General features: G+C 65.9%; 48 protein-coding genes (2 of these 48 only partly in view). 29 read left to right on the top strand and 19 right to left on the bottom strand.

What is annotated here, in order from left to right:
- Positions 1 to 580: the 5' portion of an aldo/keto reductase gene (locus tag JJJ16_RS07270; RefSeq protein WP_219751917.1), read on the bottom strand. The gene continues 299 nt to the left of window position 1, outside the view; 580 of the gene's 879 nt are visible here — the first part of the coding sequence; it begins with the start codon at positions 578 to 580; its stop codon lies off the left edge, out of view.
- 146 nt (positions 581 to 726) lie between these two features.
- On the opposite strand from JJJ16_RS07270, the gene JJJ16_RS07265 reads away from it, so the two are divergent.
- The 5 genes from JJJ16_RS07265 to JJJ16_RS07245 all read left to right on the top strand — a co-directional run bounded on the left by JJJ16_RS07265 (position 727) and on the right by JJJ16_RS07245 (position 6441).
- A complete protein-coding gene (locus JJJ16_RS07265; RefSeq protein WP_219751916.1) occupies positions 727 to 1551 on the top strand; it encodes a hypothetical protein in 825 nt (274 codons plus the stop codon).
- A 392-nt stretch (positions 1552 to 1943) separates the two neighbouring features.
- The gene (locus tag JJJ16_RS07260) at positions 1944 to 2552 is read left to right on the top strand and encodes a PadR family transcriptional regulator (RefSeq protein WP_034465196.1); all 609 of its coding nucleotides are present in this window, start codon (positions 1944 to 1946) and stop codon (positions 2550 to 2552) included.
- Positions 2549 to 3286, top strand: coding sequence for an ABC transporter ATP-binding protein (locus tag JJJ16_RS07255; protein WP_034465194.1), 738 nt, complete (start codon positions 2549 to 2551; stop codon positions 3284 to 3286). Before JJJ16_RS07260 ends, JJJ16_RS07255 begins: the two co-directional genes overlap by 4 nt.
- 20 nt (positions 3287 to 3306) lie before the next feature.
- Entirely contained in the window at positions 3307 to 6009 is a 2703-nt protein-coding gene (locus tag JJJ16_RS07250) for an ABC transporter permease (RefSeq protein ID WP_219751915.1), read from the top strand.
- A gap of 9 nt (positions 6010 to 6018) precedes the next feature.
- Positions 6019 to 6441: an RNA-binding S4 domain-containing protein gene (locus tag JJJ16_RS07245; RefSeq protein ID WP_034465192.1), complete on the top strand. Its 423-nt coding sequence runs from the start codon at positions 6019 to 6021 to the stop codon at positions 6439 to 6441.
- Positions 6442 to 6569: 128 nt separating this feature from the next.
- On the opposite strand, the gene JJJ16_RS07240 is transcribed toward JJJ16_RS07245, so the two are convergent.
- From JJJ16_RS07240 to JJJ16_RS07215, 6 genes are all read right to left on the bottom strand, one after another.
- Positions 6570 to 7283, bottom strand: coding sequence for a hypothetical protein (locus tag JJJ16_RS07240; protein ID WP_219751914.1), 714 nt, complete (start codon positions 7281 to 7283; stop codon positions 6570 to 6572).
- Complete coding sequence (locus tag JJJ16_RS07235) at positions 7280 to 7600, bottom strand: small transmembrane and glycosylated protein (protein WP_225905022.1); 321 nt, start codon at positions 7598 to 7600, stop codon at positions 7280 to 7282. The genes JJJ16_RS07240 and JJJ16_RS07235 overlap by 4 nt, the downstream gene beginning before the upstream one ends.
- An 84-nt stretch (positions 7601 to 7684) precedes the next feature.
- Positions 7685 to 8377 (bottom strand): hypothetical protein, encoded by a 693-nt coding sequence (locus JJJ16_RS07230; protein ID WP_219751913.1) that lies wholly within the window; start codon positions 8375 to 8377, stop codon positions 7685 to 7687.
- Positions 8374 to 8937, bottom strand: a complete 564-nt coding sequence (locus JJJ16_RS07225; protein ID WP_219751912.1) for a DUF2510 domain-containing protein — start codon at positions 8935 to 8937, stop codon at positions 8374 to 8376. The genes JJJ16_RS07230 and JJJ16_RS07225 overlap by 4 nt, the downstream gene beginning before the upstream one ends.
- Before the next feature lie 45 nt (positions 8938 to 8982).
- Complete coding sequence (locus tag JJJ16_RS07220; RefSeq protein WP_219751911.1) at positions 8983 to 9699, bottom strand: hypothetical protein; 717 nt, start codon at positions 9697 to 9699, stop codon at positions 8983 to 8985.
- Positions 9696 to 10184: a DUF2510 domain-containing protein gene (locus JJJ16_RS07215; protein ID WP_219751910.1), complete on the bottom strand. Its 489-nt coding sequence runs from the start codon at positions 10182 to 10184 to the stop codon at positions 9696 to 9698. The genes JJJ16_RS07220 and JJJ16_RS07215 overlap by 4 nt, the downstream gene beginning before the upstream one ends.
- A gap of 110 nt (positions 10185 to 10294) precedes the next feature.
- On the opposite strand from JJJ16_RS07215, the gene JJJ16_RS07210 reads away from it, so the two are divergent.
- The 3 genes from JJJ16_RS07210 (at position 10295) to JJJ16_RS07200 (ending at position 12951) form a co-directional block, all read left to right on the top strand.
- Positions 10295 to 11869 (top strand): aspartate:alanine exchanger family transporter, encoded by a 1575-nt coding sequence (locus JJJ16_RS07210; RefSeq protein WP_219751909.1) that lies wholly within the window; start codon positions 10295 to 10297, stop codon positions 11867 to 11869.
- Between the two features lie 18 nt (positions 11870 to 11887).
- Positions 11888 to 12409 (top strand): NUDIX domain-containing protein, encoded by a 522-nt coding sequence (locus JJJ16_RS07205; RefSeq protein WP_219751908.1) that lies wholly within the window; start codon positions 11888 to 11890, stop codon positions 12407 to 12409.
- Positions 12410 to 12519: 110 nt separating this feature from the next.
- The gene (locus JJJ16_RS07200; protein ID WP_219751907.1) at positions 12520 to 12951 is read left to right on the top strand and encodes an Ohr family peroxiredoxin; all 432 of its coding nucleotides are present in this window, start codon (positions 12520 to 12522) and stop codon (positions 12949 to 12951) included.
- Between the two features lie 207 nt (positions 12952 to 13158).
- On the opposite strand, the gene JJJ16_RS07195 is transcribed toward JJJ16_RS07200, so the two are convergent.
- Complete coding sequence (locus JJJ16_RS07195; protein WP_219751906.1) at positions 13159 to 14463, bottom strand: M18 family aminopeptidase; 1305 nt, start codon at positions 14461 to 14463, stop codon at positions 13159 to 13161.
- 46 nt (positions 14464 to 14509) lie between these two features.
- Here JJJ16_RS07195 and JJJ16_RS07190 point away from each other — a divergent pair, with 46 nt between their 5' ends.
- Entirely contained in the window at positions 14510 to 15349 is an 840-nt protein-coding gene (locus JJJ16_RS07190; protein ID WP_219751905.1) for an aldo/keto reductase, read from the top strand.
- A gap of 1429 nt (positions 15350 to 16778) precedes the next feature.
- Here the strand turns inward: JJJ16_RS07190 and JJJ16_RS07185 are convergent.
- The 3 genes from JJJ16_RS07185 to JJJ16_RS07175 form a co-directional block, all read right to left on the bottom strand.
- Positions 16779 to 17234 carry a GNAT family N-acetyltransferase gene (locus JJJ16_RS07185; RefSeq protein ID WP_219751904.1) on the bottom strand — a complete coding sequence of 152 codons (456 nt, stop codon included), beginning with the start codon at positions 17232 to 17234 and terminating at the stop codon, positions 16779 to 16781.
- A gap of 67 nt (positions 17235 to 17301) precedes the next feature.
- Positions 17302 to 18459 carry an SAM-dependent methyltransferase gene (locus tag JJJ16_RS07180; RefSeq protein ID WP_219751903.1) on the bottom strand — a complete coding sequence of 386 codons (1158 nt, stop codon included), beginning with the start codon at positions 18457 to 18459 and terminating at the stop codon, positions 17302 to 17304.
- Positions 18460 to 18538: 79 nt separating this feature from the next.
- Complete coding sequence (locus JJJ16_RS07175; RefSeq protein WP_219751902.1) at positions 18539 to 20911, bottom strand: alpha-L-fucosidase; 2373 nt, start codon at positions 20909 to 20911, stop codon at positions 18539 to 18541.
- Between the two features lie 467 nt (positions 20912 to 21378).
- Here JJJ16_RS07175 and dnaK point away from each other — a divergent pair, with 467 nt between their 5' ends.
- The 13 genes from dnaK to JJJ16_RS07110 all read left to right on the top strand — a co-directional run bounded on the left by dnaK (position 21379) and on the right by JJJ16_RS07110 (position 36746).
- Positions 21379 to 23214, top strand: a complete 1836-nt coding sequence (gene dnaK / locus JJJ16_RS07170; RefSeq protein ID WP_007590341.1) for a molecular chaperone DnaK — start codon at positions 21379 to 21381, stop codon at positions 23212 to 23214.
- Positions 23211 to 23867, top strand: coding sequence for a nucleotide exchange factor GrpE (locus JJJ16_RS07165; RefSeq protein WP_219751901.1), 657 nt, complete (start codon positions 23211 to 23213; stop codon positions 23865 to 23867). Before dnaK ends, JJJ16_RS07165 begins: the two co-directional genes overlap by 4 nt.
- A gap of 39 nt (positions 23868 to 23906) precedes the next feature.
- Positions 23907 to 24956: a DnaJ C-terminal domain-containing protein gene (locus tag JJJ16_RS07160; protein ID WP_219751900.1), complete on the top strand. Its 1050-nt coding sequence runs from the start codon at positions 23907 to 23909 to the stop codon at positions 24954 to 24956.
- 3 nt (positions 24957 to 24959) lie between these two features.
- Entirely contained in the window at positions 24960 to 25514 is a 555-nt protein-coding gene (locus tag JJJ16_RS07155; protein WP_048670594.1) for a heat shock protein transcriptional repressor HspR, read from the top strand.
- 564 nt (positions 25515 to 26078) lie between these two features.
- A complete protein-coding gene (locus JJJ16_RS07150) occupies positions 26079 to 27389 on the top strand; it encodes a Mur ligase family protein (RefSeq protein ID WP_219751899.1) in 1311 nt (436 codons plus the stop codon).
- Positions 27386 to 28126, top strand: a complete 741-nt coding sequence (locus JJJ16_RS07145; RefSeq protein ID WP_219751898.1) for a type 1 glutamine amidotransferase — start codon at positions 27386 to 27388, stop codon at positions 28124 to 28126. Before JJJ16_RS07150 ends, JJJ16_RS07145 begins: the two co-directional genes overlap by 4 nt.
- 134 nt (positions 28127 to 28260) lie before the next feature.
- Positions 28261 to 28917 carry a hypothetical protein gene (locus tag JJJ16_RS07140; RefSeq protein ID WP_219751897.1) on the top strand — a complete coding sequence of 219 codons (657 nt, stop codon included), beginning with the start codon at positions 28261 to 28263 and terminating at the stop codon, positions 28915 to 28917.
- Between the two features lie 201 nt (positions 28918 to 29118).
- Positions 29119 to 29826, top strand: coding sequence for a hypothetical protein (locus JJJ16_RS07135; protein WP_225905021.1), 708 nt, complete (start codon positions 29119 to 29121; stop codon positions 29824 to 29826).
- An 88-nt stretch (positions 29827 to 29914) separates the two neighbouring features.
- Complete coding sequence (locus JJJ16_RS07130; RefSeq protein ID WP_219751895.1) at positions 29915 to 31342, top strand: DUF418 domain-containing protein; 1428 nt, start codon at positions 29915 to 29917, stop codon at positions 31340 to 31342.
- A 344-nt stretch (positions 31343 to 31686) separates the two neighbouring features.
- Positions 31687 to 32349 (top strand): YbjN domain-containing protein, encoded by a 663-nt coding sequence (locus JJJ16_RS07125; RefSeq protein WP_219751894.1) that lies wholly within the window; start codon positions 31687 to 31689, stop codon positions 32347 to 32349.
- Between the two features lie 120 nt (positions 32350 to 32469).
- Positions 32470 to 35082, top strand: a complete 2613-nt coding sequence (clpB, locus tag JJJ16_RS07120; RefSeq protein ID WP_219751893.1) for an ATP-dependent chaperone ClpB — start codon at positions 32470 to 32472, stop codon at positions 35080 to 35082.
- A 75-nt stretch (positions 35083 to 35157) separates the two neighbouring features.
- Complete coding sequence (locus JJJ16_RS07115) at positions 35158 to 35946, top strand: TetR/AcrR family transcriptional regulator (RefSeq protein ID WP_060565841.1); 789 nt, start codon at positions 35158 to 35160, stop codon at positions 35944 to 35946.
- Positions 35943 to 36746, top strand: coding sequence for a serine hydrolase domain-containing protein (locus tag JJJ16_RS07110; RefSeq protein ID WP_219751892.1), 804 nt, complete (start codon positions 35943 to 35945; stop codon positions 36744 to 36746). Before JJJ16_RS07115 ends, JJJ16_RS07110 begins: the two co-directional genes overlap by 4 nt.
- Positions 36747 to 36824: 78 nt before the next feature.
- On the opposite strand, the gene JJJ16_RS07105 is transcribed toward JJJ16_RS07110, so the two are convergent.
- Entirely contained in the window at positions 36825 to 37640 is an 816-nt protein-coding gene (locus JJJ16_RS07105) for an exodeoxyribonuclease III (protein ID WP_219751891.1), read from the bottom strand.
- A 139-nt stretch (positions 37641 to 37779) separates the two neighbouring features.
- Between JJJ16_RS07105 and JJJ16_RS07100 the strand changes: the two genes are divergently transcribed.
- The gene (locus JJJ16_RS07100; RefSeq protein ID WP_219751890.1) at positions 37780 to 40809 is read left to right on the top strand and encodes a choice-of-anchor M domain-containing protein; all 3030 of its coding nucleotides are present in this window, start codon (positions 37780 to 37782) and stop codon (positions 40807 to 40809) included.
- A gap of 81 nt (positions 40810 to 40890) precedes the next feature.
- Positions 40891 to 41679, top strand: coding sequence for an SDR family NAD(P)-dependent oxidoreductase (locus tag JJJ16_RS07095; RefSeq protein WP_219751889.1), 789 nt, complete (start codon positions 40891 to 40893; stop codon positions 41677 to 41679).
- 75 nt (positions 41680 to 41754) lie between these two features.
- On the opposite strand, the gene pyrE is transcribed toward JJJ16_RS07095, so the two are convergent.
- Positions 41755 to 42324, bottom strand: a complete 570-nt coding sequence (pyrE, locus tag JJJ16_RS07090) for an orotate phosphoribosyltransferase (RefSeq protein ID WP_219751888.1) — start codon at positions 42322 to 42324, stop codon at positions 41755 to 41757.
- Between the two features lie 26 nt (positions 42325 to 42350).
- On the bottom strand, positions 42351 to 43172 hold the full coding sequence (locus JJJ16_RS07085) for an HAD-IIA family hydrolase (RefSeq protein ID WP_219751887.1): 822 nt from the start codon (positions 43170 to 43172) through the stop codon (positions 42351 to 42353).
- On the opposite strand from JJJ16_RS07085, the gene JJJ16_RS07080 reads away from it, so the two are divergent.
- From JJJ16_RS07080 to fbaA, 3 genes are all read left to right on the top strand, one after another.
- Positions 43171 to 43899 carry a TrmH family RNA methyltransferase gene (locus JJJ16_RS07080; RefSeq protein ID WP_219751886.1) on the top strand — a complete coding sequence of 243 codons (729 nt, stop codon included), beginning with the start codon at positions 43171 to 43173 and terminating at the stop codon, positions 43897 to 43899. The genes JJJ16_RS07085 and JJJ16_RS07080 overlap by 2 nt on opposite strands.
- Before the next feature lie 299 nt (positions 43900 to 44198).
- A complete protein-coding gene (locus JJJ16_RS07075; protein ID WP_318836531.1) occupies positions 44199 to 47141 on the top strand; it encodes a family 20 glycosylhydrolase in 2943 nt (980 codons plus the stop codon).
- Between the two features lie 124 nt (positions 47142 to 47265).
- Positions 47266 to 48291: a class II fructose-bisphosphate aldolase gene (fbaA, locus tag JJJ16_RS07070; protein WP_007588850.1), complete on the top strand. Its 1026-nt coding sequence runs from the start codon at positions 47266 to 47268 to the stop codon at positions 48289 to 48291.
- A 312-nt stretch (positions 48292 to 48603) separates the two neighbouring features.
- On the opposite strand, the gene JJJ16_RS07065 is transcribed toward fbaA, so the two are convergent.
- Positions 48604 to 48954: a hypothetical protein gene (locus JJJ16_RS07065; RefSeq protein ID WP_219751884.1), complete on the bottom strand. Its 351-nt coding sequence runs from the start codon at positions 48952 to 48954 to the stop codon at positions 48604 to 48606.
- Positions 48955 to 49553: 599 nt separating this feature from the next.
- The gene (locus tag JJJ16_RS07060) at positions 49554 to 51020 is read right to left on the bottom strand and encodes a flotillin family protein (protein ID WP_219751883.1); all 1467 of its coding nucleotides are present in this window, start codon (positions 51018 to 51020) and stop codon (positions 49554 to 49556) included.
- Between the two features lie 407 nt (positions 51021 to 51427).
- Here JJJ16_RS07060 and JJJ16_RS07055 point away from each other — a divergent pair, with 407 nt between their 5' ends.
- Positions 51428 to 52633, top strand: coding sequence for a hypothetical protein (locus tag JJJ16_RS07055; RefSeq protein ID WP_070835883.1), 1206 nt, complete (start codon positions 51428 to 51430; stop codon positions 52631 to 52633).
- Between the two features lie 180 nt (positions 52634 to 52813).
- Here JJJ16_RS07055 and JJJ16_RS07050 read toward each other — a convergent pair whose 3' ends face one another.
- The 3 genes from JJJ16_RS07050 to JJJ16_RS07040 form a co-directional block, all read right to left on the bottom strand.
- A complete protein-coding gene (locus JJJ16_RS07050; protein ID WP_219751882.1) occupies positions 52814 to 53557 on the bottom strand; it encodes a glycerophosphoryl diester phosphodiesterase in 744 nt (247 codons plus the stop codon).
- 40 nt (positions 53558 to 53597) lie between these two features.
- Positions 53598 to 54860, bottom strand: a complete 1263-nt coding sequence (locus JJJ16_RS07045) for a DUF4032 domain-containing protein (RefSeq protein WP_219751881.1) — start codon at positions 54858 to 54860, stop codon at positions 53598 to 53600.
- A 164-nt stretch (positions 54861 to 55024) separates the two neighbouring features.
- A complete protein-coding gene (locus JJJ16_RS07040; protein ID WP_219751880.1) occupies positions 55025 to 56155 on the bottom strand; it encodes an ABC transporter ATP-binding protein in 1131 nt (376 codons plus the stop codon).
- A gap of 261 nt (positions 56156 to 56416) precedes the next feature.
- Between JJJ16_RS07040 and JJJ16_RS07035 the strand changes: the two genes are divergently transcribed.
- Positions 56417 to 57671, top strand: partial view of a serine/threonine-protein kinase gene (locus tag JJJ16_RS07035; protein ID WP_219751879.1) — the 5' portion only. Its footprint extends 668 nt past the window's final position; 1255 of the gene's 1923 nt are visible here — the first part of the coding sequence; it begins with the start codon at positions 56417 to 56419; the stop codon falls past the right edge of the window.

Here is a 57671-nt window from a genome sequence, read left to right as displayed (position 1 = left end):
CCTGTGCGTAGGCGCGCAGGTTGGCGTTGGGGAAGAAGGGGTGGGATTCAACTTGGAGGACGTGCGGGGCGACCGTCGCGACCGCGCGGACGGCCTCGACGTGCTCGCGCTCGTAGTTCGACAGGCCGATCGCGCGTGCGCCGCCTGCGTTGAAGGCGTCCTCGAGGGCGGGCCAGGGCAGGGCGACGTCGCCCCCGTAGAGCGTGGGCAGTGGCCAGTGCACGAGGAGGAGGTCCACGTAGTCGGTGCGCAGGTCCTCGAGGGAGCGTCGGATGGATGTGGCTGCCCGATCGGGCTCGTGGTTGGAGTTGTCGACCTTCGTCGTGACGAACAGGTCCTCACGCGCGATGCCCGATGCCTCGAGCGCCGCCCCGACCTCGGCCTCGTTGCCGTACATCTGAGCGGTGTCGATATGACGGTACCCGACCTCGAGGGCGCGGCTCACCGCGTCGTACGTATCCTCGGGCGCGACCTTGTAGGTGCCGAAACCGAGCACGGGGATGGGTGATCCCGTCGGGAGCATCAAGGTCGGAATCGGGGACGAGGCCGGGGCGTGGCCTGCGGGAAGCGGGGTGTTCATCGGTGAATCCTCCTAGTCGTTCCCAGTGTAGCCTCCCGCACGCGCTGCGGTCGCCGTCGTCCGCGGGCACGGTCGGTGCGCATGTCGTAGCGTTGTCCTCGTTTCAAAGCCGTGCGCGGCGACGACCTGAGAGCACAGGAGGAATCATGATCAATGCCTACGAGACGGAGGACGGCGTCGTCTTCGATATGAGCGGGCTCGAGTGCGAGGCGCTGCGCTCATACGCCGACGGACTCCTGACTGACCCCGAGCATCCGTTCGTTGAGCTGCTGCGCAGCCAGGGCCTCGTCGTTGGTGATACTCCCGTTCCGCACCTCGCTGCTCTCCTTCAGGCGTTCTCGCAGGCGACGAAGGTGCTGACCGCCTGGGTCGTCGCTCCGGCTGGGTGCCGGCGATCCACCTTCTTCGTTGGCCCGCGCTCCGTCGCGGTGTTGCGCTGCGATGATGGGGGTATGTACGGCGGCGAGGAAGACATGCTGTCGGTGTGGGCGATTGATGTTGCGCAGCTGAGGGAGATGTTCCTCGAGCTCAGCGCCTTGGGAGAGCCGTCGGGCGAGGGGATTGTGCCGACGGCGGTGCCCGAGGTGATCTTCACTGCCCTGGAACGGGGTGACGTCCCACAGATCCTCCTGCAGGTGCCGAGGGTTGCTCGCGAGATCGCCGAGGTGATCGATGCCGAGGTCGACGAGGCGACGGGAGCATTCTGGGCGGACGTTGCGGACGAGGCGTGGGTCGGGCTCGCTGTGCGGGTCGTCGATGCGGTGTCGTACCCGAGTCTGTCGGGCGAGAGCTGGCGATTGCTCGCCACCAGCGAGGAGGTCTGCGAGGTGCTGGCCGGCATTGAATTCACCGAGCTGTACCCCGACGAGGTGCCCTTGCTGGCGGATAAGGATGGCGAATTCTGGGCGGCTGTTGCGCCGTCGTCGCCGGAGGTGCTCTGGGAAGATATCGAGGATGTTCTCTCCGAGTAGTCCAACTCCTGAACCGCAGATCTCACAGTCTGAGAACGTCGGGTGACAAATTATTTCTGTCCTGGCGGTCAGTCGGCCTGTTTGCGGTGTTTTTCCCGGTTTTGGACGCTCGCTGTCCTCTCTTTTGAGGGGTCTGACCGCGTGAGTAGAGAAGCGCTGAAATGTCGCTGAAAAACCCTTGAATGGTGTCTGCAATGTGGTTGACACTTAAATTGGTATAACGGTCAATATCTGTGATATAGCGCGAAAATTCGGGGACTCCTGTCTAACCATACGGTAGGCTTTATGTTAGGTAACCCACCGTGAATTCCCCGCTCTAAGAGCAAAATTCGCGTACGATAGATACTGTTCAACCACGATCGTCTACACGTCCAGACAACGAACGGAGAGTTATGTCGGTTCGCAATGCCCTGCTGGCGCTTGTTGCGCAGCAGCCCGCCGGTGTCTACCGCCTGAAGCAGATGTTCGAGGAGCAGACGTGCGGAGCATGGCCGCTGAATATCGGCCAGGTCTACCAGACGATGCAGCGCCTCGAGCGCGACGGCCAGGTTGTGTCTCACGCTGAGACCAATGCCGGCCGTGATTCCGAGGTCTTCGAGCTGACCGATGCCGGTCGCGACGTCCTCAACGCCTGGTGGTCCACCCCTGTTCCCCGCGAACACCCCGAGCGCGATGAGCTCGTCATGAAGCTCGCCGTGGCCGCCGCCGACCCCACGGTCGACGTCGAGGCCATGATCCAGACCCAGCGTCGCTCGACCCTGGGCTCCCTGCGTGACGTCACCCGCCTGAAGGCTTCGGCCGACGAGGGTGAGCTCGCGTGGAAGCTCATCCTGGAGCGTCACATCTTCGACCTTGAGGCCGAGCTCAACTGGCTCGATCACATCGAGTCCGGTGCTGTTTCCGAGGCCGCTCGTCGCGCCGCCTTCGCTGCCGCGAAGGGTCGCTCGATGAACTGGGCTCAGACGGAAGCCGGCATTTCGGAGCGTGCCGGGGTGCGATGAGCCAGCCTGTGCCGCTACCGATCAGGATGGCGGGTGTCGGACATGAGTTCGGCGCCGACGGCGTCCGAGTGAGAGCGCTCGACGGGATCGACCTTGAGGTCGCCCCCGGCGAGCTTCTCGCTGTTATGGGCCCCTCTGGATCCGGCAAGTCGACTCTACTGTCGATCGCTGGCGGACTGGAGCGTCCGACGCACGGAAGTGTCTTTATTAACGGCGTCGATATGGCCACGATGGATGCGGCTCACCGTGCTGAGGTGCGTCGCCGGTCCATCGGTTACGTCTTCCAGGACTACAACCTGATCCCGTCCCTGTCGGCCCTCGAAAACGTTGAGATGCCGCTGCAACTGGACGGGGTTAGCCCGTCGAAGGTGCGCGAGGCCGCCATGGCTGCCCTCGAAGAGGTCGGCGTTGCCGAACTCGCGGATCGCTTCCCCGAGCGTCTGTCGGGTGGTCAGCGTCAGCGCATCGCGATCGCCCGAGGCCTCGTGGGTAACCGCTCGGTCATTCTTGCGGATGAGCCGACGGGCGCGCTGGACTCGCACACCAGCGACCAGATCATGTTGGTGTTGCGTGACCACATTGATGCGGGTGCAGCCGGTATCCTCGTTACTCATGAGGCCCGAATGGCCGCATGGGCGGACCGCACAGTCTTCCTCCGCGACGGTCGCATCGTCGACCGCTCGCGCGGAGACTCACTGAGGGATCTGCTGGCTGACACTGCACCAAGGATCTGATGAGTCGACTCAACACACGAATGAGGCGATGGGGACTAGTACTCCGCATCGCCTCTCGTGATGCGCGCCAAAGCCTGGGGCGCACGCTGACGGCGGTTTTTCTCATCTCGTTGCCGATCATTATCGCGATCGGCTCGATCACGTTCTGGGACGTGACGACCTCTCAGCGCTACCAGGCAGCGTCGTGGCTCGGCCACCGTTCCGACGTTCAGGCGGTCACCTTGCACCGCTCGTCGACGGCCATCGAGCAAGACATCACCGCTGACTTTCTGTCGAAGACGGCCTCTGATGAGGAAGTGACGGTTACCCAGAGCACCCTCACCAACTGGGTGCCGGCGGGGGACCAACTGATCGCCGTCGACACCCTCTACCAGCTCCACCTCACGACGCAGGACGGAACGGGGTACACGGTTGACTCAGGCACCCAGACGGCCACGCTGGATGCCCCACGCGTGAATGCGGGTGGAAAGAGCGGTGCGCTCGCTGCGAACCACGCCGTCATTTCGGACGAGGTTGCGCGGGCGCTCAAGGCCGAGGTGGGCGATACACTCACGCTGTCGCTGACTGTTGCCAAGGATCGCACCACTCAGGCCCTCACGGGAAGCGTCGTCATTGACGAGATCATTCCCGGTACGAATCGGGCGATTGTCGGTGACGGCACGCTCGAGATTGACCGTCTCGCGGTGGCGGGACGCACGCAGACGGCCTGGTTCGTCACCGGCCCGACTCCGGTGACCTGGGACCATGTTCGTCAGATCAACCAGTCGGGATTCTCCGTTGTCTCGCGACAGGTACTCGCTGATCCGCCGGACGTTTCGGCTCTGCCTGCCCAGTTCGCTCAGTACGAGGTCGACCAAAACAATCGGGCTACTAATCCCTGGCAGTACCTTCTGCTGGTCGCAGGCATCCTCCTCATCCTCACCGAGATGATCCTGCTCATCTCGCCGCTCTACACCGTCGCGCAGCGATCGGTCATGCGCACGGCAGCCATGATCGTCGCCAACGGTGGCGACCAGTCCGACGGTCGTCGCCTGACGATCGCCCACGGCCTCGTCATCGGCCTGTATTCGGGGCTTGTCTCCGTCGCGCTGTCCGCGTGCGGCATGGTGGGCATCGGTGTCTGGTCGGGCCTCGGCATCGGCATCGTGCCGTGGTGGCCGCTGGCCCTGTCGATGCTCCTGCCGATCCTGCTGTCCCTCATGGCGTCCGTGTCGCCGGCGCACACCTCGTCGCGCATCAACACGTCCGCGGTCATCGGCGGGCGCGTGTGGGAGCCCTCCCGCCTCGTGCGTCGTCGCATGATATACCCCCTGGCGCTGCTGGCTGGACTCCCGCTGCTGGGGATTGCCGCCTGGCGCGGGTGGGTGCTCGCCCTCGTTGTTGGTGTCGGTCTACTCGAGGCCGGCCTCATTGGGTCGATCCCCTACATCTTCACCCGCTGGCGCGCGCCCAATCGTCGCGCGTCGATGAGCATGCGCCTGGCGCTTCGCGACGCCGTGCGTAACGGCCACCGGACGTTCCCCGCCATGGCCTCGATCCTGACGACCGTGTTCGTCGCCTGCGGCCTGCTCATCACGCTGTCCTCGTCGAACGAGGCCGGCTGGAACTCGCGCCCGCACGCGGGACAGCGTGGGCAGGTCTTCCTCTCGACGGTCGATAAGACCGATTCGGTGACGCGCACCCGTAACCTTCTTCAGTCGGCCCAGCAGGTCGTCGACGGGGAGCGCACGGTCACCTCCAGCACCATCATGAACGGCATGGCCTGGAATAGTGGCCCTGGTGGCCCGGAGACGATGGTCGAGGCCGTCAACCCCATCGACAAGTCCACGTTCACGATGCACACCGAGATGGGCACGATGGCGGAAATCGACGTTGCCTACATCGTCGACGACGGTACCTACCTGCGCGAGGCCGGCTATCTGAACGAGGACGACATGGTCCGCGCGATCGCCACCCTGAAAGCCGGGGGCGTCCTCGTGCCCGACCCGAAGCTGATCAACGGCGCCGGCCAGGCGGACCTGCGTAGCCTCGACATGTCGGCAATCGCCGCAGCCAAGGCCGCTGGCGCATCCGACGACGACCTACCGGACGCCCACGTGCAAAGGACGATGACCTTCCCGGCCTCGCCCCTCACGCGCATCAACGTCATGGTCCTATCCCCGCAGGCCTCCGAAGCCCTCGGCCTGCGCGCCGTGCCCCTCGGCGAGCTCCTCACCGTCGAGAAGCCGGTGAACCCGGTGGACGCGCCCACGTTCCAGACGACGATTGCGCGCCAGGTCCCCGGTGCCTCCGCCCAGGTGATCGCCCCGACGATGCGGTCGCTGGTTCTTCCCTACGTTGCCGCCCTGATTGCTGTCGTCGCGGCTGCGGCGACGGTTGCCCTCGTGGTGGCGCTGTCTTCCTCGGATATGCGCCCGGACCTCGACACCCTCGATGCGATCGGTGCTGCTCCCTCGATGCGCCGCCACGTCACTACGTGGCAGGGTGTGGTGCTTGCGCTCAACGCGATTCCGACGGCTGTGCTCTCTGGCCTCATTGTGGGCGTGCTGGCCGTCATCACCTTCGCGAATTCGGGGATTTTCCCGACGTTGACGACGACGTTGCGCCCCATCGTTCCTTGGGGAGCCCTGCTGGGCATGCTGATCGGCATGCCGATCCTGTGCGCCCTCGTTGCGATCATCCTGACGCCCCGCCACCAGAAGCGCATCCGCCGCATCAACTAGGCGGTCGCGATGAGTGAGACCCCCGAAGAAGTCGTTATCCCCGCGGGTGCCCTCGCCTCGTCGGCCGTGCGCGTCGATACGTGGCTGTGGGCGACCCGCCAGCTCAAGTCCAGGTCGCAGGCGACGGCTGCCGTGCGCGCTGGGCATGTGCGCGTCAACGGCGAGCCCGTCAAGGCCGCCTACAAGGTGCGAGTCGGCGACGAGGTGCGCCTGCGCATCGAGGGCTTCGACCGCATCCTGGGGGTCAACCTGCTGCTGAACAAGCGCGTGTCCTACCCGCAGGCGCGCACGGCCTACGACGATCGCACGCCCGAGCGCCCGCGCGTGCACATTCCCGTCGCCATGCGTGAGAAGGGGAGCGGGCGCCCCACGAAGAAGGAACGGCGAGAGCTGGATCGGCTGCGCGGATACGACTCACACGAGCACTACTAAGCGCCTGAGCGAGGCCGTGGCGGGGCTGCGCGGCAATGTGGACCGCGCTCCTACCGCTCGTGAATGCACGTGGTCCCGCCGCCCGGAATGGGGCGACGGGACCAGTATGTTCGATCAGAGTGCCTGGCTCACGCGTTCGGGAAGTACTTCGTGACCGCGACCTTGTAGTGGGAGCCCCAGCTCGGGTCGTAGGGTGTCGTGAACTCGAGGGACACCTTCTCGCCCTTCGTCATTGTCGCCGTCGCGACGTCATCGATGACGTGATCGGGGGTACCGACAACAAACATCGAATCATCAAACGAAATCTGCAGCGTCAGGTCGGTCGTTGGGAAGGCCTCGAGCTTGGTCTTCGTCGTGTCGCTGACGGGTGAGATGTCCACGGAGCAGTGCAGTGTGGTCTGAGCGTCGTCCAGCGCACAGGTGGGCTCCACCTTGAACGCGTCCTTGGCGTCCTGGAACTTGAGCAGCTGGACGGCGTCAACGCGGTCCTTGCACTCCTTCTTCACGGATTCCTGAGCTTCCGGGGACATCCTGTCGTACTTGGAGTACAGCTCGTCGACCTTGTCGACGTTGTCCGGGGTCACCTGCTCGCACCAGGCCGGGGCGGCGAGGGCGGCGGTCTGCTCCTTGATCGTCTGGATCTCATCCTTCATGTCCTTCTCCGCCTTCGTCTTCTGGACGGCGAAGGCGAACAGGGTGGTCGTCGCGATGACGAGGACGAGGAGGAGAACGAGCGCGACGCGGTTGAAGATCGACAGTCCCTTGCTCTTCGGGGCCTTGGTCGCGACCGTCACGGGAGCCGGGGTGGTTGCCTCGGGCGTGGGGATGTTGTTGTCACTCACTTGGCGGCCTCCTGCGCTTCCTGAAGCTCCTGCTGGACGGTGCTGAGCTCTTCCTGGGTCTCGGTGAGGTCCTTGCTCTTCAGGGAGTAGATGCCGGCAGCCATAAGGGTCGTAATGGCAAAGAGGACGACGAGGACCGACGTGATGACGGCGATCGCAATCTGCCCGCCCGTCGCGCGCGGGCGCGGGGCAGTCAGCGGGGTGAACGTCGGCGTGGCCGCCGCGACCGCGGGGCTCGGTGCCGCCGGCACCTGACCGGCGGGGGAAATGGGGGAGCCAGCCGCTTCTTCAGGCAGGCCGGGGGTGGGGGTGCTCACGGGGAGACTCCTTTCACTGTGTCTCCCCAATTCTATACGAGTTGAAAAAATTGGATTTGCTGCGGTGATGGGATTCACCGCGCATCACAGGTTGGAGGGCCACCAGCTGGTCATCGTCGCACCGCACTCGGTCTTGTCGGTCATCGCGGGATCGTACGGAATCGACAGCGTGAAAGTGGCGGGCGAGCCGGGCGTCAGAGTGATCGTTGTCGTGCCCTGGTACGGCGAGCCGGGGCTGGGGTTCTTACCCTTGTCCGCGGTAAACCCGTTGATCTCCACATCGAGTGTGCCCAGCGACGCGATCTGGGAAGAGTCCTTGAGGGTGAGCGTTCCGTTCACCGTGGTCGTCACCTGGTCGGTCGTGCATTCGCCCACCGCGATGGAAAAGTCAGCGTCCTTGTTGGTGCGGTAGACCTGCGCGAGGGTCTCCTTGGCTGCACACTGTTCGTGGATCGCGTCCTTGGTGGCCTGAGTCGCCGAATCGTAGGTCTTGAGCGAGTCTCGGATCGACGCGGCGGATTCGCGCGTGATCGAATCGCACCAGCTCTCGGCGTCCTTGCGCACGGTGGCAGCATCCAGCGCGGCCTTTGCCTCCGTGATCTGTTGATCGACCGTGGCCTTGTCGGACTGGGCCTGCTCAGCCTGTGCCTCGTACGTGGATGCAGAATGCGTGCGCCACGCGTTGATGCCCCCGACGATGGCTGAGAGGACGATGAACGCCGTGGCGAGGATGGCGCCCGCGACGGTTGCGGCACGCAGGGGTGCGGGAGCGCTCACTTGGTGGCCTCCTGGAGCTGCTGGTTGATGGACTCGAGCGTCGAGCGGGCCGTGTCGAGCTCGTTCTGGGCGGTCTCGGCGCGGCTCTTCGCGTCCTCCTGGATGCGGCCGCTGGCCCCCAGGTGCGACCAGGCAATGACGAGCACGGTAATGAACACCGCGACGAGCACCCACGATGCTGCGCATGCGAGAACCCACTTGAGCGTTCCGCTCTTCTCGGGTGCGTCCGCCTCGTCGCTGTCTTTTTCATCGCTGGGGGAGCCGGGCATCGGAATCGGCGCGACCGGTGCCTCCGCTACCGACGAGGCTGGGGTGACCTCCTGCGGGAGGGAGGCCTCGGGCATGGGGATAGGTGTACCGGCGGAAGTGGCGGCCCACTCCTCGGTGGACGAAGCCGGGAAGGCCTCGTCCACCGCCGGAACTGCGACCTCAACCTCCTGAGGAGAGGGCACCTGTGCCTCGTACGGCTCGACGTAGTCCGTCCATGCGTGGCCGTCCCACCAGCGCAGTTGATTTGCGCCACTGGGATCGGCGTACCAGCCTTCCGCGGGTTCACTCATCGGGGTTCCTGCTCTCGTGTTGGGAGATCGCTGTGGATGTGGGGCTTACAGACCGGTGGGCCAGATACTCACCGGTTCGATCGAGCAGTGCGTCTCGTTGCCCGAGATCGGCATGGATGTGGACAGGGGACCCGACCCGCTCGAAGGAACGGTGGCGGTTGCTGTCCCAAGCGGAGTATCGGATTTGGTGATCGCGTGATCGGCTGCGAACACGTTGTAAGTAACATCCATGCTGCCATACGCCAGGAGCGAGGGAGCAGTAATTGTGACAGTGGCCGTAATCGTCATCGTCTTGCCGTCTTTCTGGCAATCGAGGCTCGAGGGGGTGATCATTTCGGTATTTGCTTTTGCGTCTTGCGCGAAAGCTTCAATGAAGGCCTTTTTCTGGGAACAGAGATTATCGACTGCGTCGCGCGTGGGTTGATTCATCGACTTGAGGGCGCTTCCCTGACTGCGAAGCTTCGTCTCCGTTGCATTCTCACGGGTGACGTCATCGCACCACTTCTGAGCCTCTTTCTTCCCCTTGGCCGCGGCGATCTGCTCCTTAGTGGATGTGATTTCGCTGTCGATTTCCACGGTCTTAGCGTCCGCGGACTGGATCTCAGCCCGCATATCCTCGATCTCCTGCGCCTTCGAGCGAGCGCTGACGTACATGGTGGCGCTCATAAGGAGGAAGATGACGGCGAGAACCGAGCAGATGATCGTCAGGATCTTAGGAAGGCCGGAGGGCTTCTTCACCTGGGGCTGGAATCCGTTGCTCACTTCTGTGCCTCCTCGAGTTCTTCCTTCACATCGTTGAGTTCATCCTGTTTATTGTCGAGGCTGATCTTTGTGGAGTTGCGCTGCTCCTGCACGTCGCGCCACTCGACGTTCTGAGCGCGCAGATGCATGCCCGAGTACACCATCGTGCCGAAGAAAACGACCATGAGGAGAACGGAGACAATAGTGCCGATGACCCATCCGCGACCGCTCTTCGGAGCGGCGTCTCCCGCCTGCGGGTCCATTCCAGTGGCGCCCAGCTGCGGGGCAACACCCGCCGGATTGTAGGGGTCGGAGGAAACGGTCGGAGCCTGCGACTGGGCGGGCATGTACTGCCCCGCCGCCTGGTCTACGGGCATTTGCTGCGCGACAGGCGCTCCCTGCTGCGGCATATCGTGGAATTGTTCGGTCCACTCGCCGCCGTTCCACCAGCGAAGGCGCTGGCTTCCTGCGGGATCGGGGTACCATCCGGGTGCTGGTTGAGGCATGACCGTCCTTTCAGTTTCTGGCACCAGTGTAACCAATCCGTGAGGTTCTTAACGCAGGCAATCTGACAGTCGTGGGGAACGTCGGACGCATGACAGGTACTCTGAAAGCTATGGCCTCTCTTTTCGCGTCTTCACCCCTGCTCGCGCTGTTTGTCGTTGTTGCGTTGGGCGCGGCGATCGGGGCCATTCGGATCGGCCCGCTGCGCTTCGGAGCGGCGGGTGCGCTCTTCGTCGGCCTCATCGTTTCGGCTTTGCATCCCGAGGTTGTCAGCACCCACATGTCGATCGTCCAGCCGATGGGCCTGGCCTTCTTCGTGTATTGCGTCGGCATTTCCGCGGGCGCGACCTTCTTCCAAGATTTGCGTAAGCAGACGAACCTCCTCGCGTTGACGACGATCGTGTGTATTGTCGGCGCGGCTATCGCGCTCGCGGGCGGACGTCTCCTCGGACTGTCGTCCGGCCTGACTTCGGGCCTGTTCACGGGAGCTCTGACGGCCGCGCCCGCCCTCGATACGGCCACCCGCCTCACGGGAGATCCCCACGCGGCGGTCGGATACGCCTTCGGCTATCCGGTGGGCGTCATCGGTGGCATTCTCATTGTGACGATCACCGTGACGAGGAAGTGGGTCGGCCCCAAGGACACGCCCTCCCTGGCGGGTGCGTCCCTTGAGGCTGTCAGCGTGCACGTGACCAAGCAGATCAACACCCGTGACATTGATGCGTGGCGCGACCAGCGCGTGCGCCTGTCCTACCTGTGCCGCGACGGGCGCACCCGCGTCACCGCTCCCGGTGAGGACCTGCTGCCGGGCGACCACGTCGTCATGGTCGGCGATCCCGCGTCGATCAAGGAGACGGCACCCCTCGTCGGCGAGATCCTCGACCACAACCTCGAGGACGACCGTTCCGACCTTGCCTTCGAGCGCATCGTCGTATCCAACCCCGACGTCGCCGGCCGCAGCGTCTCCGAGCTCAACGTCACCAAGCGCTTCGGTGCCGTCATCACGCGCGTGCGCCGCGGTGACCTGGACCTCCTGGCGCGCGACGACCTTGACCTGCAGCTCGGCGATCACGTCGCCGTCGTCGTTCCCACGGACGAGCTCGACGACATTGCTGAGTGGCTCGGCGACTCCGAGCGCCGCGTCGCCGAGGTTGATGGCATGGCCTTCGGCATTGGCCTCGTCCTCGGTCTGCTCCTGGGTATCGTCTCCTTCCCGCTGCCCGGTGGCCAGGGCTTCCAGCTGGGCGCCGCCGCCGGCCCCCTGATCGTCGGCATGCTGCTCGGCGCACTGCGCCGCACCGGACCGCTCGTGTGGACCCTGCCCGCCGCCGCGAACCTGACGATCCGACAGATCGGCCTCATGCTCTTCCTCGCGGCCCTCGGCCTGAATGCCGGACCGCAGTTCGCGAGCCTGCTCGGCAGCCCTGAGGGTTGGCGCGCCGCGCTCCTCGCCGCCGTCATGGTTGTCGTCTGCTGCGTCATCCAGGCCCTCGGCGCAAAGTTCATCGGCCTGTCCTCCGCGCGCGCCGCGGGTGGCATTGCGGGCTTCCTCGGCCAGCCGGCAGTCCTGCAGGCCGCCGACGCCCGCGTCACCGACGAGCGCATCGAGGCCGCCTACGCGACCCTCTTCGCGTTTGCGATTATCGTCAAGATCCTGCTCCTGCCGCTCATCACCTCCTTCCTGTGAGCGCCGTAGACTAGGGCCATGGCTACCCCCGACTTCGTCCTCGAACTGCGCCGTCACGTCGGCCATGCGCCCCTGTGGATGCCCGGCACGACCGTCGTTATCGCGCGCCCCGCCCCCGGTCGGGCGGCGATCGACTGGGAGCACCCCATCGCTCCTGAGGATGTCGAGGTTCTCTGCGTGCGTCGCTCGGATAACGGCGCCTGGACCCCCGTGACAGGCATCGTCGACCCGGGCGAGGAGCCCGCGATCGCCGCCGCCCGCGAGGCCTTGGAGGAAGCCGACGTTCGCATCGAGGTGCGCCGCCTCCTGTCCGTCGAGGTCGTCGGTCCCGTCACCTACGACAACGGAGACGTCACCACCTACCTGGACGTCGCCTTCGCCGCGCAGTGGGTGAGCGGCGAGCCGAGCCCCGCCGACGGCGAAAACAGCGAGACCGTGTTCTTCCGCGGCGACCAGCTCCCTCCCATGAACGACCGCTTCCGCCGCGCCGTCGCCAAGGCGCTGAGCGCCCGCCCCGACGCGGACTTCCTCACCGCCTGACCTCGCGTGAGCAGAGGGGCGCGTCCCGGCCTCGTCGAGGTGAGCGCGAAAACGCTTGTGTTTGTGTCAAACCCCTTGCGGGACTGAAGTCCTAGTGGTGGAATGGGTGCATGGATACACCTAGCAAGATTGCATACTCCGTCACCGCCGACTCCACCGGTGGTCGCGCCGGCACCTCCTCCGTCCCCGCGCTCGGCATCAGCCACGTCATGCGCATGCCCAAGGAACTGGGCGGCCCCGGCGACGGCCCCAACCCCGAAGCCCTCTTCGCCATGGGCTACGGCGCCTGCTTCCAGGGTGCCATGGGCCTGGCCGCCAAGGAACTCGGTATCGACACCAAGGACTCCGTCGTGCGCACCACGATCGGCCTCGGCCCCGAGGGCGACTCCTTCGCCCTCACCGCCGACATTGAGGTCTTCATCCCCGGCGTCGAACTCGACCGGGCCCAGGCCCTCGTCGACCGCGCCCACCAGCTGTGCCCCTACTCCAAGGCCACGCGCGGCAACGTGCCCGTCACCGTCACCGCCGTCGCCAACCTCTGAGCGCACCCGATAGACACAAACCCCGGCCTCGTCACGATGGACGAGGCCGGGGTTGCTCTATGCGCTCAGGGCGCGGGCGTCAGGCTCCCTGCTGCGGGTGCCGCGCGCACGGCTTCGCCCTTTGGGCTCACCGCGCGCGGGCGTCAGGCGCCCTGGTGCGGGTGCCGCGCGCACGGCTTCGCCCTTTGGGCTCACCGCGCGCGGGCGTCAGGCGCCCTGCCAGTACGCCTCAAGCACCCGGGCTAGGTCGAGGAGATCATCCACGTGGCTCATCTCGCGCGCCGAGTGCATCGACAACAGGCCCACGCCCACGTCCACCGTCAGAATCCCCAGACGGGTCGCCGTGATCGGACCAATCGTCGTCCCGCACGGCATCGCGTTGTTACCCACGAATTTCTGCGAAGCGACACCTGCCGCCGCGCACGCGCGATTCCACAGGGCGATGCCCTCCGCGTCCGTCGCGTAACGCTGCTTCGAGTTGATCTTGACGATCGGGCCGCGGCCCATCATCGGGCGGTTATCCGGATCGTGGTGGCCCGCGTAGTTCGGGTGCACCGAATGCGCCGCGTCCGCGCTCACGCACGACGAGGCAGCGAGCATGCGCTCGAAACCGTCCTCGTCGCGGCCCAGCGCCTTCGCCGTGCGGCGCAACACCGTCTCCAGGATCGGGCCGGCCGCGCCCGTGCGCGACTCCGAGCCCACCTCCTCGTGATCGAAGCACATGAATACCGTGACGTCGCCGCCCGCGGGCGTCCCCTGCGCGGCCAGGCGCTCCAAGGCCACCAGACCCGGGTGCACGCTCGACAGGTTGTCCTGGCGCGAGGCCGCGATGAACTGGCCCTTATCGCCGAAGAAGCCCGGCCCCTGGCTGGGCGTGAGGATCAGGTCGAACGCCGCAACCTGCGACGCGTCGTCCAGGCCCGCTGTGCGCGCCACATACTCGAGCACGTTGCCGTACGGGTTATCCACCGTCCACACAGGGTGCAGGTGCTTCTGAGGATCCAGCTTCAGCCCTCCCGGATTCACGTCGCGATCCAGGTGAATGGCCAGCTGCGGGATGCGCGCAATCGGGCCCGTGCGAGCCAGGACGACCTCGCCACTGTTCAGGACCAGGCGGCCCGCCAGCGTCAGCTCACGATCCAGCCACGAGTTCCACATCATGCCGCCGTACACCTCGACGTCAATCTGACCCCAGCCATCCGGCGTCGTCGACTGCACCGACGGCTTCACCGACAACGCCGGCGAATCCGTATGCGCGCCCACGATGCGAAAGCCCGCGTCGTCAGCCACCGTCTCGGGAACAAACCACGCGGCCACCGCGCCGCCGCGCACCATCACGTGACCACCCGGGGAGGCGTCCCACGCGCCCTTCTCGTCGACGCGCGTAAAGCCGGCGTCCACCAGGCGCTGAGCCACGACCTCGGCCGCGTGATAGGGAGAAGGAGAATCAAGAAGGAAATGCTGATAGTCCACCGCGTTCGCGTGGACCTCGTCCAGTTCAAGCTGTGCCATACCTCAATGGTAGAACTCTCTGTGGGGCGAGGCCTACGATTGACACATGAGTGAGATCCCCGCGTACACCCTGAACGACGGCCTGGACGTCCCCGCGATCGCGCTGGGGACCTACAACCTGCGCGGTGCCTCGGGCGTGGCCTCCATGGTGGCCGGCATCGAGGCCGGGTATCGCATGCTGGATAGCGCCTTCAACTACGAGAACGAGGGCGCCCTCGGGGCGGCCGTGCGCCGCTGCGGCGTGCCCCGCGAGGACCTGCGCCTGGTCTCCAAACTCCCCGGGCGCCACCAACGCTACGATGAGGCCGTCTACACCCTCGAAGAATCCCTCATGCGTGCCGGCCTGGACTACTGGGACATGTATCTGATCCACTGGCCCAACCCCAAGCGTGGCCTATACGTCGAGGCCTTCCAGGCGCTGCTGGACGCGCGCGACCGCGGCCTCATTCGCTCCGTCGGCGTGTGCAACTTCCTGCCCGAACACCTCGACCGCGTGCACGCCGAGACCGGCGAGTACCCGAGCGTCAACCAGATCGAGCTGCACCCGTACTTCCCGCAGGCCTGTGCGCTGGAGTATCACGCGCAGGTCGGCGTGCTCACCGAATCCTGGAGCCCGCTGGGGCGCAAGTGGCGCATCGTCGAAGACCCTGCGATCGTTGCACTGGCATCCGAGGTGGGTGTGTCCCCGTCGCGTCTCATCCTGCGCTGGCACTACCAGCTCGGCACGATGCCCCTGCCCAAGTCCGGCAACCCCGAGCGCCAGCGCGAGAACCTCGACATTTTCTCCTTCTCGCTGGCGCCTGAGCAGATGGCTGCGATCAGTGCCCTCGGCCGCCCCGACGGCCGCCAGGCCGACCAAAACCCGGAGTACTACGAGGAGTTCTGAGGCTTCTCCGTTCGGTGGTGCTTGCGGCCCCGCCAGATCTCCGGCCGCCGCGTGGCCTGCCCGCCCGCTCGTCGTCCGCGCCGCGAGCTTCGCTCGGCGCGTCGTCTCGAAGCCCGGCCAGGCCCCGCAGGCCCCGCGGCGGCCTCCAATCGGGCGGGGCTTGTCGCTGTGCGTGGCTTGCCCGTGCCCTCCGGCCCCTCCGGCGCCCTCTACACCAGTGGGGCCGGGTCGCTGTTTGGTGGTTCAGCACGGCCGATCTCGAAGCCCGCCCGTGCCCTCCGGACCCGCCGGCGCCCTTCACACCAGTGGGGTCTGGTCGCTGTTTGGTGGTTCAGCACGGCCGATCTCGAAGCCCGCCCGTGCCCTCCGGACCCGCCGGCGCCCTCCTCACCGGCGGCTCTCGGTTGATGCTTTGCAATTTCGCATGCAATTCCCTGATGTCTGCAGCCCGTGGCTCCACGAAAAGCCCGGAATTTCAACGGCTATATTCCAAAATTTGAAGTGTCATCGGTCGAATTGCATGCGACATTGGGGGATGGTGGCCTTGTTGGGGTGAGGTGGGGTCTTGGGGCGTGACTTTTTTCGCCCTGCTCAGCTGGTTTGCCGCGTACGCGTGACAAAACTCGCCCAGCGCGCGCAAAACACCCCAAATTCGGCGCTTTTGTGTCAGCAGGGCGAATTTTGTCTCGCACAAGGCCAGATATGCCTCGTGTTGGGCGAAGAATGTCTCGCCAATGGGTGCTGCAATCAGGCTCGCAGCCCACGCGGCGACCTCCACGCCAGCCGCGTTCGGGTGCTAGTGAGTGCTTGCCCTGAGTAATTTCGCACGTAATTCCACTGCGGCTACTTCAAACCATGAAGTTGCAACGTTGCAATTGCAACGTTTGTGGATGGTCTCCAAAAGTGACCGCGGGAAATTATGTGCGACTTTTGTCTGGCTCTGGTTCTGGCCCTGCCGCGGCCCGCGCGCATCGGAAATCTCTCTCGTGAAACCGCCGTCGCCTTTGCTCGCTCGTATGTGCCCGGGGTTGAAACCGCCATCGCCTTTGCGGGTGAGAAATGGGCATTTTTGGTGCGTATTTTGTTTGCAGTGGTGTTGTCGGTTTCAACGGTTGCTGTTCAGCGGCGCGCAGTGGTGATGGGGGTTTCATGCTGGCCTGCATCAGTGGCTGCAGAGGTGTCATTGGTTTCAAAGTCGCCACGGGCGGGGTCCTGTGCGCGAAAAAGTTCGCCCAGCTTGGCCCAGGTCGGTCGCGCGTTCAGCAGCGTACATGAAGCGCCCGCCCCCGCATCATGCGGGGGTGGGCGGTATCGCAAAGAATGTATGGGGTGTCAGCAAAGCGAGCAACACGTGGAACGCTAGCGCCACCAAGCATCAGCACGCAACGTAAGCGTCACAACCGAAACTAGCTATGCAAGCGCCGCGTGCTCACTTCTTCTCGAGCGTCACTCGGTACACGTTGGTCTCGCGCAGCTGGAAGCCGGCGCGCTGGTACAGGCGGTTCGCGGCCTCGCGCGAGGGGCGCGAAGTGAGGTCGACGGTGCGGGCACCGATCTTCTGGGCGTGCTCGATCGCGGCGACCACGAGGGACTGGCCGGCGCCCTGGCCGCGGGCGGCCTCGTCGACGACGACGTCCTCGACCCATGCGCGCACGCCCGTGGGGATCTCGAAGGTGGCCAGCGACAGCATGCCGAGGATCGGGTGGTTGCCTTCGGCGTCGGCCGTCTCGGAGCGGAACACGAAGAAGTGCACGCCGGACTGGGAGAGGAAGCGCTCCACGTCGGCCTCGCTCATGGGGGCGGCGGAGCGGGAGAGCTGGGGGATCAGGCGCCCCATGGCCTCGTGGATCTCGGGCGTGGCGGCGGTGATAAGTTCGACGGTCATGTTTCTCCTAACGTTAGGTCCAATTGTAACGGTCCGAGGCCGCGGTGGGCCGCGCGATCGGAGCTACCTATGCGCGATCGAGGAGGAGGGCGACTTCGGCGTGGGTCGTGTGCGGGAACATGTCGAAGATGCGGCCCTCGACGGGGCGCAGCGTGGGCATGGCCGCCAGGTCTGTGGCCAGCGAGGCGGGGTTGCACGAGGAGTAGATGACGCGGGGTGCGCCGCACGCGTTCAGGTAGGCGGCCAGGTCGGCACCGATGCCTCGACGCGGCGGGTTCACGACGATCACGTCGGGCACGTCCTCGGGCGCCTGAGCGCGAGCCCACGAGGTCGCGTCGTCCGCGATGAAAGACGCAGCCGACCGTGGCAGGCCCGCGTGGCGGGCGGCGCTGATCGCCGAGGAGATCGCCCCGGAGGACACTTCGACGCCGGTGACGCGCGGGAATCCGGCGCGCGCGGCAGCGAGGGCGAAGCCGCCGACGCCGCAGTACAGGTCCCACAGGCTCTCGGGCAGACGTCCGTCGGCGAAGGGGCGCGATGCCCACACGGAGGCCTGCTCGTACAGGGCAGAGGCGACGGACGCGTTGGTCTGTGCGAAGGAGCGAGGCCCCAGCTCGAGGCCCTCCACGGACAGAGGCAGCGTGCGCGCCCGCGTCAGGATGATCTCGTCGGGGCCCTCCACGATGGCCTCGTGCGTGGGGTGAATGTTCGCGGTGACGACGTGGGCACCGGGCACGAGGTTGCGCAGGAGCGGCAGCGCCGAGCGAATGTCGGAGACGCGGTCGCGCGTGCGCAGCACGAAGCGGATCATGAGCCGTTCGCCGTCGCCCACGGTGATGAGGATGTTCTTGAGCTCCCCGCGCTTGGTGGGGACGTCGTAGGGCGTCAGATCGAGGGAGCGAATGAAGCGCTTGAGGCCGGGCGTTGCGCGGTTGATGGCGGGGTGCTGGATGGGACAGCCGGGCAGGTCGACGCCGCGGCGGTCGGGCCCCAGGATGCCCAGGGTGGGGCGGCGGCGGGTTCCTCCGACGACGAGCTTCGCGCTCGTGCGAAATCCCTTCTCCGGGGACGAGGCCGGGGCCAGCCAGGTGATATCGCCGGCTCCGGGGACGGGGGAGAGGGTGGCCGCGACGGCCTCCACCTTGCCGGCGAGCTGGCGCTCGTAGGGCTGGGGGAGGAGGGTGCAGGACCGGCAGGTCCCGGCGTCAAAGTGGTCGCAGCGCATTGCTCCAGTGTAAGTGGGGGCGGGGCGTACCGTCAGGTACGCCCCGCCCCCATCTGTGGTGGTTAAGCCCACGCGGTGCTTAGGCCTTGGCCAGGCGCGAGCGGCGGATGAACGCCGTGCCCGCTCCCGCGGCGATCAGCGCGGCTGCCACAGCGAGCAGCGCGTTGGTGCCGGTGCGTGCCAGGCCGCCCTTACCGCCCTGCTCGGGGGCGGGCGCCGGGGCCGCGGAGGGCTGCTCGCTCGGAGCGGCGCTCGGGTCTTCGGCGGGTGCCGGCGGTGCGGTGACCGTCAGCGGTGCGGAGGCCGTCACGGCGGGCGTGGTGGACTCGGCGACGACCGTGTGCTCGCCGGCCTCGGTGTCGGCGGGAACCGTCACCTCGGCGGTGAAGTCGCCGTTCGCGTCCGTGGTGGCCTTTCCGACCTCGACGGGCTCAGAGTGCAGCGTGATCGTCACGGCGGACTCGGGCGCGAAGCCAGTGCCCTTCACTGTGACGTTCTTGCCGGCCTCGACGGTCGACGGCTTGACGGTCACGGCGGGGGTCGAGAGCTTCTCGGCCTTGACGGTGACCGACTTGACGGTCGTGTCCTTGCCGAAGCCCTTGAGGGCGTACGCCGGGTTGTCGTATTCCAGGGTCACGCGAGCGGTCTGGTTCGCTCCGATCGCGAAGGGGCCGACGCCCTCCTTGAGCTCGGCAACGGTGAGGTTCTTGATGACCTGTCCGTCGACGCTGACCTTGTACTTCGCGTAGGCGTCCGTGAAGCCCTCGGTGTCGAAGGCGACGCTCACGCCCGAGGCGACCTGGTCACCCGAGGTGATGGAGGCCGTGAAGCTGGTCTCGCCGGTCTTGGGGGTGGGGGCCTTGAACTTTTCGAGGCCGGAGGCGGGGATCGTGGTCGCCTCGGTGCCGATGGTGGTCAGGCCGGTGGGCACGTAGTTGGGCGTGCCGTTCGTGGTGACCGTGACGACGGGGAGGATCTCGTCGGGCTGCGCGGGCAGCGTGATGACGAGGTCGTTGCCCTCGACCTTGTAGGTCAGAGCCGCGTCGGATCCGTCCAGCTTCACCGAGGAGATGTCGTTGGCGCCGGCGCCGCGCAGCGTGATCGTGCCGTCGGCGGGCCACTTCTCGATGCCCAGGTAGATGTGCGAATCATCGACCATGGTCTTGCCCCAGGTCTCGATGGGGAAGTGGGTCGGGCGCGAGTTGTTGAGGATGCCGGGGTGCGCGCGGTTCCAGTCGCCGATGCCCTTGAGGACAGAGGCGTCCCACGGGTCGTAGGAGCCGTCGAACTTGGGGCCGACGTTGAAGAGGAACTGGCCGCCCAGGGCCACGGTCGAGAACATGTTGCCCACGATCTCGGTGGTCTTAGTGTGGGCACCGCCCGGGGCCTTACGCAACGCCGTCGTGTTGTCGACGTCGATCATGTGGTCCCAGTCTTCCTCGGAGTAGTCCGGGTAGCCGGTGTCCTTGAACTTGGGAGCAGCGTCGTCCCAGTTCGCGTAGCCCCAGGTCTTGTGGAAGATCGAGACGGCCGACTCCCAGGGGCCCTGGGTCTGCTCGGACTGCATCTCGTTGTCCCAGCCGACCTCGAAGTCCGCGCGGTCGTTACCGACGCGCGAGTTGATCATGATGTTCGGCTGGAGCTCGTGCGCCCACTGGCGCAGCTGGTCGGACTGCTCGGGGTTCGGCTTGCCCATGTCGTACCAGAGCTCGGCGATCTCGCCGTACTTGCCACCGAGGAGTTCCTTGAGCTGGGCATGGATGTAGTCCATGTAGCCCTCTTCGTTCAGCGTGTTGTCGTTACGCCACGGGTTCTCGGGCTGCTTCTCCCAGTCGATGTTGGAGAAGTAGAGGCCGAACTTGATGCCGACCTGCTTGCAGGCCTGCGACAGCTCAAGGAGCGGGTCACGGTGCGAGGGTGACTGCTTCGTGAAGTTGTAGTCGGTCGTGGCCGTGTCCCACATGGCGAAGCCGTCGTGGTGCTTGGAGGTGATGAGCAGCATCTTCATGCCGCTGTCCTTGGCCTGCTGACACCACGCGGTCGCGTCGAAGTTGGGGGCCTCGAAGGTCTGGGCGGTGGCCAGGTACTCCTCGCGAGGGATGCCCTGCAGCGGGATACGGGAATCCCAGGTCTGCTGGTGGCCCCATGCCTTGATCTGCTCGGGGTAGCCCACTTCCTGCTTCTGGCCCTTGTACCAGCCTGCGTAGGAGGAGTAGACGCCCCAGTGGATGAACATGGCGTACTTCATGTCCTGCCACTCGGATACCTTCGCCTCGCTCGAGGCGGCGACGGCTGCGGGGATCGCGTAGCGCGCGTCGTAGGTGGCCTGGGGGGCGGGGGTGCCGGACTGGGCTCCGTCGGCTGCTGGCGTGTCGGCCAAGGCGGGACCTGCCATTCCTAGTGTCAGTAGGCCGGCGAGGAGGCCGCCAGCCAGTCGGTTCGTGATGCGCATCAAGTCTCCATTGATTGACGGGACTCTCGGTCGTTGAGAGCGTTACTAGTTTGCCAGAGGAGGGGTGTAGTACGCCACTTTCGAATTTTGCAAAAACTAACGACGAGCTTTCGTTCGACTTACGACTGTTTGACACTGCGCAAATTTCCGCACGATGTGGCCGCGTTCTGCCTGGCCAGGTCAGATGGAATAAAACCGCGAAAAGAAAGTTGAGTACATCAGACTCAGGTTTTGAGTAGCTCAAGCTTGTGGGCGCCGGTGATGGAATAAAAGTCGGTCCTGCAAAGTTGAGTGAATCAGACTCAAGTTTGAGAGCTTCGGGTTGCGGAATAAAAACCCTGCTCCTAAAGTTGAGTACAACAGACTCAAGGATGTGTCGGGACCTTCCCGGCACCACATAGACCACACAGACCAACGCGAGCCGCTCCGGAAGCGGAGACGGCTGAGCGAACGAAAGGACAACAACCATGGCACGTGCAGTCGGCATCGACCTCGGTACCACCAACTCCGCTATCGCCGTCCTCGAAGGCGGCGAGCCCACCATCATCCCCAACGCCGAAGGCGCCCGCACGACCCCCTCGGTCGTCGCCTTCTCCAAGACCGGTGAGGTCCTGGTTGGCGAGATCGCCAAGCGCCAGGCCGTCACCAACGTTGACCGCACCATTTCCTCCGTCAAGCGCCACATGGGCACCGACTGGACCACGGAGATCGACGGCAAGAAGTACACCGCGCAGGAAATCTCCGCGCGCATCCTCATGAAGCTGAAGGCTGACGCCGAGGCCTACCTGGGTGAGCCCGTCACCGAGGCCGTCATCACCGTCCCCGCCTACTTCAACGACGCTCAGCGCCAGGCCACCAAGGATGCCGGTCAGATCGCCGGCCTGAAGGTCGAGCGCATCGTCAACGAGCCCACCGCCGCGGCCCTGGCCTACGGCCTCGAAAAGGGCAAGGAAGACGAGCTCATCCTGGTCTTCGACCTCGGTGGCGGCACCTTCGACGTGTCCCTCCTCGAGGTGGGCAAGGACGACGACGGCTTCTCCACCATCCAGGTGCGCGCCACCTCCGGCGACAACAACCTGGGTGGCGACGACTGGGATCAGCGCATCGTCAACTGGCTGATCGACCAGGTCAAGGCCAAGACCGGCGCCGACCTGTCCAAGGACGCGGTCGCCCTCCAGCGCCTGAAGGAAGCCGCTGAGCAGGCGAAGAAGGAGCTGTCCTCCGCGACCTCCACGAACATCTCGCTGCAGTACCTGTCCATGACCGCTGACGGCCCCATCCACCTGGATGAGTCCCTGACGCGCGCCAAGTTCGAGGAGCTGACCTCCGACCTGCTCGAGCGCACCAAGAAGCCTTTCCGCGATGTCATGGCCGAGGCCGGCGTGACCGTCTCCGAGATCGACCACGTCGTGCTCGTCGGCGGCTCCACCCGTATGCCCGCCGTCACCGAGGTCGTCAAGGAGCTGACCGGCGGTCGCGAGCCCAACAAGGGCGTCAACCCCGATGAGGTCGTCGCCGTGGGCGCCGCCCTGCAGGCCGGCGTCATCCAGGGTGACCGCAAGGACGTCCTGCTCATCGACGTGACCCCGCTGTCGCTCGGCATCGAGACCAAGGGCGGCGTCATGACCAAGCTCATCGACCGCAACACGGCCATCCCGACCAAGGCCTCGGAGATCTTCTCCACCGCCGAGGACGGCCAGCCCTCCGTGCTCATCCAGGTCTACCAGGGCGAGCGTGAGTTCGCCCGTGACAACAAGCTGCTCGGCACCTTCGAGCTGTCCGGCATTGCCCCGGCCCCCCGCGGTGTGCCGCAGATCGAGGTCACCTTCGACATCGACGCGAACGGCATCGTTCACGTCTCCGCGAAGGACCGCGGCACCGGCAAGGAGCAGTCGGTGACGATCACCGGCGGTTCGTCCCTGCCCAAGGAGGACATCGACCGCATGGTGCGCGAGGCCGAGGAGCACGCCGCCGAGGACAAGAAGCGCCGCGAAGAGGCCGACACCCGCAACCAGGCTGAGCAGACCGTCTACGCGACGGAGAAGCTGCTCAAGGACGAGGCCGACAAGATCTCTGAGGAGACCCGCGAGGCCGTCCAGAAGGACGTCGACGCCGTCAAGGAAGCCCTCAAGGGTGACGACATCGAGGCCGTGAAGACCGCCATGGCGACCCTGTCCGAGTCCGGCATGAAGATCGGCCAGGAGATCTACGCCAAGCAGCAGGCCGACGAGGCCGGCGCCCAGTCCGCGCCCGCGCAGGACGACGTCGTGGACGCCGAGATCGTTGACGAGGACAACAAGTGAGCACCGAAGAAACCAACGGTTTCTCGGCGCCCAACGAAGACGCCAACGTCGCCGGGGCCGACTCCTTCGAGTCGGCCCCGGCCGGCCAGGCGGCCGAGAACAACGAGACCGCACCCGGCGCGGATGACGCTGCCCAGGCCTCGTCCGAGGGTTCGACCGACGACATGAGTGCCTTCGAGGAGCAGATCGAGGACTCCGACCTCGCCAAGGCCCTCGAGCGCATCGCGAGCGTCGAGGACCAGCTGGCCCGCGCCAACGCGGAGCTGTATAACCAGGGCCAGGAGTACGCCAACTACGTGCGTCGCTCCAAGGAGGCCATCCCCGGCCATAAGACCGCGGGCCAGGACGAGGTCATCGAGTCGCTCATCAGCGTCCTCGACGACATTGCCGCCGCCCGCGCGCACGGCGACCTGGAGGACGGCCCCTTCGCGTCGATCGCCACGAAGCTCGAGGAGACGCTCAAGACGCGTTTCGAGCTGGAGCGCTACGGCGCCCCGGGCGACGACTTCGACCCCGCCCTGCACGACGCCCTCATGGCGACCACCAGCCCGGATGTCGACCATCCCGTCATCGGACAGGTCCTCACCAGTGGCTACCGCCGCGGAGACCGCGTGGTGCGCGCCGCGAAGGTGCTGGTGAACAACCCTGAATGACATCGACACGCTCGCAACTGAAAGAGAGGTGACACGCGCGTGAGTGAACAGGAATGGTTCTCCAAGGACTTCTACAAGGTCCTCGGAGTCGACAAGACGGCGGATAAGAAGGCCATCACCAAGGCCTACCGCAAGCTGGCTCGGCAGTGGCACCCGGATCAGAACCCGGGCGACAAGGCCGCGGAGGCCAAGTTCAAGGAGATCGGCGAGGCCTACGCCGTCCTGTCCAATGAAGAGGATCGCAAGCGCTATGACGCGATCCGCGCGATGGCCGGCGGTGGGGCGCGCTTCTCCGCCGGATCGGGCGGCACGGGCGGCTTCGAGGACCTCTTCGGTGCCTTCGGCGGCGCCGGCGGCTTCGGTGGAGGCGGCCATAACGTGCGCTTCCAGACCTCCGGCATGCCCGGCGGCGGGGCTGGCTTTGAGGACATCCTCTCCGGCCTCTTCGGTGGTGGCGGCGGTGGCGCGCGATTTGGAGGCGACCCCTACGGCTCACCCTTCGGCGCCGCCGGTCACGCCCAGCAGGCGGCACCCACCCCTGAAAAGGGCGGGACCGTGCGCGCAAAGCTGGCCATTTCCTTCCGTCAGGCCCTGAACGGCGCGACCTTGACCATCAGGGTTGGCGGCTCTCCGATCAAGGTCCGCATTCCCGCGGCCATTAAGGACGGCCAGAAGGTCCGCGTCAAGGGCCACGGTAAGCCCGGCATCAACGGCGGTCCCGCGGGCGACCTCGAGGTCGCCGTGACGGTCAAGCCGCATCCCGTGTTCTCGCGCGAGGGTGACGACCTGGTCCTCACCCTGCCCGTGACCGTGTCCGAGGCCATCCTTGGCACCGTCGTCGACGTGCCGATGATCGACGGCAACACGGCCACGGTCAAGGTGCCCGCGGGCTCCTCCTCGGGCGCTGAGATCCGCGTGCGCGGCGGGGGAGTGAAGACCTCCAAGGCGACGGGTGACCTGATTGCCCGCGTGGCCATCCAGGTTCCCGCCAAGCCGAGCCGCGACCTCAAGAAGCTCGCGAAGGAGATCGCGAATGCCGAGGGCGACCTCGACGTCCGCGCCTCCCTGTTCGAGGCCGTGGAGGAGTAAGCCATGGCGAAGACGGGATCGGACGATGCGATCACGTTCGTCATCTCGGTTGCGGCCGAGCTGGCGGGCATGCATCCGCAGACCCTGCGCCAGTATGACCGTCTCGGCCTGGTGATCCCCGCCCGTACTAAGGGGCGGGGACGCCGCTATACGAAGCGGGACGTGCAGCGTCTGCGCGACGTGCAGCGGATGAGCCAGGAAGAGGGCATCAACCTGGCGGGAATCCGACGCATCCTCGAGCTCGAGCGGCGCGTCGAGGCCTTGGAAGAGGAGCGGGATGCCCTGCGTGGGGCGGTCGCAGCGGCCGAAGCCAAGCGCAATCGCGTGTTCGCTGCGTCCGCTGACGGTCAGGTTATGCCGATGCGGCGAGGCCAGCGCCCGTGGGATAGCTCCTCGAGGTCTGAGGCTCGCTCCGGAGGCTCTCTCACCGTGTGGAATCCGGTGCGGGCGCTCGCGGCGCTCGCCTCCTCCGAGGCTTCGGCGCGTTCGGCCCTTCCGGCTGCGCCGCGATCGAATGGGCGCGCGGTGATTGAGGGGACGATCGTCTCTCGCCGCTAGGCATCGAGATATAAAGGACTGCGGGACCCATCCAAAGGATGGGTCCCGCAGCATATTCGATCGAGGATCCGGGGGCACACAGGATCCCCGACCGAAGCCTGGAACAGGCGACAGGCTTTCGCCTGCTGAACATAGTTTTACCAGGTCACGGCAGGTTTCGATAGTTGATTATTCGGGTGTGGACCGCTTGGCACAAACGTGCAGGGGCCGCGTGAAATGCGTGCGTCAGATTCGCTACTATTTTTTTGGAAATGCCCTCTGACCTGCAATTTTGTCGGCGGGTGCGCCTTTTCCTTGAAAATGCTCATGTTGTGGGCCGATGGGACGATGCTCTTGGGTGGCTCATCGGTCGATATTGACCGGTGGGACATATCGACGCCATCACAGAGAGATGGCGTGGATAACGTCGATATGCAATACGTAACTATCTGTGCAGGTCAGGTACGTATCAGCGTGTCGCGCGAGGAAAGCGGTCGCCGCGGCGCCCCTCGTTCGTGTCCTGATAGAAAGGGTCGAGATGCGTCAGCGGCGCGACCGATGCCCCGCATGCGTTAACGTGGACGCATGACGAAATCTTCGCATCACCTCTCGGTGCGCTCGCGCGTGGCCAAAGCGGCCGGCGGTGCCGCCCGCTTCGCCTCCCGGGCCCTCGGACGCGGATCCGGCGGCATGATCGGCGGTGAGGTTGCCATGCGCATCTCGCCGAAGTTCCTCTCAGAGCTGGCAGCCCCCTACTCCTCCGTCATCGTGACCGGTACGAACGGAAAATCGACGACGACCCGCATGGTGCGGGCGGCCCTCGAAAGCGCCGGACCCGTCGCCTCCAACATCAACGGCGACAACATGACCTCGGGCGTCATTACGGCCCTCATGCAGGGTAAGGGGGCGACGCGAGCGGCCCTCGAGGTCGACGAGATGCACGTGCCCGCCGTCGCCGCCGACGTCAATCCAGCGGTCTTCGTGTACCTGAATCTCTCGCGCGATCAGCTCGACCGCGTCGGCGAAATTGGCTCCGTCGAGCGTCGCCTGCGTGACGGGGCCTCGGCCCACCCGGGCGCCGTCGTCGTTGCGAACTGCGACGACCCGCTGATCGTTTCCGCTGCCGCCGACAATCCGAACGTCGTGTGGGTGGCCGCAGGCGCCGGTTGGGGAGGTGACTCCGCCGCATACCCGCGCGGTGGCCGCGTCGTCCGCTCCGGCGAGGACTGGCACCTGATCCCCGCCTTCGACGGTGAGGAACTCCCTGAGCTCAGCAGCCGTCCTCAGCCTCAGTGGTGGCTCGAGGACGTCGAGCTGGCCCCCGAGGGCCCGCGTGCGACGCTGCGGGGACCCGACGGCGTCAGCGTCCCCCTCGAACTGAAGCTTCCCGGGCGCGCCAACCTTGGCAATGCCGCGCAGGCCGTCGCCGCCGCCGTCGCGATGGGCATCGACCCCGCGGCTGCCGCCGCGGCCGTCAGCAGCGTCACCGAAGTCGCGGGACGCTACTCCGTCCACGACGTCAACGGACGCAGTGCGCGCCTCATGCTCGCCAAGAACCCCGCCGGATGGCAGGAAGCCATGACGATGATCGACCCGCGCGTCGACCAGGTTGTCATCGGTGTCAACGGCCAGGTGCCCGACGGCCAGGACCTCTCCTGGCTGTGGGACGTAGACTTTTCCGCCGTCAAGCAGCCCGGCCGCCGCGTCGTGGCCTGCGGCGAGCGAGGCGCCGACCTGGCCGTGCGCCTCGAATACGCGGGCGTCCACTGCGACCTCGTTCCGCTGCCCATGGACGCTCTCGCCGCGTGCGAGCCTGGCCGCGTCGAGATGCTCCTCAACTACACGGCCATGCGCGACTTCAAGGTCCTGCTCGATCGAAAGGAAGGCACGCGATGAGCACCTCCACGCTGCGAATCGGCGTCCTCATGCCCGAGGTCCTGGGCACCTACGGCGACAGCGGTAACGCGCTGATCCTCGCCGAGCGCGCCCGCAGGCGCGGCATCGATGCCGAGGTCGTCCACGTCGGCTTGACCGAGGAGATCCCGGACAGCCTGGACATTTACACTCTCGGAGGCGGCGAGGATACCGCCCAGGCGCTCGCGGCCGACAAGTTCCGCGGTACCTCCGGTCTCGCCCGCGCCCTTGACGCGGGGCGCCCGCTCCTCGCGATCTGCGCCTCCCTGCAGGTTCTCGGCCACTGGTACGAGGACGCGCGGGGCGTGCGCGTTCCCGGTATGGGCGTCCTCGACATTACGACGCGCCCCCAGGGGCACCGAGCGATTGGCGAGCTCGTCTGTGAACCCGTCCTTAATGGCCTGACACAGACCCTTACAGGCTTCGAAAATCACGGGGGCGGCACCGTTCTTGGCCCCGACGCCTCCCCGCTGGGACGCGTCATCTCGGGTGTCGGAAACGGCACACCCCAGGGAGAAGAAGTGCCCGAGGTGCGCTACGACGGCGCTGTTCAGGGATCCGTCATCGCCACCTACATGCACGGCCCCGCTCTCGCTCGTAACCCCGAGCTGGCGGACCTTCTGCTCGAGCGAGCCACGGGCGCAACGCTGGAACCGCTCGACGTTCCGGGTGTCGCTGAGCTGCGGGAGGAGCGCCTGAGCGGAGTTTCGCTAAGCTGATACGTGACCAGAGCTCGGAATTTTTGACCGCCGATTCCGCGCAGCGGTCGCCGGTGTGCTATGTTGGCACGTTCTCGTCAATCTGCGCGGCTTACTCACGAGTCGAGTAGATGTCTCATCAGAAAGGCACAGACATGTCGAATCCCTCCTACGGTCCCGCGGGCCAGCCCGGCGCGGTGCCCACGAACGGCACTTCCTACCCGGGTGCCGCAGCCCCGCAGGGCTACGGCGCTCCCGCGCCCGTGGCCATGCCGAAGCTGCCCGGCCGAGGTGGCGCCGTCACCACGCTCGTTCTCGGTGTGGTGCTCATGATCATCGTTGCACCGATTGTCTTCTTTGCCACGATGATCGCCGGCGTGGCTGGCACCGATGGGAACGCGGTCAAGGGTGGTACCACCGCCAACGGCAGCGTCGTCACCGTGACTGCGGATGGTGTCTTCATGGTGCGGGGCGACGCGCACAAGGACCCCTCATGCTCGCTGATCGGCGCAGACGACAAGAGCTACGAGCTGGAACCCTACGCTGACAGCGAGGACGTGTACCTGGTGGAGCACGTGCCCGCGGGCTCGTACGTGCTGCAGTGTGACGGCATCGCCAACGGCGCGAACATCACCGCATTCAACGCATCGCCTGAGGTCGTGGCAAAGGTCTTCGCCATGCCCTTCGTGTGGGGCACCGTCGTCGGCGTTGTCGGCCTGATCCTCCTGATCGTCGGCATCGTCCTCCTGGTGAAGGTGAACGGCAAGCGCCGCCGCATCACGCAGGAAGCCATGCTGAGCGCCGTGCGCTGACTCAGATTCCAACAAGGGGACGAGGCCGGGGAACTATCCCCTGCCTCGTCCCCTTTGCGCTTCCCGCTGACGCTTTCCCCTACGGCAGGAAACAGCGTACGATCGAGGGGTATTCGAGCGTTCCGATCGCGTCGGCGCACTGTTCAGTCCGCGTGCCGCATTGTTATGCTTAAGCAAAATTTCCTTCAGGAAGGCACACGCATGTCGAATCCCACCTACGGTGTCCCCGGCAATCAGGGCACACCCTGGCCCCAGTACGGAGACAACGGAGCGGGAGCTCCGATGCAGGGTATGCCCATGCAGGGCATGCCCATGCAGGGAGGGCCTCAGAACTTCCAGGGCTACGGTGGTCCGGCCCCGATGCCGATCGTAAAGGGCCCCAGCAAGGCCCCCGGCACCATTCTGATCGTCCTGGGCGTCCTCATGTCTTTTGTCGCCGCACCCATCCTTTTCTTCGTCCTCATGTTCCAGGGGCTCTCGGGTATTGCGCAAAATATGGCCGCCGGCACTGTCGTGCCAAATGGTGGGAACGTCGAGGTTGGCACTAACGGCAGCTACACGGTGTCTCTCTCGCCCGATAAGGCGTCCTCGTGCGCGCTGATCAATGCAAGTAACCAGAGCTTCGAGATGAAGCAGCTGCAGGGCAGCGCGGAGGTGTTTTACCTCGATGGTCTGGCGCAGGGCACTTACAGGATCCAGTGCCAGGGCCTGCCGTCTGACGCGAGGATCACGGGCCTGCCCGCGAGCGGTGAGGACATGGTGAGTTCGACCAGCGGCGCGTTCCTGTGGAGTACCGTGGTTGGCGTCACCGGCATCGTCCTGCTGATCGTGGGTATCATCCTCGTTGTTCGAGCCGGCAGCAAGACCAAAGAGCTTCAGCAGCAGGCCATGATGCAAGCGATGTACTGACCCGCGCGACGCGATCAGGGGCGAGGCCCGGACACACTCTCCGGCCTCGCCCCTTTGTCACACTGACACCACGACGAGTAAGGACGCCATGCATACCCTGTCTTTCACGGGAGAACGCCAGCTTCGATACCCGGCCCCCGACGTCGCGCGCGGCTTTATGCTTGCGCTCATTGCGCTCGCAAACGTCCCCTTCTGGCTCAGGTACTTCCCGGAGGCGCCTCACGCCGGGCATGCGGCGCTTTCGGCTATGGGCAGCGCCGACCAGTGGTGGTACCTGGCGCGGACCCTGTTCGTTGACCGCAGGGCCTACCCGCTCTTCTCGATCCTGTTCGGTTTCGGCATGGCGATCATGGCCTCGCGCACGATGGAGCGCGAGCGTAGGGCCATTGCAGACATTTTCCCCGCCGAGGTGGTCGCCGGCTGGCATCCCGTCCAACGACAGATTCTCGAGGAGAACATCGAGCGTCACGTTCGCCGCACAGCCTCGCGCCTGATTCGCCGCCGCGGCTGGTGGATGCTGGCCTTCGGCCTGGTGCACGCTGTCTTCTTCTCGGGTGACATCATCGGGGCGTACGGCCTGGTTGCGGTGATTTTTGCTGAGGTGATCGTCATGACGCGCGCATGGTTGCGTGTGCTGGTCGGCGTATTCATCGGCTCCTTGAGCCTGCTGGGAATCTGGTCGATGGCGGCGTGGGTGGGCCGAGAACCGATGATGTTGGAGTTTCACGATCCCGTATCGCTGGACGCGGGGTATCCGCTGGTGTCTGTTGCCTCCTGGCTCATCGCGACGCCGATGACTGTCCTCACGGCTCTGGTGGTTCCCTGCGTCATGATTGGTGTGGGCGTGGCGCGCTGGGGCCTCCTCCAGGATCCGCGCGGGCGTGGGGCGTTGCTGTCCGGCATTGCGGCGTGCGGCCTGGGCATCGGAGCGCTCGGGGGGCTGCCTTTCGCGCTGATGCAGCTGGATTGGGCGTTCGTGGGATCGGCCGCCTGGTCTTATCCGCTGTTCCACGCCTCGGGGGTCGCGGGTGCGTGCGGCTGGCTGGCTCTTCTGGCCCTCGTGGGCGGCGGCCCGCGCGAGAAGCTGGGCACCGCGTGCGCTTTCCTCAGCGCGATCGGTCGCCGTTCGATGACCGCCTACCTGTCCCAAACGCTGCTCTTCATCCTCATCTGTGGGTTGGCGATCTCCTACGGTGTGCGTTCGCTGGGCGTCGCCGTGTCCGGCCTGATTGCGCTCGTCGTGTGGGCGCTGATCGGCCTGGGCTGCGCCATTGCCGAGGCTTTGGGATCGTCGCGCGGTCCCGCTGAGTGGGCGCTGCGCTGGCTGGTCGCGAAGAGCGCCAAGAAGAGGCCGATGCCGGCCTTCGTGCCCGTTCCCGTCGTTCGCTCGGATGCGCCCGCAGGAGTCGCGCAGGCCTCGTCGTCCCCGGCGGCTCCGGTCCTCGCGCCGGGTGTCGAGCCCAATGGGCGTGCGCAGGGGAGTGCGTGCGAAAGTGAGCGAAATTTTCCTATTTAATAGAAATAAGCTCTGCTTGCAAGGGCTATATCGAAATGTGAGCGACTATACATTTATTACGAAGTGGTGTGATCACTGCGGGGTGAGCTGCGACGATGGTGACGTGCCGTCTTGTTGCGCGTCTCCTCCGCGTGCCTGAATCAGCCAAGGGCGTTGGTTTTTCGCGGTTTCTGCGCTACTGTGAAGTTACCAAGACACGTGCTGGTAACACGATGAGGTGAGCTGAGGAGGCGCCAATGGGTATGCATGTGCAGACCGCAGTCAGGGGCGATCGGCGCGCTCTCGCCCCATCGGTAGCGACGCAGTGGCGCGTCATCAATCATCGGCACGACTAGGGGTACATCATGGGCTGGCTATGGCGGGCGGATGCCGACGGAGGAACCGACGGTGAGGAGACGCCTCGCCGCCGTGAACTGCCGGACGATACCGCCTCTGATATGGAACAATGGGGAGGTAGCAATGCAGCACCTCCGGAAGGAATTGTCACGGGTAATTCGGAGTTTGAAGCCAATCGTTTCGATATGGTTCGCCCCATCACGCAGGAGCGCCTAGGGCTCCTTTTCGACTCTGAGGGGTGGGCTTGGCGTATCGATAGCGATGGGGACCTCTGCGGTTTTTGGGAGGGGCACCTGTTCTGCTTCCGCTTCCTCGGTGACTCGCGCGAGGTGCTGTCGATCGTCGCCTTCATGAGGAGCCTCGTTCCCGTTGAATTCGGCGAGGATCTGCGTGACTTCCTGCAGGCGTGGCACGGCGAGTTCCTGTGGCCCAAGGCCTACGTCGCTGATCAGGACGAGGGGGACCGTGTCGTCGCCGAGGTGAATGCTGATTACGAGTATGGCGCGACGGATGCGCAGCTCGTGCAGCAGGTGATGTGTGCGCTGGCAACGACCCTTCAGCTTTTCCGTGCGCTCGAGGAGCGCTATGGCCTCGATGACGATGAAGGGTCTGGTCCTGCCGGTGGGCATCAGCGCGGGTTTGATGGCCCTGCCTGGCTGCCCGAGAACTGACTCACATCCTTCCCAAAATTGAAGTTGAGTGGAATAGACTCAACTTTGGCTTCGTTGTGTCTGTCAGAAGGCGTTGAGTGACTCGACGCCACCAGACAAACCATTTGGAGGAGTGATTTCATGGCACGTGAAATGACGACAAAGGCGCAGGAGGCCGTCTCCTCTGCGCTCCAGGCTGCCGGTGCAGCCGGTAACCCGCAGGTGGAGCCCATCCACCTGCTCGAAGCATTGATCGAACAGCGCGAGGGCATCGCGCTCTCCCTGCTCGAGGCCGTTGGGGCCGACGTGCGTGCGATCGGCGCGCGCACCCGCAATGCCCTCGTGGCGCTCCCGAGTGCCCAGGGCGCATCCACCGGAAGCGCCCAGCCCTCGAACGCTCTGCTCGCGGTCGTTCGTGACGCTGGCGAGCGCGCCGAGGCCGGCGGCGACCAGTACATCTCGACCGAGCACCTGCTGATCGCGCTGGCTGCGTCGCAGACCGAGGCGGGTCGCATCCTTACCCAGGGTGGCGTCGAAGCTGATGCGCTGACGCAGGCCCTCGCGCAGCTGCGCCCCGATCCGATCACCTCGGCTGACCCCGAGGGTTCCTTCGAGGCCCTGTCCAAGTATGGGCGCGACCTGACGGAGGTGGCGCGCGAAGGCAAGCTCGATCCGGTCATCGGCCGCGACAACGAGATTCGCCGCGTCGTGCAGGTCCTGTCCCGTCGCACCAAGAACAACCCGGTTCTGATCGGTGAGCCCGGCGTCGGCAAGACGGCCGTCGTCGAAGGCCTCGCCCAGCGCATCGTCGCGGGCGACGTCCCGGAGTCCCTGCGCGACAAGCGCCTCGTCTCCCTCGACGTTGCGTCGATGGTTGCTGGCGCGAAGTACCGCGGTGAATTCGAGGAGCGCCTGAAGGCGGTTCTGTCCGAGATTTCTCGCTCGGACGGGCAGATCATCACCTTCATCGACGAGCTGCACACCGTCGTTGGTGCGGGCGGCGGCTCTGAGGGTGCGATGGATGCGGGCAATATGCTCAAGCCCATGCTCGCGCGCGGCGAGCTGCGCATGGTCGGCGCGACGACTCTCGACGAGTACCGCGAGAACATCGAAAAGGATCCGGCGCTGGAGCGCCGCTTCCAGCAGGTGTTCGTCGGTGAGCCCTCGGTCGAGGACACCGTCGCGATCCTGCGCGGTATCGCGCCGAAGTACGAGGCACACCACAAGGTGACTATCTCCGACGGTGCCCTCGTTGCTGCGGCGACCCTGTCGAACCGCTACATCACGGGGCGCCAGCTGCCCGACAAGGCGATCGACCTGATCGACGAGGCCGCCTCGCGCCTGCGCATGGAGCTGGACTCTTCGCCCGTCGAAATCGACGAGCTGCGCCGCAGCGTGGATCGTCTCCGCATGGAGGAGTCCTACCTGACCGAGTCTGATCCGGAGGGCCTGGATGAGGCTACCCAGGAGCGGCTGAGCAAACTGCGTGCCGACCTCGCCGACCGGGAGGAGAGCCTGCGTGCTCTGACGGCTCGCTGGGAGGCTGAGAAGGCCGGTCACAACCGCGTTGGTGACCTGCGCGTCCAGCTCGACTCGCTGCGTACCCAGCTGGACCTGGCCGTGCGCGAGGGGCGCTGGGAGGAGGCCGGGCGTCTGCAGAACGGTGAAATCCCGGCAGTCGAGCGTCAGATCGCCGAGGCGGAAGCGCAGGCCGAGGAGCAGGATGCTCGAAGCGACGACGAGCCGATGATCGCAGAGAAGGTCGGCCCCGCAGAGATCGCCGAGGTCATCGAGGCGTGGACCGGAATTCCGACGGGCAAGCTCCTGCAAACGGAGACTGACAAGCTCCTGCACATGGAGGACGAGCTCGGAAAGCGCCTCATCGGTCAGAAAGATGCTGTGCGTGCGGTGTCCGATGCGGTCCGGCGCTCCCGCGCGGGCCTGTCCGACCCGAACCGTCCGACAGGTTCGTTCCTTTTCCTCGGCCCGACGGGTGTGGGTAAGACAGAGCTGGCCAAGGCTCTCGCGGAGTTCCTCTTCGACGACGAGCGTGCGATGGTGCGTATCGACATGTCCGAGTACTCCGAAAAGCACTCGGTGGCACGCCTCGTCGGTGCCCCTCCGGGGTACGTGGGCTACGAGCAGGGCGGTCAGCTGACCGAGGCGGTGCGCCGTCGCCCCTATTCCGTGGTTCTGCTGGACGAAGTTGAGAAGGCCGATCCTGAGATTTTCGACATTCTTTTGCAGGTTCTGGATGATGGACGTCTCACTGACGGACAGGGGCGGACGGTCGACTTCCGCAACACCATTCTGATCCTCACCTCGAACCTTGGATCGCAGTTCCTGGCGGACCCCGACTTGACACCCGAAGAAAAGCGGGAGTCTGTCATGTCCGTCGTGTCGGCGGCCTTCCGTCCGGAGTTCCTCAATAGGTTGGATGAGACGGTCATGTTTGACGCGCTTACCCGCGAAAATCTGGGCGAGATCGTCGATTTGCTCGTTGCATCGCTGGAGTCTCGCCTGCGCGAGCGTCGCATCGGTTTGACAGTAACCGAACCGGCCCGTGGATGGCTTGCTCGAGTCGGCTATGATCCGGCCTTCGGAGCGCGTCCGCTGCGCCGCTTGATTCAGCGCGAGATTGGCGATCGACTGGCCAAGCTGCTGCTCAGTGGAGACGTTCAAGATGGTCAGAATGTGACAGTTGACATCAACGATTCCCTTGACGGGCTTGTCATGAATGTTGATAAACCCTGAGATTGCGCGGTACACTGACTACCAGTGTGTATTTCGGACGCTCGGTATGTGGTGCCCGCAACAGCAGGAGATGATATGACAACCCAGAGGAAGGCCCGTGGCGCCTACTCCGTAGGACAGGCGACGCGTGAATCCATCCTCTCGGCAGCGATGGTTCTGATTGCAGAGCGAGGCTATAACGGCTTTTCCCTGCGTGACCTTGGCCGCCGAGTCGGCATTTCGCACCCGGCGGTGGTCTATCACTTCCCGTCGAAGGAAGCCATCCTGCGCAGCGCGATCCAGCGTCACGAGGAAATGAACGCGCTCTTCGACGTCTCCATTAACGAAGAGGCCGAAGGTGGGTTCGACGAGGGCGGTATCACCGCAGGCTCGTTTGTCGACTGGGCGGTCGGGGAAATGCGCTTCGCCATGAAGCCCGGCGCCGACGCGGCCATCGCACTGGACTGTGTCCTGTGGGCCGAGTCCTCGTCTGAGACGCACCCCGCACACGCACACTACAAGTACCGCACCCAGCAGATGGAGGAAGCCCTCACTGCGATGATCCAGACCTTCGTGGATGAGGAAGGCGCCGAGATCGGCACTACTCCTCGCACGCTTGCGAGGATCCTCATCCGCTACTGGTACGGCTCCGTCGTCTCGGCTCGCTACAACGACGAACCGATCGACGCTCGTGAGTTCGTCGCGGACTTCCTTGCTGTGTGTGTGCAGCTCCTGCGCCTGCCTGCGCACTACGTGCTGCAGCTCGGGGCCTCGGTCCCCGAGGAGGTCGCAGAAGTTTACGCGCGCACGCTGCGTAAGATCAGCGAAAAGACCACCGCAGCCGCCGAGGCAGGTGCGGCTCCGGCTCCGGAGGCCACCGCGTGATCGGCCCACTGCCATCCTTTGATGTCGCCCTCGTCCTTCGCGTCGGGGGCGACGTCGTCTTTGCGCACGGAGACGTCGATCGTGTCTTCCCGCTTGCGTCGGTAACCAAGCCGATCGTCGCCTGGTCGGTGCTGGTCGCAGTCGAACGAGGCCTGATGTCCCTCGATGATCCCGCGGGTCCCGAGGGGGCGACGGTCCGTCACCTGCTCGCCCACGCCTCGGGCCTGCCGTTCGAAGGGCGTCGCCCCGTCGCTGCTCCCGAGAAGCGCCGGATCTACTCGAACGAGGGCTTCGACGTCCTCGGCGAGGTGATTGAGGCCGCGACCGGCGTCGGCGTTGCGCAGTGGGTGCGCGAGACGGTCTTCGAGCCGCTCGGCATGGCGACGGCCGATATTCCCGGTAGCCCCGCCCACGCGGGGATCGCCAGTGCGTCCGACGTCAGCCTCTTCGGCGCCGAGCTCGCGAGCCCAACCCTGGTGGGCGGCCCCTTGGCTGCGCTCGCCGCACTATCGCAGTTTCCTGCGCTCGCAGGCGTTGTGCCCGGCTACGGGCGCTTCAATCCCTGCCCGTGGGGCCTTGGCATCGAGATTCGCGGTGAGAAGTCGCCGCACTGGACCGCGCCCGACGCCTCTCCGCGCACGATCGGGCACTTCGGACAATCCGGCTCCTTCGTGTGGGCGGACCGCGACCTTCGCGCCAGCGCCGCCTTCGTTGGCGCGGAGCCTTTCGGGCAGTGGCATCACGACAACTGGTCGGCCCTCAATACTGAGCTGCTGCGCCTCGCGCGCGAGCACGCGTAATCGATACGGAACGAGGCCTGGGCGCGTGCCCAGGCCTCGACCCATGTCGGCCGGCTGAGTTCCGGCCTCGTTTACCTTTCAGTCGACGTCGACGATGACGGGCACGTGGTCGGAGGCGCCCTTTCCCTTGCGCTCGTCGCGGTCGATCTGTGCGCCGCTCACGCGCGCAGCGAGGGCCGGCGAGCAGTAGGCGAAGTCGATGCGCATACCCTCGTTCTTGGGGAAGCGCAGCTTTTGGTAGTCCCAGTAGGTGTAGTTTGTGACGCGCTCGCGCGTGACCTCAACCCAGCCGTCCGCGGCGAAAGCGGCGAAGGCCTCGCGCTCGGGCGCCGACACGTGCGTGGCTCCCTCGAAGGCGCTCATGTCCCACACGTCCTCGTCCAGGGGAGCGACGTTCCAGTCGCCGACGAGGGCAATCAGGGCGCTCGGGTCGGTGAGCCAGCCGCGGCCCTGCTCGGCGAGGTTTGCGAGCCACTCCAGCTTGTAGGCGTAGTGCGCGTGCGTAAGCTCGCGGCCGTTGGGCACGTACAGGCTCCAGATCGTCATCGACGAGGCCTGCCCGTCCTGGGAGGGGAGAGCGTCGGTCGTGTCGACGGTGACGCCGAGCGCGCGGGCCTCGACCACGGGTGGTTCGCCAAAAGCGGGCTGGGTGGGGAAGTGGTCCTGCACATCCAGGATGGGCAGACGCGAGGCGACGGCGACGCCGTTCCACTGGTTGAGACCGTGGATGGCAACGTGGTAGCCGGCTGCCTCGAAGGGTTCGACGGGAAACTGGTCGGGGCGGCACTTGATTTCCTGCATGGCCAGCACGTCCGTGCCTGAGCGCTCCAGAAAGGCGATGACGCGATCGACGCGCGTGCGGATGGAGTTGACGTTCCAGGTCGCAAATCTCATGGGGTCGAGCCTATCGGTGGGGCAGGGGAGTGGCCGCGTGAAACGCGCGTGAAACATGTCTGGCCCGTGTGAGTTGTGTGTTCACTTATTTAGAGTGATAATGATTCTCACCTGCAACATAGCTAGAAAAGGCACCCGAATGTCACACCTGCGACGCATCAGCACGGCTGCGCTCGCCCTCTTCCTGGCGCTGACCCCCGCCGCCGCGTGGGCCGGTCCCGACCAGGACAAGGATTGGATCGTCACCGGACAGCACGTCGATGCACCCATCCCCGTCTGGCATGACGACACCAACAGCTTCTCGCTCAACACCATCAACCTACCGATGGAGAAGACCGCGCTGTGGATCCCAAAGGCCTGGACGGGCACCGGCGAGAAGGACGAAGCGAAGTCGCAGCTCGTCATCCCGGCGAAGCGTCCCGACCTATCCTTCCTGGGTGCCGAGGGCACCGTCCTGAACGCTGCCCCCCAGAACCCCGGCCCCGGTAACACGCCCATCTGGGCAGGCCTCGGCGCCGGCGAAATCGGCGACACCGACAAGTTCGAAGGTGAGACCTACACGCTCGACCTCATCAGCGTCGACGGCCCGGGCCGCATGGAGATGTTCATCGACAACGGCGACAGCGTGAACCGCTTCCTCTCCAGCCACGACACCGCCTACCGCAGCGTCTACAACCCGCGCCACACGCACCTGTACACGACCTTCACGCAGCCGGGCCGCTACGTCGCGAACTACAAGATGACCGCGCGCAGCGCCGATGGCACTGCCATCTACTCCTCGCCGATCACGCCGCTGGTCTGGCAGGTCGGCGGCGCGAATCCCGCCGACGGCACGATCAAGGACATCGTGTCCGCCTATAACGGGGCGCGCGCCGAGCGCACCGACGGAAACGCCGCCACCCCGACCCTCACCGTGTCGCACCACGGCGAGCGCGAGCACCCAGGCGACAACCACCTGACCGACATCACGATCGACACCGGTGTCGCCACCGACACGGGTCGCGCGTGGATCACCGTCAACGGTTACTTCCTGACCGAGGTTCCCGTTGAAGGTGGCCGAGCGACGGTCTCCGAGCTGCTCGGCGCCGATACTGCCGCTGTTCAGGCGGTCTACATCCCCGGCGACAGTGCTTCGGCCCGCTGGATCTCGCAGACCGTCCAGTACTCGCAGAAGGACACCGAACCCGTCACCGTCGGTGGTACCGACACGATCCTCGGCCCCTCGAACCCGGATCCCGCCCCCGTGTGGAACCCCGATCACCTGCCGATCTCCTCGCGCCGCGTCGACGTCTCCTACGATCTGATCCCCGGCTCGACGGACCAGTACACCGCCACTGTTCGCGCCAACGACCCGACCCTGCGCGCCACCTACAAGATCGAGTTCCTCGAATCCAAGTGGGATTTCAGCCCCTGGTGCTCCATGGAAGGCACCCTGGGTGCGGGCGGCATGGACATGAAGGCACAGGACCTCGGTGTGTGCCAGTCCGACCCCATGTTCATGCGCGTCACCCTGCGCCCCCACCCGCTCTCGGACGCGGTCATGACCGTCGCTGAAGCCTCCGACGTCACGGTCGGCTCTCACGTCGGCCTCACCGCCATGCTGAAGATGCGCGATGGCATCGCCGCCCCCGAGGAACCGGAGCCCGCGCCGAACCCGACGCCCGCGCCTGCTCCCGCGCCCGATAACGGCGGAAACAACGCGACGCCGGACCCGGCCTCGTCCCTACTGAGCGACCCCGTGGAGATCGCGCGCGGACACCTGGACGTGCGCCTCACCCAGGCCAGCGGCGAAAACGGCACCACCTACGGCCTGGCCGTCAAGGACGACTCCCTGACCGCCGCGCGTACCTCCGTGCTACGCACCGTTGGCTCGACGACTCTCACGGTCGCCCCCAACGCGCGCTTCGTGCGCCCCGCCTCCCTGTCGGATGCGAGCTACGACGTGCTCGGACCGGTGGGCACCGCCACCTACGTGCTGCCCGAGACGCAGAACAGCGACATCGTGTGGCCCGGTCTGTCCACCGAGGGCATCGACTACGCGGCCCTGCCCGAGGGAGCCGACCTGACCCTGCACCTCGCGCAGGCCCCCGAAGGCGCTCGCGTCGCGTTCTTCCAGGGCGGCACCTTCGGTGCGGGCGCGAAGGTCCACTTCGACTCCTCCAAGGGCGACGGCCTCGTCCACACGACCGAGGCGACGCACATGCACGGCAACTGGGTCTTCAGCGCGCCCGGCACCTACCGCATCGAGGTGGGCGCGCGCAGCGGCGACCGCAGCCTTGTCGAGCCTCAGTCTTTCACCGTGATCGTCCGATCCGGACGCCACAATGAGCAGCCCGCGCCGGTCGAGGAAGAACCCGTGCCGACGCCGTCGCCCGGGCCCTCCCCGGTGCCGGAGCCGGTCCCCACCCCGGCACCCGAGCCGACGCCCGCACCCGCGCCGAGTGTGGATCCCGCCCCGGCTCCGAGCGTTGATCCGGCCCCCGCCCCGATGCCGACGCCTTTCCCGGCGCCCACGACGGACCCGGCGCCCGTCCCCGCCCCGAGCCTCGATCCGACTCCGGCCCCCGCGCCGAGCGCTGATCCGGCCCCCGCACCGACGACGGACCCGGCTCCGGCTCCGAGTGTGGACCCCGCTCCGGCTCCGACCGCGGATCCTGCACCCGCTCCGGCTCCGACCGCAGATCCTGCACCGATGCCGCGCCCCTTCCCGGCTCCCGCTCCCACTGGCGGCCCGGTTCGAGTGCCCGCAGCGCCCGCGACAAACGCAGGCACCCCGGCCTCGTCCGGCACGACTCGTACGCCGGCCTCCGCGGCGACCGGTGGCAGCGCGACCGGCGCTCCGGCTGCTCGCAGCAACGGAGTGGCAAGTGGAACGACAGGTGCGGCCAGCTCGGCGCCCGTGACCGCCCCGAAGGCGGCTCCCGCGGCCACCCCGTCCGCGAGCCCCTCGGCTGCGCCCCAGAGCGGTGCGCAGAGCGGTGAGGTCGCGCAGAGTGGCGGCATGGCCGCCCCCGAGAACGGGACAGCCGACGCAGCTGGTGCAATGCCCATCGCAGCGGCTATTGACGGAGGACGCTCCGGCGGATGGAGCCCCTACTGGCTGGTCCTCCTCGTCATCCCGGCGGCCCTCGCCGGCGGTGGAGCCGGATACCTGATCCGGACTCGATGACACGCCAAGCCGGGGCGGGACGCACGCGCGTTCCCGCCCCGGCTTCGTGCTGCGCGCACCATGCGGCGCTAGACTTCCCCCATGGGAACAGCGCTGGTCACCGGAGCAACCTCCGGCATTGGTGAAGAATTCTGTTGGCAACTGGCCGCCGCGGGCCACGACCTGGTGCTCGTCGCGCGCAGCGAAGACACCCTGCGTGCGCTCGCGGACTCGCTCGCGAACGTCGCCGGCGTGCGCGCCGAGGTGATCGCCGCCGACCTGTCGACCGATGAGGGCTGCGCGCGCGTCGCTGCCCGCCTCGACGTGGGAGGGCCCGCAGACCGCGACAAGCCTGACCTGGCTCCCGTCGACCTCCTCGTCAATAACGCCGGCTTCGGACTGGGAACCGACTTCCTGGACAACAGCCTTGAGAACGAAATCAACGGCCTGAACGTCATGGTCCGTGCCGTCATGACCCTGGCCCACCACGCCGGCATCTCCATGCGCTCGCGTGGACGCGGCGCCATCCTCAATGTCGGCTCTGTCGCCTCGCGCACGGGTGCGGGCACTTACTCCGCCCACAAGGCCTGGGTCGTCGCCTTCACCGAGGGCCTCGCCGCCGAGCTCAAGGGATCGGGAATTACCGCCACAGTCGTGTGCCCCGGCCCCGTCGACACACCCTTCTTCGAGCGCGCGGGCGTCGACATGCGTGCGACCCCCTCCTGGCTCATGGCCAGCCCCGAAGAGGTCGTCACGGAGGCCCTCGACGCCGTGCGTGCGGGCCGCGTTCAGGTCACCCCCACCATCCCCTACAAGGTCGCCATGGGCGCCATGAAGGTCGCCCCGCGATGGGTGACCGCGCGCGCCATGCGCTCCGTCCCCCACATGTGAGGGCGCGCGCACCGATACGAGGCCGGGGCCAGGTTCACGTAGAACCAGGCCCCGGCCTCGTCAATGCAAGCTGAATCAGGCCAGGCCGATGTCCTCCAGGCCCAGCGCGTAGAAGTACGGGAAGCCCTCGGCCTCAATGCGCTCCTTCGCGCCCGTCGCGCGGTCCACGATCACTGCGACGGCGACGACGTTCGCGCCGGCCTCGCGCAGGGCGAGAGCGGCCTCCAGCGGGGAACCGCCGGTCGTGGACGTGTCCTCGAGGACGACGACGTTCTTGCCCACGACGTCCGGGCCCTCGATGCGGCGCTTCATGCCGTGGTCCTTCGCGGCCTTACGCACGACGAACGCATCCAGGTCCAGGCCGCGCGACGCGGCGGCGTGCATCATCGCGGTCGCGACGGGATCCGCGCCCATCGTCAGGCCGCCGACGGCCACGTACTCTTCGCCGACCGCGAAGCCGGACTCCTCCAGGAGGTCCAGCATGACGTGGCCGATGAGCGGGGCCGCCTCGTGGTGGAGGGTCGAGCGGCGCATGTCGACGTAGAAGTCGGACTTGCGCCCCGACGCCAGGGTGACCTTCTCGTGGATGACAGAAAGCTCCTGGACGAGAGCAGCCAGGCGCGCCTTGTGGGAATCGTTGGTCATGGGTGTTCCTTCCGGATCGGTGTGGGTCAGTGCGCCGCCTCGACGAGCTCGATGAGATCGCCGATGCCCTCGTGGATGCCGAAGGGGCGGAACGGGAAATTGTTGATGTCCTCGCGGGCCGTGGAACCCGACAGGACCAGGTGGGTGCGCAGGCCGGCCTCGACACCCGCGCGCACGTCCGTGTCCATGCGGTCGCCGACCATTGCGGCGCTCTCGGAGTGCGCGCCGATCTTGTTCAGGCCAGCGCGGATCATGACGGGGTTCGGCTTGCCCACGAAGTAGGGCTTCTGTCCGGTTGCGGCCGTGATCATTGCGGCGATGGCGCCGCAGGCGGGGAGGGTGCCCTCGTCGGAGGGGCCCGACACGTCAGGGTTGGTCGCGATGAACTTTGCGCCGCCCTCAATGAGGCGGATCGCGTGGGTTAGCGCGTGGAAGTCGTAGGAACGCACCTCGCCGAGCACCACGAACTCGGGATCGATCTCAGTCATGACGTATCCCGCGGCGTGGATAGCGGTGGTCAGGCCGGCCTCGCCGATGACGTACGCGGTTGAGCCGGGCGACTGCTGGTGCAGGAACGCGGCCGTCGCGTTCGCGGAGGTCCAGATGTTCTCCTCCGGGATGTCCAGGCCGGAGTTCGCCAGGCGTGCGGACAGGTCGCGGTTCGTGAACACCGAATTGTTGGTGAGGACCAGGAAAGGGATATTCTTCCCGCGCAGAGCGGCGAGGAACTCGTTCGCGCCCGGAAGCGCCCGATTCTCCTTGACCAGGACACCGTCCATGTCGGAGAGCCACGCGGTGACGGGAGGCAAATCGGTCAGTGGTGTCGGTTTGTGCGTCAGGGCAGTCATGCCTCCATTCTACGGTGCCGCTAGGGTGGGATCCGTGAACGAGTTCGAAAACGGATGTGACATCGCGCGTGACGGCGTGTGCGGGAACGACGAGGCCGGGGCCGCGCAGTCCGGGCAGGTCGGGGTCGGTCCGTGGCCGGGTGGGGAGGCCGCCTGGCCGGTCGGCGAGCATTACGATCGGGAGCTCCTGAAGGCGGGGGATCGGCGCAACGTCGAAGACCGCTACCGCTACTGGACGATGGAGGCGATTCGCGCGGACATTGCTGCCCGCTCGCTGCCCTTCGAGGTCGCAGTGGAGAATCTTGATCACGACTTCAACATCGGGTCGATTGTGCGAACGGCGAATGCTATGGGTGCGCGCCGCGTGCACGTCGTGGGGCGCAAGCGGTGGAACCGACGCGGCGCGATGGTCACCGACCGCTACCTGCCGGTGGATCACCATCCCGAAGTGCGTGAACTCGTTGAGCATTGCTCGAAGGAAGGCTTGACACTCGTCGGCGTCGACAACGTTGAGGGGTCCGTCGCGCTCGAAGGCGCGGTGCTGCCCGAGCGCGCGTGCCTGGTGTTCGGATCGGAGGCCTCCGGATTGAGCGAGGAGATGATCCGGGCGTGCGAAATCATCGTCGCCATTACTCAGCGCGGTTCGACTCGATCCATGAATGTTGGTCATGCCGCCGCGATCGTTATGTGGGCGCATGCGTCGCGTCTGGAGGGCGCACAAAACTAGTGACTTGTGGGCGAAGTGTCAAACTGAAATGCACTAATTAACCCGGTTGGCCGATATTCTCACTGATCAACTGATCTTTTACCGTTTCTATTGTTTTTATCCTCCGATCTTTGATAGTATTCGCAAGCTAAAAAGTAGTCGGAATGGATACGGAGCATCCGTTTTAATTCGGGCTTTGGACAGTTTGCGTGGAAGCAAACCGTTGAACAGGAGAATTAATGCCTCAGTCATCGCCAAGCCATGCGCGGGCGCCGCGGCTCGCGCGCACCCGAGCGAAAGTCGCACTCATCCTCACGTCCGTGTGCGCCCTCGTCGCCGCGGTCCTCGTACCATTGACCTCCCACCTGAACGCGCAGGCGGCCAGCCAGGTCCCCGGAACGATCCCCTCCCTCGAAGGATGGGCCTCGGCCTCGGGCTCCTGGACCCCTGCCAGCGGACTGCAGATCGTCCGCACTGACTCCGCCGACGCTGCCGGCGTCAGTGCCCTGCTGAGCCGCGCTCTCACTGACGCCGGCATCACCGGCATCACCGAGGGCACCGGCGCGGCCCCCGCCTCCAACGCCGTCACCCTCACGATCAACGCGTCCCGCACCGACCTCGGTGATGAGGGCTACCAGCTGACCGTCAACGCAAACGGCGCCCAGGTCGTGGCTGCCACCCGCGCCGGCCTCCTGTGGGGCGCCCGCACCATCGAGCAGGCAGTGCGCGCCGGCCAGGGCACCGTGCCCGCCGGAAGCATCACCGACATCCCGCGCTTCGCCGACCGTGGCGCGACCCTGTGCGCCTGCGGCACCCACATCACCCCGGACTGGATCATCCGACAGATCGACCGCATGTCCGACCTGAAGATGAACTACCTGTCCCTTGAGCTGCGCATCAAGTCCGACAAGTACCCCGCCACCACCTCCTTCTCCTACTATACGAAGGATGAGGTCAAGGCCATCGTCGAGCACGGTCGTGAGGTCGGCGTTCGCGTCGTTCCGCTCCTCAACGCCCCCGGCCACACCGGCACCATCCTCGGCAACTTCCCGCAGTACCAGGTCGCTGACGACTCCGGTAAGAAGAGCCCCAACCACCTCAACTTCATCGACCCCGCCGCCCAGCAGTTCTACTTCGACCTCATCGACGAGTACATGGACACCTTCGGCTCCACCGAATGGCACATGGGCGCCGACGAGTTCTTCTTCAAGCAGGGCCCCGGCGACTTCAAGAAGTACCTCGCACAGATCCGCAACCACTACGGCGACCAGTCGATGACCTTCGACGCCGCGTTCAACGACTTCATCAACAAGGTCAACGCGCACGTCAAGTCCCGCGGCGGCACGCTGCGCGTGTGGAACGACGGAATCGCCGATATCTCGCGCATCGCGGTCGACAAGGACGTCATCATCGAATACTGGGGCAAGGGCGAGTCCAGCAAGAAGGACGCCAACCGCGGCCTGCCCGTCAAGGCCCTCGTTGACGCGGGTTACACCGTCGTCAACGCCTCCTCCGCCCTGTACTACTACCGTGATCAGCCGTCCTCCTACGTCATGCAGGTGAAGGGCCTGGAAGGCGTCTACGGAACGTGGACGATGAACTCGTTCTACCAGAACAACGGCTACACGGTTCCCGACGCCTCCATCCGCGGCGGCAAGGTCTCCATCTGGCAGGGCGGCCACGGCAAGGTCACTGACCACGAGGCCGAAGCGTGGGTCACCGAAGGCCTGCGCTACGGCGCCCAGATGTTCTGGAACGCCAAGACCCCCAAGGCCGACGGAAACGTTGAGGCTTTCAAGGCGCGCATCAAGGCCCTGGGTGAACCCTCCACCTACGTCGACCCCACGCGCGACACCCTCGCCCCCGGCCAGTACACGATCGCACTGGCCGACGGACGAGCCCTGAGCGTGTCGGGTGGTACCCCGACCGCGGGCACTGCCTCCGATAACTGGGATCTGACCGCCACGCCCGACGGCTACTACCAGATCCGCTCGGTCAACGCGAACCGCTGCCTCGCCGTCTACTCCGAGGAAACGCCGAACTCCGAGACCCACGTGTCGACGACCCCCGGACACCCTGCGGTCGCCTACGCATGCGCTGACACGAGCCAGGAGTTCACCCCCACGTTCCAGGGCGACTATGCGACGCGTAACCCCCAGAAGTGGGTTGCTGAGCCCGCCGGCGATGGCTTCCGCCTGCGTAACGCCATGACGAACCAGTACCTGAGCGTCATCGACTCCGGCTACCTGTCGCGCCGCCCCAACGGTGGCGAGAAGACTGCCGAAGGTACCGTCGCCCAGCTGCCGCTCGACGTCACCGTCGACAGCCACTCGGTCTTCACCCTCACCTCCCAGGCCTCCTCGGCCCTCGATGTCAGCATCGAACGTGAAGGTGACGAGGCCTACCCGAAGACCGCCCTGTCCGGCATGGATCGCAACTCTCTGCCCATCGTCGGCGACGAGAACTGGGGCGAAACCGTCCTCAAGGTCTCCGTCACCAACAAGGGCACCACGGACGCCACCAAGATCCACCTGACCCCCGCGGTCTCCAACTCCTGGAAGCTCGCCAACGGCCCCCAGCCGATCGACCGCCTCGCCCCAGGCGAGACCCGCGTCGTGAAGTTCTGGGCGCGCCCCACCACCGAATTCGGTGAAGCGACCTTCACCGTCACTGTCTCGCACTCCGGTGAGAAGACCGTCGCCAGCGAAGGCCTGATCGGCGTGTGCGGCCCGCGCATCGAGGCCAAGGCCGTGGCAGCCGACTCTGTCGAAACCCGCTGGGAGCGCGGCAAGGAATCCATGGCCACCGACGGTGACCCCGCTACCTACTGGCACTCCCAGTACATCGATGCCAACAAGGCCAAGCTGCCCGGCACCGACAACGCCCGCAAGTGGCCCCACTGGATCGACCTGAAGATCGGCAACGGCTCCACCGGATACGACGTCTGTGCCGTCTCCTACACGCCGCGCGCCGGTAACGGCCCCAAGGCCTCGGGCCGCGCCAAGGACGTCCAGATCTACCTCGCCGGCTCGCGCGACGCCCTCAAGGGTCAGGGTGACAACAAGGGCAACCCGAGCGCACAGGGTAACCCCGTCCTCGTGACCTCCCTGGCGAATGTCCCCGGCACCGTGGACATCCCGGTTGCGGGCAACGGCTCCTACCTCCGATTCCGCGGCACCTCGGCCCAGGCTGACGTTGCTAAGGACCTGACGGACGTCATGTCTGTCGCCGAACTCGGAGTCCGCATCGGCCGCTCCAACTGACGCATAGCAGTCGGGGAGGGGTTGGAAGAAAACCGTCCAAACGGGACTTCCTTCCCCTCCCCGCTCGTGCAAAATGTGAGAGAATCTAACACGACAAAACTGTCACTCGATTAGGAGGCTCCAAGTGCCTATCGCAACCCCTGAGGTCTACGCAGAGATGCTGAATCGCGCACGGGATGGCAAGTTCGCCTACCCCGCGATCAACGTGACCTCGTCCCAGACCATCACCGCCGCCCTCCAGGGCTTCGCCGAGGCCGAGTCCGACGGTATCCTCCAGGTGTCCGTTGGCGGCGCCGAGTACGGCTCCGGCTCCACCATCAAGAACCGCGTCACCGGCTCGCTGGCCCTCGCTGCCTACGCGACCGAGGTTGCCAAGAACTACGGCATCACCGTGGCTCTGCACACCGACCACTGCGCCAAGCAGAACATCGACTCCTGGGTCCGCCCCCTCCTCGAGATCGAGGCCGGCCAGGTTGCCGAAGGCAAGCTGCCCACCTTCCAGTCCCACATGTGGGACGGTTCCGCCATCGACCTCGATGAGAACCTCGAGATCGCCAAGGAACTGCTCGCCCTGTCCGTCAAGGCCAACACGATCCTCGAGATCGAGGTCGGCGCTGTCGGTGGCGAGGAAGACGGCGTCGTTGGCGAGATCAACGAGAAGCTGTACACCACCACCGCCGACGCCATCAAGACCGTCGAGGCCCTGGGCCTGGGTGAGAACGGCCGCTACCTGACCGCTCTGACCTTCGGTAACGTGCACGGCGCCTACAAGCCCGGCCACGTGAAGCTGCGTCCCGAGCTGCTCGGCACCATCCAGAAGGAGGTCGCTGAGCACTACGGCCTCGACCACCGTCCCTTCGACCTGGTCATGCACGGCGGCTCCGGCTCCACCGCCGAGGAGATCGCCACCGCTGTCGCCAACGGCGTCATCAAGATGAACGTCGACACCGACACGCAGTACGCGTTCACCCGCCCGGTCGTTGACCACATGCTGCGCAACTACGACGGTGTCCTCAAGATCGACGGCGAGGTCGGCATCAAGAAGCAGTACGACCCGCGTACGTGGGGCAAGTCGGCCGAGGCCGGCATGGCCGCCCGCGTTGTCGAGGCCTGCGAGCGCCTGGGCGCTGCCGGCACGCAGATGCGCTGAAACAATCGCTGAGAGCCGCCTAGCGGCCTGATGCGTGAGCCGCCCGGCCCCTGTGGGGCCGGGCGGCTTTGTGTTGTTTGTGGCCCCGACAGATCTCCGGCCGCCGCGCGGCCTGCCTTGATGGGCCCGGCCGCTGTGTGTGCCGGTGGGCGGCGGCCCGCCCGCGAGATCGCCACACGCGAGCCTGCGGCTCGGAGTGGTCGATCTCGAGGCCCGCCCTGGCCCTGCCGCCACCCACCGGCACCGCGGCCTGGCCCCGCGGCGGCCTCCAATCGGTCGGGGCTTATTGTCCGTGTGTTGCCCGGCCTGGTCCTATGCGGGATTTGCGGCGCGTGCGCCGAGCATGAGGAGGCGTGCGATTGTTGCCGACAGGATGAGCGTGCCGACGCACACGTACATAAAGGGGCCGGGTGCCTCTCCAATAAGGAACCCCTCGAGCAGCCAGGTGAGCAGGAAGAGACCGAAGAAGCTCCACATGCATCTTGCTGCGCTCGTCATCAGCTGCTGTAGCGACAGAGTGCGGATGCGAAGTGCGACAAACCCGAAGAAGAAAGCGAGCGGGAGTGGAATGAGCGCGCCGAGCACAGTAAAGACAGTGTGATAGGCGAGTTGTGGATACGTGTCGTAGACGTCGGCGACCAACAGGTAGGCCAGTCCTGCCACACCGAGAAGAACGAGGCTGCTCAGAGCGGCCCCAACCCTCACGAGGAGGGAGCCTTTCGCTATGGGTTCGATGCTTAAGTATAAGTAGGTGGCTACGTCGTGTGGAGGGTTTTGGTGGCTTCTTTGCTCTAGGTTCTCGCTAGGTTCGGCTGGATTCTAGTGGTGCTTGTAACGCCGGGAAGCCAGATCGTGACACATGAAGGTTTCCCACCAACGTCGCACGTAATTCCCCCGTGGCTACTTAAAGGTATGAAATAGCATTGTTGGAATTACAACGTTTTCTAGCTATCTCAAAAAGTGACCGGATTAAATTACGTGCGATTTTTTTTGGGGGGGGGGGAGCGGAGCGTCGGTTGTGGAGAAGGGCACCGATGGGGGAGGAGGGTGTGACAGTGGGGTGGAAAGCCGATAGCGGGGTGGGGTACCGACGGTGGGAAAACTGGGGATAGCAGCGGGGCGGGATCCCGTAGGATCCCGCCCCGTATCACGAGCGGTCCGTGTCGCGAGCCCGCCTCACGCGTGGTCGCACCTCACGCTCGGGCGTGCTTCGTGCGCACGCCTCACAGGTGGCTGCTGCCCGCGTTGTGCGCGAGCCTCGCTCACTCCTGCGGAGGATTCGGGACGGAGGCGTCGCGCACGCCCTCCGCAACCGCGTCGGAGATCGTCGGGGAGACGACCTTGGCGCCCACGAGCGCCGTGAACAGCTGCTGCAGGTCCAGGCCGAGCGAATCGCCCAGGCCCGCGTTGATCTGGCTGATCGACTTCGTAATGTCGCCGACCATCTGGGCGTTGTTGCCCTCGCCGTACATGGTGATCGTCTCGACCTTGGAGAGGGGCTCGGCCACGGCGCGCGCCACCTCGGGCAGGGCACGGAAGTACATCTCCAGAACGGCCGCCTGGTTCATCTTGGTCATGGCCTCGGCCTTCTTTTCGAGGCCCTCGGCCTCGGCCGTCAGCTTGGCGCCGATCGCGGAGGCCTCCGCGCGGCCTCGAGCCTCGATACCCTGGGCTTCGGCGAGCATGGCCTGCTTGTCGGCATCGGCCTTCTTGGTGCGCTCGAACGCCTCGGCCTCGGCCTGGCGCTGGCGCGCGTACAGGGCCGCGTCTGCCTTCTTCTCGGCGGCGTAGCGGTCGGCGTCGGCCTTCGCGTTCACCTCGGCCTGCAGGGCCTGCTTGGTGACGACGACTTCCTTCTCCTTGATGACGGCCTGCTGCTCCTGCTTGACGATGTCGGCCTGCGCGGTCTCGCGCTCGATGTCGCGGCGCTGAATCTGCGACTGGATCTCGTAGGCGGCGTCGGCCTTCGCCTTCTCGGTGTCGGCCTCGACCTTCAGGGCGGCCTGGCGCTTGGCGAGGTCCGTCTGCTTCTGGGCGATCTCAAGCTGGGAGGCAACCTGTGCGTCGTTCGCTTCCTTCTGGGCGACGGCGGTCGCCTGCGCGACCTCCTTCTGGGCGTTCGCCTTCGCGATGGCCGCGGTCTTACGGATCTGCTCGGTGTTGTCGATACCGAGGTTGTCGATGACGCCGTTCTGGTCGGTCACGTTCTGGATGTTGAAGGCAACGATCTCAAGACCCATCTCCTCCAGGTCCTGCTTCGCGTTCTCCTGGACGCGCTCGGAGAAGGCAGCGCGGTCGGTGATGATGTCGGTGAGGCGCATCTGGCCGATGATGGCGCGCAGGTGGCCCTCCAGGGTGTCGCGCACCTCCTCGGAAATCTCGGAGGTCGTCTTGTACAGGAAGTTACGCGTCGCAGCGCGGAAGAGCGTCGGATCATCGGTCGCGATACGGACCTTGACGGCGGCGTCGACACGCACGTTGATGTAGTCGTTCGTGGGGACGAAGTCCGTGGTCTGAGCGTCGACGGAAATCATCGAGGCGGTCATGGTGTCCACGCGCTCCAGCAGGGGGACCTTCCAGCCCGTCTTGCCGTGGAGGACGCGCTGGCCTCGGGGGCCGGAGATCACCTTAATTTCGCCCGGCGACGCGGAGACGAAGCTCGCCCACAGGAATAGGAGAAAGAGGACAGTGGCGGCGACGGCGATTGCTGCGGTGCTGAGGAGAGGCATGATAGCTGCTTTCACGTGAGGGATGCGGCCCCCTTGTCCGTAGAGCCGCGTAACGGGTCAGGATAGCAGCGTATGACGAAGGACTCAAACCTGTCGATGTGTGACGCCTCGTGCCTCCCTCGTCTCGGCCGTTCAGGGCACAATGCCTCTTGAAACCGGCTGTTTGCGCGCCGTATGATGAGGTAACTGCGGAATGAACCGCAGCGAGGACCACCCAATGACGGGCGTCGGATACTGAAAGAATGATGTGCTTTGGACCCAGGCCGCGTGGACCGTGATGATCGTGGCAGGCGCAGCAACACAAAATCTCGTAACTGACCGCGCGGGCGAGCGAAATAGCGACCTACGCGACACAATGGAACTATAGAGTGGTGAGACGATGTCACCACGGACAGGAAGGTAGCGACATGGCCCAGGAATGGACTCGCATTGAAGGCATGATCATCGGCCACGATCTGGATCCCAGCGTGGTCGCCGGCGAGCTGAAGGAGCGTTCGATCCTTGCCCAGCTCGAGTGGTTCCCCTCCTCGCCCCAGCTGCTTGGCCTGAACGTCGCGGTCGACAAGGAGCGCGTCGCCACTGTCCCCGCCGGCTCGACCGAGGTTGTTCCCGGCCCCACCCCCGCGGAACTGGCCGACGAGCTCGCCATTCTGTTCGACGCTGAGGTGCGCATCGGCAACGCAACCGCCGATCACCTGCCCGAGGGCGACTCCCCGCTGGGCAAGGTCTGGCCTTCCGATGAGGAGGAGGCTACCGCCGTCGAACCCACCCCGACTCGTATCGTCGAGATCGGTCGCACCCCTGCCTCGTCCGTGCCGCTCCTCGCGGCCCTTGAGGGCGTGGATCTCGGTGACCTCGAGCTCGCCGATGATCACCGCGCGCTTCTCGCTGAGCTGCCCGCTGAGAAGGAGGGGTGGAACTTTGGTGATCTGCCGCTCGTGACTCTCTCCGTGACGGACGGTGAATTCCAGGTATTCCTGGTCACCGACGATCACCTCGAGCACATCATCTCCCACAACTGGGGTATGGATGCAGCGATCGTCCCCGGCGGACACGACCGCACCTCGGAGCTGCCCGGCGAGGTCATTGATCTCGTGGGTGACCGTCTCGATCTCCTGGAGATTGCCGAGGCCGTCCCGGGCTCCGACGCCGACGCCCTGTGGGCCTCCGTGGCCACGACCGGCGAGGAATCGGTGTGGAAGGTCGTGCGCGCCCTCGGCCTGCCCGGCTCCGTCGCCGGCTTCCTCCTGGGCACCACTGACCTCGAGGACGTCGAGGGCGTCTCCGTGCACCTGGCTCGCGGCATCTCCAACGCGATTGGTCGTAGCGTCGACATCATGATGGGACAGCCGCAGTCGGTCGTGAAGCCCCTGTGGAACTCCTACGAGTCCGTGGCCGTCGAGCGCCCGTGGATCATCCACGCCGCCGTCGCCGCCGAGGCCATCGTCGGCACCGGCATGCTTGTGGCCGCGGTGCGCGCCTCGTCGCCGCGCTCGGGCTGGATGCGCTTCGCGGGCATCGTGGGCGGCCTGATGGTCGTCGACTCGATCGCCGAGTTGTCCCTGGCCAAGCACGTCTCTAAGCGCTTCGCGCGCCGCGCGGGCGAGGCGTAGGAAGCCGTCCGCCGCATACGTATGAAGCAGCCGTGGTCGCGTGAGCGACCCCGGCTGCTTTGTCTGTCGACGCTGGCGCGGAAGTGCGCATATTCGTAGGAAATCAGGTCGACGCTGGCGCGGAAGTGCGCGTATTCGTAGGAAATCAGGTCGGTGGTGGCGCGGAAGCGCCCGCACTCGTCAGGCCTTCAGGGCCTCGGCGGGGAAGTCCTGCGGGCGATCCGTGAAGATGCCGGTGACGCCCCACGAGGCCAGCTCGCGAGCCTGCTCGACGTTGTTGACGGTCCACACGTTGACCTCGAAGCCCGCGTCGCGCATCGCGCGCACGTCGGACTCGGTGAGGCCCTCAACGCCCGGGTGAATCGCTGTCGCACCCAGGGCGGCCGCGCCCTCGCGCCACTCCTCGGAGGCGCGCTCGATCAACCAGCCGAGCGCAACCGTCGGGCACGCCTCGTGGAAGGCCGCGAGGAGGTCGTGGTCGAAGGAGGAGACGATGAGTCGGGACGGAACCTTGTCTCCGGCCAGCGTGACGGCCAGGGCCTCGATCAGGCGCTCGCGCAGACGATCCCCGCCCGCGCAGGGTTTGATCTCCAGGTTCGCGCCCATCTGCTGGGCATGCGCGAATGCGAGGGCATCCGCGGCCTCGGGAATGCGCTCGAAGCGGTACGTGTCAGAGAACCAGCGGCCGGCGTCGAGTCGGCGGATGTCCGAGAACCCGAGCTGGTAGTACGAGCCGGACCCCGTCGTCGTGCGGTCCAGGGTGTCGTCGTGAATGACGATCAGCGAGCCGTCGCCCGTGATGTCCACGTCGAACTCGAACCAGCGCGCGCCGACCTCCATGGCCTTGGCGAACGCGGCGATCGTGTTCTCGGGAGCCAGCGAGGATGCGCCCCTGTGGGCAAAGATGCGGGGGAATTCAGACATAGGTGCTCCTAACGTGAACGGGATGGGGCGTTGTGCCCCCTCACCATAGGTCGGGGTTCGCCTCGGCGCTGAGCATGGACGCGCGACCTGGGGCGGGCTCGATGAGGATGGCCTCGTCGCGCTTGGAGGGCAGGATCGTCTCCACGTACGAGGCCAAGGCATCGTCTCGTGATACGTCGTGGCCGGCCTGCTGGGCCATGTACCAGCGGTGCTCGAGATACTCGTGGTAGAGCTGCGCGGGCTCCAGCTTGCCCGCCAGCTCGCGCGGAATCGCACGCACGACGGGGGCGAACACGTCGGTGAGCCACTCGTGGGCGGCCTCCTCGAGGGGAAGATCTTGGAAGCCGTTCGTCGCGCGCCACACGTCGATGTCAGCGAGGAGGCGCGCCGCCTGGTGCTCGCCGACGTCCATGCCGGTCAGGCGCATGAACTTGCGGTTGTGGTGACCGGCGTCGACCACCTTGGGCTGAATGACGAGGCGCTCGCCGGACGAATCGGTGGACATATGCAGCTCGGCGACGTCGAAACCGAGGTCGTTGAGGCGGCGAATGCGCTCACTGACGAGGTACTGGCGCTGCTCGTTGGGAATGGATTCCTCGGCGGTGACTTCGGTCCACAGCAGGTCGTACTGGGTGCGTATGCGGTCGCCGACGTCGATCGGGTCGGCGTCTTCGGGGAAGAAACCGCCGGCCTGGAGGTCCATGAGTTCGCCGATGATGTTCGTGCGGGCTAGGTCGACGTCGTACTCGCGCTGGCCGGGGGTGAGCTTGGGGTGTAGTTCGCCGGTTTCGGCGTCGACCAGGTAGGCGGCGAACTCGCCCGCGTCGCGGCGGAACAGCGTGTTCGACAGGGAGACGTCGCCCCAGTAGAAGCCGAGGAGGTGGAGGCGCACGAGGAGGAGGGCGAGCGCGTCGATGAGGCGGGTCGCGGTGTCCTCACGCATCGACAGGGAGAACAGCGCGCGGTAGGGGAGGGAGAACTGCAGGTGCTCGGTGATGAGGGCCGCGTTGAGCTCCTCGCCCTCGGGGCTTTCGCGTCCCGTGACGACGGCGACCGGCTGGACGGACGGGGCATCCAGACGCTTCAGGTCGCGCAGGCGGTCGTACTCGTGGTGGGCGACCGTCGGACCGATCTCCTTGACCGCGAGCACGCGGCCAGACAGATTCACGAAGCGCACGATGTGGCGGGAAATGCCGCGGGGGAGCGCCGCGAGTAGGTTGGACGGCCACTCCTCGAGGGGAACATCCCACGGGAGGTCCAAAAGGGCGGGGTCGACTGCGGCCGCCGTAATGTCCAAAGCCATGAGAACGATTATCGCATCTCGAGCGCCGTGCGTATAGCCCCGACGCGGCATGTGCGCTAGTCGCGGCCAAGAACACATGTGGGCATAGCGAAACCCCGGCCTCGTCCTGGAGGTACGAGTGGACGAGGCCGGGGCCGATTATCGCTGTGCGTGAGCGCTATGCGTCACTCGGGCAGGCGAACGCCCGTCGCAGCGGAGAAGTTGTGCTGCTGACCCTCGCGGATGCGCACGTGCAGGACGCCGCCGCGCGCGGGGGCAGTACGCGGGGGAACGCGCACGATCAGCTGCTTGCCGGTGCCCTCGGAGCCGGAGCCCAGGGTCTCGCCCTCGGCGGCGCCGGCCAGGTGGCCGTACACGTAGGCGTCCGAGCCGAGCTCCTCGACGAAGTCGACCTCGACGGGGATGGAGCCCTCGGAGTTGTCTTCAACGACATCCAGGCCCTCGGGGCGGAAGCCGATCTTGATCTTTCCGCCGTCCTCATCGGTCATCGCGGCGCGGGCGGCCTCGGAGACGCGCACGCGTGCGGGGCCGAGCTTTGCCCATTCGCCCTCGACCGTGAAGGTTCCCAGGTTCATGGCGGGGGAGCCGATGAAGCCAGCGACGAACTCGTTGGCGGGACGCTCGTACATCTCCTGCGGGGTGCCGCACTGCTGGAGGAGGCCGCCGGCGAGGACCGCGATGCGGTCGCCCATCGTCAGAGCCTCGGTCTGGTCGTGGGTGACGTACACGGTGGTGACGCCGAGCTCACGCTGCAGGGAGGCGATCTGCGTACGGGTCTGGACACGCAGCTTCGCGTCCAGGTTCGACAGGGGCTCGTCCATGAGGAACACCTGGGGCTTACGGACGATCGCGCGGCCCATGGCGACACGCTGACGCTGGCCGCCGGACAGGGCCTTGGGCTTGCGGTCCAGGTAGGGCTCCAGGTCGAGGATCTTAGCGGCCTCTTCGACGCGCTTGTTGATCTCTTCCTTCGGGGTGCCGGCGATCTTCAGGGCGAAGCCCATGTTCTCGCGCACCGACATGTGGGGGTAGAGAGCGTAGTTCTGGAAGACCATCGCGATGTCGCGGTTCTTCGGCGGAACGTCCGTGACGTCCTTGTCGCCGATGAGGATGCGGCCGGAGTTCACGTCCTCCAGGCCGGCGAGCATACGCAGCGAGGTCGACTTACCACAGCCGGAGGGGCCGACGAGAACGAGGAATTCGCCGTCCTTGATCTCGAGGTCGAGCTGGTCAACGGCGGGCTTGTCAGAACCCGGGTAGACGCGGGTGGCCTTGTCAAAGGTAACGGTTGCCATGGAGTTTTCCTTCCCACCGGCAGGTACGTGCCGGACGATCCGTAGTGGGGTGACCGTGGAGCGTCTTCGCCCACGGAGTGCGAACGCGGATCGTTCCGCGCGCGCGACTAATAGCGAAGTTAGCACGCTCGCTCGCGGGTGTACAGTTCGGGCCACATGATGGATTGACAGTGTGTGTTCGCTCGTCTCATTTAGGGACGAGGCCGGGGCCGCCCCGCGCGGGTGGCCGCAGATGGGGGAGGGGCCAGGTACGCTGAGGGCGTGGAAGAAGGCGAGGAACTGGGCGGCTACAGGCTGATCCGTCGGCTCGGTACGGGCGGGGCGGGGACGGTCTGGCTCGCCGAAGACGGGGGCGGCACGCGTGTCGCCCTCAAAGCCATGCACCCGGCGATGGCCGCCTCGGAGGAGTCGCGTCAGCGGCTGGAGCGCGAGACTCGCACTGTGAACTCTGTGCGCTCGCCCTTCGTCGCGCACATTGTCGATGCGGAAACCGAGGCCTCCCAGCCTTTCGTCGTCTCGGAGTACGTGGAGGGCCCAACCCTCGCGGAAATCCTCGTCTCCGGGCCGGTTCCTCTGCGCGGCGTCGCCGCCCTGTCCTATCACCTGGCGTCCACGATCGCGGCCGTTCATCACGCGAACATCATCCACCGCGACATTAAGCCTTCCAACATCATCTGTTCGCCGCGCGGCCCGGTCCTCATCGACTTCGGTATCGCGATGGCGACCTCCGATCAGCACCTGACCAGCACCGGCCTCGTGTCGGGGACGGCCGGGTACACCGCGCCCGAACTCCTGCAGGGCCACGGTGCCACGAAGGAGTCGGACTGGTGGGCGTGGTGTGCCACCCTGCTGTCCTGCGCCACCGGGCGCCCGCCCTTTGGCAAGGGCGACGTGTCCGCAACGATGCTGCGCGTCCTCGAAGGGGACCCCGACCTCGCCGGACTGCACCCCATGGTCGCCGACGCGCTCGCGGGCGGGCTCGCCCCCGATCCGGACGATCGTCCGTCACCTTCCCTGATTGTTGCCGATCTCATGAGCGCCGTCGGGTGGGCTCCCGGCGAACTCGACTACGTGACCGTGAACTGGGCGCAGCTGCTCGACACCGGCATGCGCACGCAGATGGTGAACTCGGACCCCCAGGAGATCGCCGCGCCTCCCGAGTGGGAGGATGCAGGGCAACGCCCGGACGCCTCCGGCGCGCGCGCCGTCTCCTATCCGCAGCACCCGCGCCGCGACGCCTCGGAGTTCACCGCGGCCAACGACCATACCGACGTGGTGGACACCGCGTCCGTTGCACAGGGGTATGGCGACTGGTCCGATGACACCGGGGAAGTCGCCTGGCACGACGACGCCACCGACACCTGGCAGCGCGTCGACGACTCGGATCCCACCGAGGTCATGGCCCCCTACGCTCAGCCTCAGTACCCGGGTCCGCAGGGCGCGTATGATCCCGGTTTTGCCCCCGGCTATGGGCAGCAGCCCTATCTGCAGGCCGGAGTCCCCGCACAGCAGATGA

It is taken from the genome of Schaalia sp. ORNL0103 (assembly GCF_019429565.1).
Classification (GTDB): Bacteria; Actinomycetota; Actinomycetes; order Actinomycetales; family Actinomycetaceae; genus Pauljensenia.
This window is presented reverse-complemented; position numbering and strand designations above follow the sequence as displayed.

Coding starts and splice junctions, on each gene's coding strand:
- JJJ16_RS07265 (WP_219751916.1), top strand. CDS start 727: ATGATCAATGCCTACGAGACGGAGGACGGCGTCGTCTTCGATATGAGC.
- JJJ16_RS07260 (WP_034465196.1), top strand. CDS start 1,944: ATGTCGGTTCGCAATGCCCTGCTGGCGCTTGTTGCGCAGCAGCCCGCC.
- JJJ16_RS07255 (WP_034465194.1), top strand. CDS start 2,549: ATGAGCCAGCCTGTGCCGCTACCGATCAGGATGGCGGGTGTCGGACAT.
- JJJ16_RS07250 (WP_219751915.1), top strand. CDS start 3,307: ATGAGGCGATGGGGACTAGTACTCCGCATCGCCTCTCGTGATGCGCGC.
- JJJ16_RS07245 (WP_034465192.1), top strand. CDS start 6,019: ATGAGTGAGACCCCCGAAGAAGTCGTTATCCCCGCGGGTGCCCTCGCC.
- JJJ16_RS07225 (WP_219751912.1), bottom strand. CDS start 8,937: ATGAGTGAACCCGCGGAAGGCTGGTACGCCGATCCCAGTGGCGCAAAT.
- JJJ16_RS07215 (WP_219751910.1), bottom strand. CDS start 10,184: ATGCCTCAACCAGCACCCGGATGGTACCCCGATCCCGCAGGAAGCCAG.
- JJJ16_RS07210 (WP_219751909.1), top strand. CDS start 10,295: ATGGCCTCTCTTTTCGCGTCTTCACCCCTGCTCGCGCTGTTTGTCGTT.
- JJJ16_RS07205 (WP_219751908.1), top strand. CDS start 11,888: ATGGCTACCCCCGACTTCGTCCTCGAACTGCGCCGTCACGTCGGCCAT.
- JJJ16_RS07200 (WP_219751907.1), top strand. CDS start 12,520: ATGGATACACCTAGCAAGATTGCATACTCCGTCACCGCCGACTCCACC.
- JJJ16_RS07195 (WP_219751906.1), bottom strand. CDS start 14,463: ATGGCACAGCTTGAACTGGACGAGGTCCACGCGAACGCGGTGGACTAT.
- JJJ16_RS07190 (WP_219751905.1), top strand. CDS start 14,510: ATGAGTGAGATCCCCGCGTACACCCTGAACGACGGCCTGGACGTCCCC.
- JJJ16_RS07185 (WP_219751904.1), bottom strand. CDS start 17,234: ATGACCGTCGAACTTATCACCGCCGCCACGCCCGAGATCCACGAGGCC.
- JJJ16_RS07180 (WP_219751903.1), bottom strand. CDS start 18,459: ATGCGCTGCGACCACTTTGACGCCGGGACCTGCCGGTCCTGCACCCTC.
- JJJ16_RS07175 (WP_219751902.1), bottom strand. CDS start 20,911: ATGCGCATCACGAACCGACTGGCTGGCGGCCTCCTCGCCGGCCTACTG.
- dnaK (WP_007590341.1), top strand. CDS start 21,379: ATGGCACGTGCAGTCGGCATCGACCTCGGTACCACCAACTCCGCTATC.
- JJJ16_RS07155 (WP_048670594.1), top strand. CDS start 24,960: ATGGCGAAGACGGGATCGGACGATGCGATCACGTTCGTCATCTCGGTT.
- JJJ16_RS07150 (WP_219751899.1), top strand. CDS start 26,079: ATGACGAAATCTTCGCATCACCTCTCGGTGCGCTCGCGCGTGGCCAAA.
- JJJ16_RS07145 (WP_219751898.1), top strand. CDS start 27,386: ATGAGCACCTCCACGCTGCGAATCGGCGTCCTCATGCCCGAGGTCCTG.
- JJJ16_RS07140 (WP_219751897.1), top strand. CDS start 28,261: ATGTCGAATCCCTCCTACGGTCCCGCGGGCCAGCCCGGCGCGGTGCCC.
- JJJ16_RS07135 (WP_225905021.1), top strand. CDS start 29,119: ATGTCGAATCCCACCTACGGTGTCCCCGGCAATCAGGGCACACCCTGG.
- JJJ16_RS07130 (WP_219751895.1), top strand. CDS start 29,915: ATGCATACCCTGTCTTTCACGGGAGAACGCCAGCTTCGATACCCGGCC.
- JJJ16_RS07125 (WP_219751894.1), top strand. CDS start 31,687: ATGGGCTGGCTATGGCGGGCGGATGCCGACGGAGGAACCGACGGTGAG.
- clpB (WP_219751893.1), top strand. CDS start 32,470: ATGGCACGTGAAATGACGACAAAGGCGCAGGAGGCCGTCTCCTCTGCG.
- JJJ16_RS07115 (WP_060565841.1), top strand. CDS start 35,158: ATGACAACCCAGAGGAAGGCCCGTGGCGCCTACTCCGTAGGACAGGCG.
- JJJ16_RS07105 (WP_219751891.1), bottom strand. CDS start 37,640: ATGAGATTTGCGACCTGGAACGTCAACTCCATCCGCACGCGCGTCGAT.
- JJJ16_RS07100 (WP_219751890.1), top strand. CDS start 37,780: ATGTCACACCTGCGACGCATCAGCACGGCTGCGCTCGCCCTCTTCCTG.
- JJJ16_RS07095 (WP_219751889.1), top strand. CDS start 40,891: ATGGGAACAGCGCTGGTCACCGGAGCAACCTCCGGCATTGGTGAAGAA.
- pyrE (WP_219751888.1), bottom strand. CDS start 42,324: ATGACCAACGATTCCCACAAGGCGCGCCTGGCTGCTCTCGTCCAGGAG.
- JJJ16_RS07080 (WP_219751886.1), top strand. CDS start 43,171: ATGCCTCCATTCTACGGTGCCGCTAGGGTGGGATCCGTGAACGAGTTC.
- JJJ16_RS07085 (WP_219751887.1), bottom strand. CDS start 43,172: ATGACTGCCCTGACGCACAAACCGACACCACTGACCGATTTGCCTCCC.
- JJJ16_RS07060 (WP_219751883.1), bottom strand. CDS start 51,020: ATGCCTCTCCTCAGCACCGCAGCAATCGCCGTCGCCGCCACTGTCCTC.
- JJJ16_RS07055 (WP_070835883.1), top strand. CDS start 51,428: ATGGCCCAGGAATGGACTCGCATTGAAGGCATGATCATCGGCCACGAT.
- JJJ16_RS07050 (WP_219751882.1), bottom strand. CDS start 53,557: ATGTCTGAATTCCCCCGCATCTTTGCCCACAGGGGCGCATCCTCGCTG.
- JJJ16_RS07045 (WP_219751881.1), bottom strand. CDS start 54,860: ATGGCTTTGGACATTACGGCGGCCGCAGTCGACCCCGCCCTTTTGGAC.
- JJJ16_RS07040 (WP_219751880.1), bottom strand. CDS start 56,155: ATGGCAACCGTTACCTTTGACAAGGCCACCCGCGTCTACCCGGGTTCT.